The sequence below is a fragment of the Pseudomonas svalbardensis genome (assembly GCF_030053115.1).
GTDB lineage: Bacteria > Pseudomonadota > Gammaproteobacteria > Pseudomonadales > Pseudomonadaceae > Aquipseudomonas > Aquipseudomonas svalbardensis.
Genome location: NZ_CP125619.1, coordinates 871,388 through 929,058, shown reverse-complemented (window position 1 = coordinate 929,058; position 57,671 = coordinate 871,388). Strand labels below are relative to the sequence as shown.

The 57,671-nt window shown below is 57.8% G+C and carries 51 protein-coding genes, 3 tRNA genes and 1 other RNA gene (1 of these 55 cut by a window edge); 20 read left to right on the top strand and 35 right to left on the bottom strand.

Annotation, left to right across the window (positions count from 1 at the left end; genetic code table 11):
- Positions 1-466, bottom strand: partial view of a phosphoenolpyruvate--protein phosphotransferase gene (ptsP, locus tag QFX16_RS04020; RefSeq protein ID WP_283182921.1) — the 5' portion only. It extends 2,396 nt beyond the left edge of the window; only the first 466 of its 2,862 coding nucleotides appear in the window; its start codon is at positions 464-466; the stop codon falls past the left edge of the window.
- Between the two features lie 301 nt (positions 467-767).
- On the opposite strand from ptsP, the gene cra reads away from it, so the two are divergent.
- Together cra and QFX16_RS04010 are read left to right on the top strand one after the other, a co-directional pair.
- Positions 768-1,763, top strand: a complete 996-nt coding sequence (gene cra, locus QFX16_RS04015) for a catabolite repressor/activator (protein ID WP_283182920.1) — start codon at positions 768-770, stop codon at positions 1,761-1,763.
- Between the two features lie 3 nt (positions 1,764-1,766).
- Positions 1,767-2,543, top strand: coding sequence for a TatD family hydrolase (locus QFX16_RS04010; protein ID WP_283182919.1), 777 nt, complete (start codon positions 1,767-1,769; stop codon positions 2,541-2,543).
- A gap of 13 nt (positions 2,544-2,556) precedes the next feature.
- Here the strand turns inward: QFX16_RS04010 and QFX16_RS04005 are convergent, their stop codons facing one another.
- A complete protein-coding gene (locus tag QFX16_RS04005) occupies positions 2,557-4,587 on the bottom strand; it encodes a methyl-accepting chemotaxis protein (protein ID WP_283182918.1) in 2,031 nt (676 codons plus the stop codon).
- 225 nt (positions 4,588-4,812) lie between these two features.
- On the opposite strand from QFX16_RS04005, the gene QFX16_RS04000 reads away from it, so the two are divergent.
- On the top strand, positions 4,813-5,916 hold the full coding sequence (locus QFX16_RS04000) for an IS110 family RNA-guided transposase (protein WP_283180771.1): 1,104 nt from the start codon (positions 4,813-4,815) through the stop codon (positions 5,914-5,916).
- 390 nt (positions 5,917-6,306) lie between these two features.
- Here the strand turns inward: QFX16_RS04000 and ampE are convergent, their stop codons facing one another.
- From ampE to QFX16_RS03985, 3 genes are all read right to left on the bottom strand, one after another.
- Positions 6,307-7,143 carry a regulatory signaling modulator protein AmpE gene (ampE, locus tag QFX16_RS03995; RefSeq protein ID WP_283182917.1) on the bottom strand — a complete coding sequence of 279 codons (837 nt, stop codon included), beginning with the start codon at positions 7,141-7,143 and terminating at the stop codon, positions 6,307-6,309.
- 2 nt (positions 7,144-7,145) lie between these two features.
- Positions 7,146-7,715, bottom strand: a complete 570-nt coding sequence (gene ampD, locus QFX16_RS03990) for a 1,6-anhydro-N-acetylmuramyl-L-alanine amidase AmpD (protein ID WP_283182916.1) — start codon at positions 7,713-7,715, stop codon at positions 7,146-7,148.
- 64 nt (positions 7,716-7,779) lie between these two features.
- Complete coding sequence (locus QFX16_RS03985; protein ID WP_283182915.1) at positions 7,780-9,990, bottom strand: DUF1631 domain-containing protein; 2,211 nt, start codon at positions 9,988-9,990, stop codon at positions 7,780-7,782.
- A 285-nt stretch (positions 9,991-10,275) separates the two neighbouring features.
- Here QFX16_RS03985 and nadC point away from each other — a divergent pair, with 285 nt between their 5' ends.
- The gene (gene nadC / locus QFX16_RS03980; protein WP_283182914.1) at positions 10,276-11,124 is read left to right on the top strand and encodes a carboxylating nicotinate-nucleotide diphosphorylase; all 849 of its coding nucleotides are present in this window, start codon (positions 10,276-10,278) and stop codon (positions 11,122-11,124) included.
- 50 nt (positions 11,125-11,174) lie between these two features.
- Here nadC and QFX16_RS03975 read toward each other — a convergent pair whose 3' ends face one another.
- The 17 genes from QFX16_RS03975 to rlmE all read right to left on the bottom strand — a co-directional run bounded on the left by QFX16_RS03975 (position 11,175) and on the right by rlmE (position 27,130).
- On the bottom strand, positions 11,175-11,480 hold the full coding sequence (locus QFX16_RS03975; RefSeq protein WP_046046051.1) for a DUF6388 family protein: 306 nt from the start codon (positions 11,478-11,480) through the stop codon (positions 11,175-11,177).
- Positions 11,481-11,617: 137 nt separating this feature from the next.
- A tRNA-Thr gene (locus tag QFX16_RS03970) sits at positions 11,618-11,690 on the bottom strand.
- 138 nt (positions 11,691-11,828) lie between these two features.
- On the bottom strand, positions 11,829-13,934 hold the full coding sequence (gene pnp / locus QFX16_RS03965) for a polyribonucleotide nucleotidyltransferase (protein ID WP_007942868.1): 2,106 nt from the start codon (positions 13,932-13,934) through the stop codon (positions 11,829-11,831).
- 197 nt (positions 13,935-14,131) lie between these two features.
- Positions 14,132-14,401: a 30S ribosomal protein S15 gene (gene rpsO / locus QFX16_RS03960; protein ID WP_003176135.1), complete on the bottom strand. Its 270-nt coding sequence runs from the start codon at positions 14,399-14,401 to the stop codon at positions 14,132-14,134.
- Positions 14,402-14,518: 117 nt separating this feature from the next.
- A complete protein-coding gene (truB, locus tag QFX16_RS03955; protein WP_283182913.1) occupies positions 14,519-15,436 on the bottom strand; it encodes a tRNA pseudouridine(55) synthase TruB in 918 nt (305 codons plus the stop codon).
- A gap of 3 nt (positions 15,437-15,439) precedes the next feature.
- Positions 15,440-15,841 carry a 30S ribosome-binding factor RbfA gene (rbfA, locus tag QFX16_RS03950; protein ID WP_008149016.1) on the bottom strand — a complete coding sequence of 134 codons (402 nt, stop codon included), beginning with the start codon at positions 15,839-15,841 and terminating at the stop codon, positions 15,440-15,442.
- A gap of 159 nt (positions 15,842-16,000) precedes the next feature.
- Positions 16,001-18,529: a translation initiation factor IF-2 gene (gene infB / locus QFX16_RS03945; RefSeq protein ID WP_283182912.1), complete on the bottom strand. Its 2,529-nt coding sequence runs from the start codon at positions 18,527-18,529 to the stop codon at positions 16,001-16,003.
- Between the two features lie 27 nt (positions 18,530-18,556).
- On the bottom strand, positions 18,557-20,038 hold the full coding sequence (gene nusA / locus QFX16_RS03940) for a transcription termination factor NusA (protein ID WP_008024459.1): 1,482 nt from the start codon (positions 20,036-20,038) through the stop codon (positions 18,557-18,559).
- Positions 20,039-20,085: 47 nt separating this feature from the next.
- Positions 20,086-20,544, bottom strand: a complete 459-nt coding sequence (gene rimP / locus QFX16_RS03935) for a ribosome maturation factor RimP (protein ID WP_283184518.1) — start codon at positions 20,542-20,544, stop codon at positions 20,086-20,088.
- A 138-nt stretch (positions 20,545-20,682) separates the two neighbouring features.
- A tRNA-Met gene (locus tag QFX16_RS03930) sits at positions 20,683-20,759 on the bottom strand.
- A gap of 96 nt (positions 20,760-20,855) precedes the next feature.
- Positions 20,856-20,941: transfer RNA gene (locus tag QFX16_RS03925), tRNA-Leu, on the bottom strand.
- Positions 20,942-20,963: 22 nt separating this feature from the next.
- Positions 20,964-21,347, bottom strand: coding sequence for a preprotein translocase subunit SecG (gene secG, locus QFX16_RS03920; protein WP_010463489.1), 384 nt, complete (start codon positions 21,345-21,347; stop codon positions 20,964-20,966).
- Between the two features lie 4 nt (positions 21,348-21,351).
- The gene (gene tpiA, locus QFX16_RS03915) at positions 21,352-22,107 is read right to left on the bottom strand and encodes a triose-phosphate isomerase (protein ID WP_283182911.1); all 756 of its coding nucleotides are present in this window, start codon (positions 22,105-22,107) and stop codon (positions 21,352-21,354) included.
- A 66-nt stretch (positions 22,108-22,173) separates the two neighbouring features.
- Complete coding sequence (gene glmM / locus QFX16_RS03910) at positions 22,174-23,511, bottom strand: phosphoglucosamine mutase (RefSeq protein ID WP_134422046.1); 1,338 nt, start codon at positions 23,509-23,511, stop codon at positions 22,174-22,176.
- 16 nt (positions 23,512-23,527) lie between these two features.
- Complete coding sequence (folP, locus tag QFX16_RS03905) at positions 23,528-24,379, bottom strand: dihydropteroate synthase (RefSeq protein WP_283182910.1); 852 nt, start codon at positions 24,377-24,379, stop codon at positions 23,528-23,530.
- Between the two features lie 8 nt (positions 24,380-24,387).
- Positions 24,388-26,298: an ATP-dependent zinc metalloprotease FtsH gene (ftsH, locus tag QFX16_RS03900; RefSeq protein ID WP_033053619.1), complete on the bottom strand. Its 1,911-nt coding sequence runs from the start codon at positions 26,296-26,298 to the stop codon at positions 24,388-24,390.
- 199 nt (positions 26,299-26,497) lie between these two features.
- Entirely contained in the window at positions 26,498-27,130 is a 633-nt protein-coding gene (gene rlmE, locus QFX16_RS03895; protein ID WP_003177853.1) for a 23S rRNA (uridine(2552)-2'-O)-methyltransferase RlmE, read from the bottom strand.
- Between the two features lie 106 nt (positions 27,131-27,236).
- Between rlmE and QFX16_RS03890 the strand changes: the two genes are divergently transcribed.
- The gene (locus QFX16_RS03890; protein ID WP_008005472.1) at positions 27,237-27,545 is read left to right on the top strand and encodes a YhbY family RNA-binding protein; all 309 of its coding nucleotides are present in this window, start codon (positions 27,237-27,239) and stop codon (positions 27,543-27,545) included.
- 9 nt (positions 27,546-27,554) lie between these two features.
- On the opposite strand, the gene QFX16_RS03885 is transcribed toward QFX16_RS03890, so the two are convergent.
- From QFX16_RS03885 to grpE, 8 genes are all read right to left on the bottom strand, one after another.
- Complete coding sequence (locus QFX16_RS03885) at positions 27,555-27,959, bottom strand: MFS transporter (protein ID WP_283182909.1); 405 nt, start codon at positions 27,957-27,959, stop codon at positions 27,555-27,557.
- Positions 27,960-27,987: 28 nt separating this feature from the next.
- Entirely contained in the window at positions 27,988-28,464 is a 477-nt protein-coding gene (greA, locus tag QFX16_RS03880; RefSeq protein ID WP_223487885.1) for a transcription elongation factor GreA, read from the bottom strand.
- A complete protein-coding gene (gene carB, locus QFX16_RS03875) occupies positions 28,461-31,682 on the bottom strand; it encodes a carbamoyl-phosphate synthase large subunit (RefSeq protein WP_095129503.1) in 3,222 nt (1,073 codons plus the stop codon). The genes greA and carB overlap by 4 nt, the downstream gene beginning before the upstream one ends.
- Before the next feature lie 119 nt (positions 31,683-31,801).
- Complete coding sequence (carA, locus tag QFX16_RS03870; RefSeq protein WP_283182908.1) at positions 31,802-32,938, bottom strand: glutamine-hydrolyzing carbamoyl-phosphate synthase small subunit; 1,137 nt, start codon at positions 32,936-32,938, stop codon at positions 31,802-31,804.
- Positions 32,939-33,197: 259 nt separating this feature from the next.
- On the bottom strand, positions 33,198-34,004 hold the full coding sequence (dapB, locus tag QFX16_RS03865; protein WP_283182907.1) for a 4-hydroxy-tetrahydrodipicolinate reductase: 807 nt from the start codon (positions 34,002-34,004) through the stop codon (positions 33,198-33,200).
- Between the two features lie 9 nt (positions 34,005-34,013).
- Positions 34,014-35,138 (bottom strand): molecular chaperone DnaJ, encoded by a 1,125-nt coding sequence (dnaJ, locus tag QFX16_RS03860; RefSeq protein WP_283182906.1) that lies wholly within the window; start codon positions 35,136-35,138, stop codon positions 34,014-34,016.
- 297 nt (positions 35,139-35,435) lie between these two features.
- Positions 35,436-37,352 carry a molecular chaperone DnaK gene (gene dnaK, locus QFX16_RS03855; protein ID WP_283182905.1) on the bottom strand — a complete coding sequence of 639 codons (1,917 nt, stop codon included), beginning with the start codon at positions 37,350-37,352 and terminating at the stop codon, positions 35,436-35,438.
- 102 nt (positions 37,353-37,454) lie between these two features.
- Entirely contained in the window at positions 37,455-38,021 is a 567-nt protein-coding gene (gene grpE, locus QFX16_RS03850; RefSeq protein WP_283182904.1) for a nucleotide exchange factor GrpE, read from the bottom strand.
- A gap of 241 nt (positions 38,022-38,262) precedes the next feature.
- On the opposite strand from grpE, the gene recN reads away from it, so the two are divergent.
- Entirely contained in the window at positions 38,263-39,936 is a 1,674-nt protein-coding gene (gene recN / locus QFX16_RS03845; RefSeq protein ID WP_095129506.1) for a DNA repair protein RecN, read from the top strand.
- Positions 39,937-40,011: 75 nt separating this feature from the next.
- Here recN and fur read toward each other — a convergent pair whose 3' ends face one another.
- Complete coding sequence (fur, locus tag QFX16_RS03840; RefSeq protein ID WP_003197684.1) at positions 40,012-40,416, bottom strand: ferric iron uptake transcriptional regulator; 405 nt, start codon at positions 40,414-40,416, stop codon at positions 40,012-40,014.
- A gap of 97 nt (positions 40,417-40,513) precedes the next feature.
- Here fur and QFX16_RS03835 point away from each other — a divergent pair, with 97 nt between their 5' ends.
- Positions 40,514-41,041 carry an outer membrane protein assembly factor BamE gene (locus QFX16_RS03835; RefSeq protein ID WP_283182903.1) on the top strand — a complete coding sequence of 176 codons (528 nt, stop codon included), beginning with the start codon at positions 40,514-40,516 and terminating at the stop codon, positions 41,039-41,041.
- Positions 41,042-41,102: 61 nt separating this feature from the next.
- Here QFX16_RS03835 and QFX16_RS03830 read toward each other — a convergent pair whose 3' ends face one another.
- The 3 genes from QFX16_RS03830 to QFX16_RS03820 are packed head-to-tail and all read right to left on the bottom strand — an operon-like array spanning position 41,103 to position 43,255.
- Complete coding sequence (locus QFX16_RS03830) at positions 41,103-41,417, bottom strand: RnfH family protein (RefSeq protein WP_283182902.1); 315 nt, start codon at positions 41,415-41,417, stop codon at positions 41,103-41,105.
- Positions 41,410-41,844, bottom strand: coding sequence for a type II toxin-antitoxin system RatA family toxin (locus QFX16_RS03825; RefSeq protein WP_283182901.1), 435 nt, complete (start codon positions 41,842-41,844; stop codon positions 41,410-41,412). Before QFX16_RS03825 ends, QFX16_RS03830 begins: the two co-directional genes overlap by 8 nt.
- Positions 41,845-41,851: 7 nt before the next feature.
- Positions 41,852-43,255, bottom strand: coding sequence for a sodium-dependent transporter (locus QFX16_RS03820; protein WP_095129510.1), 1,404 nt, complete (start codon positions 43,253-43,255; stop codon positions 41,852-41,854).
- 118 nt (positions 43,256-43,373) lie between these two features.
- On the opposite strand from QFX16_RS03820, the gene smpB reads away from it, so the two are divergent.
- Positions 43,374-43,856, top strand: coding sequence for an SsrA-binding protein SmpB (gene smpB / locus QFX16_RS03815; protein ID WP_008149046.1), 483 nt, complete (start codon positions 43,374-43,376; stop codon positions 43,854-43,856).
- Positions 43,857-43,919: 63 nt separating this feature from the next.
- Here smpB and QFX16_RS03810 read toward each other — a convergent pair whose 3' ends face one another.
- On the bottom strand, positions 43,920-44,687 hold the full coding sequence (locus tag QFX16_RS03810) for a GntR family transcriptional regulator (protein ID WP_008149047.1): 768 nt from the start codon (positions 44,685-44,687) through the stop codon (positions 43,920-43,922).
- Positions 44,688-44,949: 262 nt separating this feature from the next.
- On the opposite strand from QFX16_RS03810, the gene QFX16_RS03805 reads away from it, so the two are divergent.
- From QFX16_RS03805 to QFX16_RS03750, 12 genes are all read left to right on the top strand, one after another.
- Positions 44,950-46,644 (top strand): lactate permease LctP family transporter, encoded by a 1,695-nt coding sequence (locus tag QFX16_RS03805; RefSeq protein ID WP_283182900.1) that lies wholly within the window; start codon positions 44,950-44,952, stop codon positions 46,642-46,644.
- Between the two features lie 151 nt (positions 46,645-46,795).
- Positions 46,796-47,620 (top strand): (Fe-S)-binding protein, encoded by an 825-nt coding sequence (locus QFX16_RS03800; protein WP_283182899.1) that lies wholly within the window; start codon positions 46,796-46,798, stop codon positions 47,618-47,620.
- Complete coding sequence (locus tag QFX16_RS03795) at positions 47,617-49,071, top strand: LutB/LldF family L-lactate oxidation iron-sulfur protein (RefSeq protein ID WP_283182898.1); 1,455 nt, start codon at positions 47,617-47,619, stop codon at positions 49,069-49,071. The genes QFX16_RS03800 and QFX16_RS03795 overlap by 4 nt, the downstream gene beginning before the upstream one ends.
- Positions 49,071-49,742 carry a LutC/YkgG family protein gene (locus QFX16_RS03790; RefSeq protein WP_283182897.1) on the top strand — a complete coding sequence of 224 codons (672 nt, stop codon included), beginning with the start codon at positions 49,071-49,073 and terminating at the stop codon, positions 49,740-49,742. The genes QFX16_RS03795 and QFX16_RS03790 overlap by 1 nt, the downstream gene beginning before the upstream one ends.
- On the top strand, positions 49,739-52,558 hold the full coding sequence (locus QFX16_RS03785) for an FAD-binding and (Fe-S)-binding domain-containing protein (RefSeq protein ID WP_283182896.1): 2,820 nt from the start codon (positions 49,739-49,741) through the stop codon (positions 52,556-52,558). The genes QFX16_RS03790 and QFX16_RS03785 overlap by 4 nt, the downstream gene beginning before the upstream one ends.
- A gap of 119 nt (positions 52,559-52,677) precedes the next feature.
- The gene (locus tag QFX16_RS03780) at positions 52,678-52,965 is read left to right on the top strand and encodes a PA2433 domain-containing protein (RefSeq protein WP_283182895.1); all 288 of its coding nucleotides are present in this window, start codon (positions 52,678-52,680) and stop codon (positions 52,963-52,965) included.
- 98 nt (positions 52,966-53,063) lie between these two features.
- Positions 53,064-53,457: a transfer-messenger RNA gene (gene ssrA / locus QFX16_RS03775) on the top strand.
- Between the two features lie 169 nt (positions 53,458-53,626).
- Positions 53,627-54,862, top strand: a complete 1,236-nt coding sequence (locus tag QFX16_RS03770; protein ID WP_283182894.1) for a tyrosine-type recombinase/integrase — start codon at positions 53,627-53,629, stop codon at positions 54,860-54,862.
- Positions 54,863-55,133: 271 nt separating this feature from the next.
- A complete protein-coding gene (locus QFX16_RS03765; RefSeq protein WP_439900104.1) occupies positions 55,134-55,991 on the top strand; it encodes a hypothetical protein in 858 nt (285 codons plus the stop codon).
- Positions 55,992-56,206: 215 nt separating this feature from the next.
- Positions 56,207-56,404 (top strand): helix-turn-helix transcriptional regulator, encoded by a 198-nt coding sequence (locus QFX16_RS03760; RefSeq protein ID WP_283184517.1) that lies wholly within the window; start codon positions 56,207-56,209, stop codon positions 56,402-56,404.
- Complete coding sequence (locus QFX16_RS03755; protein ID WP_283182892.1) at positions 56,401-57,009, top strand: hypothetical protein; 609 nt, start codon at positions 56,401-56,403, stop codon at positions 57,007-57,009. Before QFX16_RS03760 ends, QFX16_RS03755 begins: the two co-directional genes overlap by 4 nt.
- Complete coding sequence (locus tag QFX16_RS03750; RefSeq protein WP_283182891.1) at positions 57,006-57,347, top strand: hypothetical protein; 342 nt, start codon at positions 57,006-57,008, stop codon at positions 57,345-57,347. Before QFX16_RS03755 ends, QFX16_RS03750 begins: the two co-directional genes overlap by 4 nt.
- Positions 57,348-57,671: the final 324 nt, after the last annotated feature.

Sequence of the window (57,671 nt, the reverse complement as noted above, 5' to 3'; positions counted from 1 at the left end):
CGAGGCCGATCATCTGTGCATCCAGCGCCAGTTCTTGCGGCGCGCCTTGCAGCAATTTCAGCAAGGCTTCGGCGGAACTGGCGCGGCGCAGCGCCTGGCCCAGGTCGGTTTCGCCGAGGGCGCGGGTCAGCAATTGCAACAGACGCAGGTGTTCGTCGGATTTGGCCGCAATACCAATCGCCAGGTAGACGATCTGACCGTCGCCCCAGTCCACGCCTTCAGGGAACTGCATCAACCGCACGCCGGTGGAAAACACCTGGTCGCGGGTTTCCGGCGTACCGTGGGGGATGGCAATACCTTGACCGAGAAAGGTCGAGCCCTGGGCTTCGCGCGCCTGCAACCCGGCGAGATAACCCTCGGCCACCAGGCCATCGGTGACCAGATGCTGCGCCAGCAGGTGCAACGCTGCGGACTTATCCACAGCCGATTGGCCCATGGATATCTGCTCTATGGTGAGCTCGAGCATGCTTTCTCCTTTTTGGCGCCTTGTGACGCCAGGTATTGTTTTGAATGATTCAGCTTAGGCTCTTAGGCACACCTTTTCAGGGGCAGTTTTGGCGGTTTCGCGGCAGAACCGGCAAAGGAGCCTGTAACGTAGAAAATACGCTTGCTGAAACGTTTAATCTAGAATGATTGGCACGTTACTCGATAATGTCTCATCCTTGAAGTCCAATTGTCGGATGCGTCGCGACGATGGTCGTCTGCCTTAATCGGGTAGGATTGGCGACAATGTCGAGGCAAGCTCGAAAAAACAAGGAAAACCCGGGTTGAAACTCAGTGATATCGCCCAGTTGGCCGGTGTGTCCGTTACCACCGCCAGCTACGTCATCAATGGCAAGGCAGAACAACAACGTATCAGCAGTGCCACCGTCGAGCGCGTGCGCGCGGTCGTCGAACAACATGGCTTTACGCCCAATCCCCAAGCTGCTGGGCTGCGCAGTCGGCACACCCGCACCTTGGGTTTCATTCTGCCGGACCTGGAAAACCCCAGTTACGCGCGCATCGCCAAACTGCTGGAACAAGGCGCCCGCGCTCGCGGCTATCAGCTGTTGATCGCCAGTTCCGACGATGCACCGGACAGCGAACGGCAATTGCTGAAACTGTTCCGGGCCCGGCGCTGCGATGCATTGATCGTTGCCAGTTGCCTGCCAGCCGGCGATGACAGCTATCACCAATTGCAGGCCAAGGGCATTCCGATCATCGCGATCGACCGGGTCATGGAGCCTGAGCATTTCTGTTCGGTGATCAGCGATGACCGCGAGGCCAGCCTGCAACTGACCCGCAGTCTACTGGCGCCGCTGCCCAAGCAGATCGCACTGATCGGCGCACGCCCCGAACTGAGCATCAGCCAGGAGCGAGCGGGCGGTTTCAAAGAAGCGTTGGACGGGTTCAAAGGCGAGGTGCTGATCGAACACGGCGAGTCGTTCAGCCGTGAGTGCGGCAAACAGTTGATGGAAGAACTGCTACAGCGTTTGGGCCATTTGCCGGATGCGCTGGTGACGACTTCCTACGTGCTGCTTCAGGGCGTATTCGATGCCTTGCACGACTTCCCGCTCAAAACCCGCCCACTGCGCCTCGGCACATTCGGCGACACGCAGCTGCTGGATTTCCTGCCGCTGCCGGTCAACGCCATGGCCCAGCAGCATCAGCTTATCGCCGACAAAGCGCTGGAACTGGCCTTGGCCGCCATCGAGCAATCGGACTACCGACCCGGCGTGCAGGCCATCGCGCGGACCTTCAAGCAGCGTATTCGCCAGGACTGAACCGTGGAGCTGATCGACAGCCACACTCATCTGGATTTTCCGGACTTCGACGAGGATCGCACGGCGTTGTTGGCCGAGAGCCGCGCCCTCTTCGTGCGGCGAATAGTGGTGCTGGGGGTTTATCAGGGCAATTGGCAGCGGGTCTGGGATCTGGTGCAAAGCGATCCCGACCTGTATGCGGCGTTCGGTTTGCATCCGGTGTATCTGGATGATCATCGCCCTGAAGATTTACACGAACTGGGTGATTGGCTGACCCGATTGGCGGGTCATCGGCAGTTGTGCGCGGTGGGCGAGATCGGTCTGGATTACTTTATCGAAACCCTGGACCGTGAACGTCAACAGGTACTGTTCGATGCGCAACTGCAACTGGCGGCGGACTTCAATCTTCCCGCGCTGATTCATGTGCGACGCAGCCACGCGGCGGTGATTGCCACGCTTAAACGGTTTCGCTTGAAACGCGCGGGGATCATTCATGCCTTCGCCGGCAGCAAAGAAGAAGCCCGCGAATACATCAAGCTCGGCTTCAAACTGGGCCTGGGCGGAGCCGCGACCTGGCCTCAGGCGTTACGCATGCATCGCGTGCTGGCCGACTTGCCGCTTGAATCGGTGGTACTGGAAACCGATTCGCCGGACATGGCGCCCGCCATGTTCCCCGGCCAACGCAACAGCCCGGCGCATCTGCCGGCCATCTGCTCGGCACTGGCCGGGATCATGGCGATCAGCCCTGAGCAATTGGCCGCCGCCAGCACTGCCAATGCTTGTGAGCTGTTCAACTGGTGATCCGGGGTGTTTTTCAGACCCGGAACGCGCTGATCAGTTGCTTCAACTCCACCACCTGAGCCGACAACGCGCGACTGGCATCCTCGGTCTGGTGTGCACCTTCGGCAGTACGCTCACCGGCGCGGTTGATTTCGACAATATTCTGGTCGATGTCGTGAGCCACGGCGGTCTGCTGCTCTACCGCGGCGGCGATTTGCTGGTTCTGATCGACGATCATGCCGACGGCACCGAGGATGTTTTCCAGCGCTTGCTGAACCTTTTCCGACTGCCCCACCGTGCCGTTGGCCATCTGATGACTGGTACCCATCGCCTTCACCGCAGCGCCGACACCGCTGTGCAGCTTGGCGATCATCTGCTCGATTTCCTCGGTCGATTGCTGGGTGCGCTTGGCCAGGGTTCTGACCTCATCGGCCACCACCGCAAAACCACGGCCCTGCTCACCAGCCCGAGCAGCTTCGATGGCGGCGTTGAGGGCCAGAAGGTTGGTCTGTTCGGCGATGCTCTTGATCACCTCCAGCACACGGCTGATGGACTGGCTGTCGCTGGCCAGTTGATTGATCACCAGCACCGACTGATCGATCTCACTGGCCAGTGCAGCGATGCTGCCCTGCTGGGATTCCACCAGCCCTCGACCGCTGATGGTCTCGTCGTTGACGCTATGGGCGCTGCTGACCGCCGCGGCGGCACTGCGTGCCACCTCAAGGGACGTGGCCGACATCTGGTTCATGGCCGTGGCAACCTGCTCGATCTGCGTGCGCTGCCCCGCCACCGCCTGGTTGCTCTGGGCGGAAACGCTCTCCACCTGCCCGGCCTGACGCTCGACCTCACTGACGGTCTGGCCGACCCGCTCGATCAGGTCATGGATTTTCTTCACGGTGCCATTGAACACCTCGCCCAACTCGCCCAGTTCATCCCGGCTGTTGGCGCTGAAGGTCACCGTCATGTCGCCGGCCGCGACTTTGTCCATCACCGCGCCAAGACGCTTGAGGGTGGTGCGGGTCGAAGCGTAGAAGCCGCCGTAGAGGTAAAAAATCAACACAAACACCACCGACAGCGCCACGGCCTGCAAGACCATATGCGTGCGGTTCTGCTCCAGTCGCAGCTGTAACTGGGTGCCGAGAAACTTCAGGGTGGCTTCATTGAGTTGGTAGGTCTGGTCCATCAGGCCCGTGACCTGATCGTAAAAGCCCTGCCACGGCGCATCCAGCGTGTCGGCCATCACTACCTGCTCTTCGAACAGTTCACTGGCCTTTTTCAACGATGCCTTGCTGTTATCGGCCTGAGCGGCCAGGGTTTCCCGTGCCGCTTTGCTGGAGCCCAGTGCGTCCTGCAACTTCAGGGCATATTCGGCCTGCAGTTTTTCGATCTGCGCCAGCAACTCATCAAAACGGGTACTCGATGCTGAGTTGAGAAAGCCCTGCCCCAGCGAAAAAGAGCCCATCGCCCGGCCTTCGCCCAGAAGCTGGGTAACGGGCGGGGTGACATTGGTAATGAGTTCGCTCAGCTGGCGCATGTCGCTCTGGGTGTCGCGGCTGAGGCCGGCCTGACTGGCGATGATCTGGCTGAAAATTTGTGCGTTGCCGAGCAACTTGCCGATCATCGCGCTTTTGCTTTGCAGGGAATTTTCCGCTTGCTGGGCCTTGAACGCGGCGATCATTTCATCGCGCTTGCCATCAAAAACCATGATTTGCTCGGGGTCAGTGGTCATCGCCGTCAGCCCTTGCAAACGGGTCAACACACTTTGCCCCAAGGTACTGATCTGCGACTCGATATTGCCGGCCTTGCCGGACTGACCTAGGGTGACGTTGATCTGCACCAGATTGTTCAGGGTTTCCAGATCGCGCCGTAACGTCAGGCTGCTGCCCAGCAGGTCGAGGCTTTGCAGTTCGACCCGGGTGCCCTGGAATTCTCGATAAGAATCGCGCACCAGATAGAAGTTGGTCACCAACATCGGCACAAGGAACAGCACGCTGATCAGGCTGAACTTCATGCCAAAGCTCAGGCGATTCATCAGCGCGACGGCGGGATAGAGCAAGCTCTTCACTGGAAGTCTCCCTTTGATTTCTTATTTTTATTGGCAGGCGCGGGTCGAGAGCAGATAGCCACTATTCGGCGCTGTCTCTGTATAGCTCAAATCGGCGAGAGGTTTTGTAACTTAAGGTTAACGACACGGCGTACGCGGTCCTGTAATTGAATGGACTCGCCCACGCCGAGGCGTCAATGCGCCACGGTGGCAGTCTAAACAGCCAACGACAGCGAGGGCGAGTCCATGAAAAAGCATACTTCGATTGATCAATCTTTGTCTTCTGCCGATTTATCGGCCTGCACTACCGTGGCGGTCGACCTGGCCAAGCATGTTTTCCAGCTCGCCGGCGAAGACGCCCTCGGCAAGGTGCATTATGAGCAGCGGATCAAGTCGCGCGAGGCGTTCTACGAGTTTCTCCGCCAGCTGCCGCCTCATGTCGTGGTCCTGATGGAGACCGGCCCGGGCGCTCAAGCTTGGGCCCGGCAGTTGCAGGATCAAGGCAACCTGGCGCGGATCCTTCCTGCCGGTCTGGTGGCCAAGCATCGCAGCGGCCCTAAAAATGATCGTAACGATGCGCTGGCAATCCTGCGTGCCGGTCGCGACGAAAAGATCTGCGCAGTGCCGGTCAAAAGTGTCGCAGCGCTGGCCATGCAGGCACTGCATCGCGCTCGTCAAGGTTACGTGCGTCGCCGCACCGCCGTGAGTAATCAGATGCGCGGCCTGCTGCTTGAGCACGGGATTGCGCTGGCACAGGGCGACGTCGCGATCAGCCAGAGAATCCCGCGGATATTGGAGGATGCCACTCAGCCGGTGCCTGCCATGTTGCGCGAACTGATCGACGAACTGTTGGCCGAGTGGCGCCATTTGGGCGAGCGCATCAACGTCCTGACGGGACGCCTGGAAGTGGCCGCGAACGCCGACAAGACAGCCAAACGGTTGATGACTGTGCGCGGTATCGGCCCAATCACCGCTACGGCGCTGGTGGCCAAGGAAACCAAGCCTGAGCGTTTTCCCAATGCTCGCATGTTCGCCGCGTACTTCGGCATGGTCCCTGATCAGCACAGCAGCGGGAAGACGATTCAACTGGGGGACATGACCAAGCGAGGCGATAGCTATTTGCGCAGCCTGATGATCCAGGGTGCCCACGCGGTATTGCAGCAGTTGCGACCTGATTCCCAACAGCCCGACGACCGCCGTTTGTTGCGCTGGATGAGCCGATTGGGCCGCAAGGACGCAGCGGTCAGGTTGGCCAATCGCAACCTGCGCATCGTCTGGGTGCTTTTACAGAATGACCAGACTTATCGTCGCCAGCCCGCCGACGGCCAGCAAGCGACGATGAGCCACTGATCCACCGAGTTCTGCCACCGAGGTACCTACTGACCAACCTGTTGCTGAAAAAACATTGACCCCTGGTAAGACCGGCGTGGATAGATGCCTAAGCTGCTAGTGGCCTTCGAGGCCTGACTGTAATCGGCATGCCACGAGCTCTTCCAATTTTGGCCAGAAGCCGACGACGGCTTCCTCGAGTAGGCCTAATACATAGATGCAACGGGGCGGCAGTTTTTTTAAAAGCGGGTAGACAGTGGGGGCGAGTCCATACATAGCAGCTGCCGAAGGCTGCGTCCGGCTGCGCAGCAGTCGTAAGATTACGCAGTGAGCCAGACAAACCGCAGTGACTGAGTTGGCGACTGCTGCGCAGCCGGACGCAGGCTGCGCCAGCTGCAGGGGTCAGCGTGCTTACGGAAGGACGGTCCACAACGCAAAACCGGCGTACCAGAGCACCGCCGCGCGCAGCAGCAGTTCCCAGATCCGGTCGAGGCTGTTGATGCCGTCAGGCCCGACCACCGGTGCCGGGATTTCACCGGCCACCAGCCCGACCTTCTCGATCAATTGGGCGGCGCTGATGTTCCAGTTCAGCAGTTCGTGCAGCATCACCCGGCTGACCGCGACAAAGTTGCCGACCAACGCAAAACTCGCCGCCAGCAGACGCACCGGCACCCAGTCGAACGCATGACGCAGTTTTGCCGCGCGCTCGACCACGGCCGGGTTCTGCCCGTGTTCTTCGGCCAGGGCCAGCAGTCGATAGCTCAGGGCCGCGACCGGCCCCAGCAGGAAGTACCAGAAAATCACCGCAAAAAAGCTCTGATAAGCCTCCCACAGCAAATGCCCTTCGACCCGTTCCAGCAATTGTTCGCCGCTATCGGCGCAGATACCCACATCGCGGTCCGCTACATGAGCGGCAGCTTGCAGGTCTTCCCGGCGCCAGGCATCGCGAAACGGCCCGAGACCGGCCAGCAGATCACCGCGGCCCAGACTGTAAATCACCACCAGCAGGTGCACCGGCAACGCCAGCAGACCGTAAGCCACCGGGTCCAGTACCAGTAGCAGCAAACCCAGCAATGCCACTGGCAACAACACCAGTATGACCAAGATCAGCCACGGACTTTTCGCCAGACGCGGACTGACCTCAAGCTTGTTCAGCTCGCGAACCCATCCACCATCGCGCTGAATCCGATGACGCAGGGCCGAGAACTTCTCGATCCAGACCGCCAACAGCAACACCAGAAAACTCATTGTTACTCCTTATTTTCCAGAGCAGCTTTTGCCAGAGCCGCGCGATAGCGTGCCCAGTCAAACGCCGGTCCCGGATCAGTCTTGCGCCCGGGTGCGATGTCGCAATGCCCGCAGATGCGCTCTACGGTGATGGCCGTGAAGGCGCTTTGCAGCTGCCGGGTCAGGGTCGTCAACGCTTGATACTGAGCGTCGGTGAACGGCAGATCATCCGTGCCTTCAAGTTCGATGCCCACGGAAAAATCGTTACAGGTTTCCCGCCCTTCGAAACTCGAGACGCCGGCATGCCAGGCACGCTCAAGACAAGAGACAAACTGAGTGACGGTGCCGTCACGTTCGATCAGAAAGTGCGCAGACACACGCAGGTCGGCGATCCCTTCAAAGTAGGGATGCTCCGTGACATCCAGACGATTCTGGAAAAATTCCTGCACCTTGCCGGTGGCGAATTGCGCAGGCGGCAAACTGATGTTGTGGATCACCAGCAGGGAAACTTCGTCCGAGGGGCGCGCATTGAAGTTGGGCGAGGGGCAAATATCTACGCCCTGACACCAACCGCTCGCGGGGTCCAACTGCATACAGGTTCCTTCAACGACGACTGTGTTGGCGCCCAGTATGCCGCGATAGACCCTCGGGGCGCGATCACTTGCCGCGATTGAGGCGCCGCAGGTTGCCGATCACCGACTCCAGCGCCCGGTCGAACAGCAAGGTGTCGTCCAGCGCGCGCACTGCGCCACGACGAAATTCCAGCGCCAGACCGGTGCGGCTGCGCTCCAGCACCTTCATCCCGGTGCGATTGACGAAAATGTACTTGCCGGCGGCTTCAATGATCGCCGCCAGCTTGCAGCGAAGGGTGTTTTCCTCGTCTTCCTGAAACTCGACCCAGCACCCCAACCGCAGTTGATCGACCTGAAGCAGACCGGCATCGTCTTCCGGCAAGCGCACTGACGGCGTATCGACCGGCCCTTCGTCGGCGGTTCGCAGGACGATTCCCTGCAGCACCTCGACCATTACCGGAGTATCGACAGACTGCTCAAGCTTTTGCCCTGGACGTTCGAACAGCTGAACGTGCAAGGCTTCCAGCTCACTGAAAAATTCGCTGGTGGCGAACGGATCGAAGGCCGAACTGCTCAGCCCGTCGCGCAACGACTTGAGCAATCCAGGCACCAGCGCCAACAAGCGCAGGCTCGCATCGGATTCATCATGACGTTGCACGCTCCAGATCAATTGCTCCATGGACTGCACATCGGCGTGCCACTCGGCCGACTGATCGCCGTGCTTGAGACAGGTCAGCAGCAGCACCTGGCTCCACGCTTCCTGGACAAACACGACCACCCGCTGCGGCAATACTTTGCCCAACAAGGCCTGATTCAGCACCTGTTCGACGCTCTGACGGGCCAGTTCAGTCCTGGCGCGGCCTTCTTCGGCGTCACGGGTACGTTGCTCCAGCAGCTCACTGCGACGGCGCTCGTCGCTGGTGAAGGCGAGAAAATCTGCGAGCAATTCGGAAAAGATCGCCGGATCATCGACAAAATCGTTCAGCAACCGTTGCACCACTTGCTCGATGCGCAGATACAGGCTGTCGCGCTCATGGTCATCGCACTCGCCCCAACCCATGGCTGCGGTGGCGATTTCATTGAGCAGGCGTCGGGCCGGGTGACTGCTGCGGCTGAAGAAGCTCTTGTCGAGCACCGCCACTTTCAGCATCGGGATCTGCAAACGGCCGATCAACGCCTTGAGCGAGTCCGGCAGGTTGCGGTCATCGAGGATGCATTCGAAGAGCATGGCGATCAGGTTGATCACGTCTTCGTCAGCCACCCCAACCACGCGTGACTTGCCACTTTTGACGCTGACCCGGGTCAGCAGTTGTTCGAGCTGGTTTCGCAGATCGAAGTCGTCCTGGGCTGCCGGCGCCGGCACGTATTGCTGCAAGTGCGAGAGCAGGCGCATCAGGTCACGGGTGGAAATCGGCTGTGTCCGGGCACTGGCTTCAAGGGTTGGCGCGACACTGCCACGCACGTGAAACAGCAGCTCCTGCAACGCCGCAAAGACTTCCTGCACGCTGTCGTCGATCGGCGGGCCACCGACGCGAGTGCTGGCCTGTGCGGGATCAGTAGCGACGCCGGCAGCCGCACGATCCGTGGCCCGACGCGCAGGGGCGGGCTTAAGGTCGGGTAAAACACCGGTGGCAGCCAGCAATTGATTGGCTTCGGCGTAGAGCTGACTGGCATCCCTGAGCACATAGCGTTCGAACAGTTTGAGGATGATCAGCTTGACCTTGATCTCCACCCCCAGGTTACGCCCGGCCTGCAAAAAATATTCGCAGAGCATCGCCGGCCCCATGGGGTTGTGCCGATCGAGCAGTTCCCTGCCCAGCAGTGCGCTGAGTCGGGCAGTCAGTTGCTCCAGGGCGAAGCCGTCGCGGTTCAGCACTTTGCTGACCATCGCCTCCACTGCCACGCTGCGCTCCACGTCGTCATTGGGCAGCGCCACCGAGGTGTCGAAGGCCAACGACTGGGGCGAGGCAGACTGAGTGATGTCGTACTGGGTGAGGCTGACAAAAGCCTCGAAAAATTGTTCGAGAAAGCCGCGTTCGATGTTTTTGCGCTTGAGGCGCAAGTCGCGCATGGCTTCGAAGAAGATGTTCTGTTCGACGTCATTGCGGGCCCGGTCGGCCATTTCGAACAGCGTGTCGTCGGCGTTATCGAACAGTTCCTGCAAACCACGCCTGAGCTGTTGGGCGGCCTTGTCGCGAACCTGAAGCAGAATCACAGGCAGGCGGGCGAGCGGCGAGTGAGTCGCCTGGTCGGTAGCAACCTTGTGCAAAGGCACTACATTCCCGTCGTTGTGCATTCAGGCCTCCTGAAACGGTGAGTCTTCGAATAGTCGTCAATCCAAATCCACGTCAAAGCCATGACGTCAAAAGCAAGGCGAATTATCTTGCAAAAGATGCCCCCTCTACCAGCAGACTCTGCGTTTCCCATTGAAATAGACGCTTATGGCAGGCGCTGACTTAGTGCCGATTGCTCAAGCGAATCGACCAAATGCAGGTTTCAGAGCGATGGGAACGCCTCTGATGCCTTGGGTTGCCCAGCGCCATGGCCCTATAATCGGGCCACTTTGTTTGTGGAGTCCGTTATGCCGAATCTACGTCTCGCCGATTTGACCGCCGAAATCGAAGCCAACGTGCGCCGTGCGTTGCTCGAAGACATCGGCAGCGGCGACATCACCGCTCAGCTGATCCCGGCCGAACGCCTGGCCAAAGCCACGATCATCACCCGCGACGCTGCCGTCATCTGCGGCACAGCCTGGGTTGATGCAGTGTTTCGGCAGCTGGATCCACGTGTTGCGGTGCACTGGCAGGTGCGCGATGGCGAGCGGGTGAAACCCAATCAGGTGCTGTTCCACCTCGAAGGCCCGGCGCGCTCGCTACTGACGGGCGAACGCAGTGCACTAAACTTCCTGCAGTTGCTTTCTGGCGTGGCCACGCGTGCGCAGTACCTGGCGGATTACGTTGCCGAGACTCAGGTGAAGTTGCTCGACACCCGTAAAACCTTGCCGGGGCTGCGTCTGGCGCAGAAGTACGCCGTGACCTGCGGCGGGTGCCATAACCACCGCATCGGCCTGTACGACGCCTTCCTGATCAAGGAAAACCATATTGCCGCCTGCGGTGGCATCCCGGAGGCCATCAAAGCCGCGCACAAGATTGCCCCGGGCAAACCGGTGGAGATCGAAGTGGAAAGCCTGGAGGAGCTGAAGGAAGCCCTGGCGGCCGGTGCCAACATCATCATGCTCGATGAATTGAGTCTGGATGATATGCGCGAAGCCGTGCGCCTGAACGGCGGCAAGGCGAAACTGGAGGCCAGCGGCGGTATCAACGAAAGCACGCTACTACCAATCGCCGAAACCGGGGTGGATTACATCTCGATTGGTGCGATGACCAAGGATGTGAAGGCTGTCGATCTGTCGATGCGCCTGAGCCTTTGATTACGCCGGTGTGAATGAAAAACGCCAGCCTCGTGAGGCTGGCGTTTTTATCAGACCACCAGATTATTCATCTCGCAGTACTCTTCCCACTCGACGCCCAACACCTCGGCAGCCTCCTTGTGCAGAACAAGGCGCGCAGCCTCGAACTCTTCAGGGGTTGAGGTGTACTTGAGCGTCAGCTCCCACGGCTGCAAGCCCTGAGACTCTGCCTCATCCTCGAACGCCCACTGGATCTGGTCTTTCTGATCATCGGCTGGCAAGTCCTTGATCTCTTCAGCTAGCTGGGGCGATTCCAGCAAGTACTTCTTCAGCGCTTCTGCGTGTCTGGCTTCTTGGGTCAATTCTTTAACGGTCATGGCGTTCTCTTTGATCTGGGGAATGGAAGATGGATCTGGATCATCAAGGATCTCTCTGACGCAAAAAAACCGTTTGAAGCCCGGTTTGCCTGGCCTTCAGAACCATTCGGGATCATCTGAAAACAACGTGTCGCTCGTGCCCGAGACAGGAATCGAACCTGCGACCTTCGCGTTACGAGTGCGCTGCTCTACCGACTGAGCTACACGGGCAGTGGGCTAAACCTAGCACTGACTTTGGGGTCAGGCAACTTCATGCCTCGTCTCATTTTTTTGCAGGCAAAAAAATGCCCCGCAGCTTTCACTGCGGGGCATTTTTTACAACGTTGAAGCGGTCAGGCGTGGGAGTGATTAAACACCCGAAGCCTTGGCTGCTGCTACGTCTTTGATGGACAGCTTGATACGGCCGCGGTTGTCCACGTCCAGTACCAGTACTTCCACTTCCTGGCCTTCTTTCAGGATGTCGGTCACTTTCTCTACGCGAGCGTCGCTCAGCATCGAGATGTGAACCAGACCGTCCTTGCCAGGCAGGATGTTGACGAATGCGCCGAAGTCGACGATGCGCTCAACCTTACCAACGTAGATCTTGCCGATTTCAGCTTCTGCGGTGATGCCCAGAACGCGCTGACGTGCTGCTTCAGCCGCTTCCTTGGTTTCGCCGAAGATCTTGATCGAGCCGTCGTCTTCGATATCGATCGAAGCCTTGGTCTCTTCACAGATCGCACGAATGGTCGCGCCGCCTTTACCGATGACATCACGGATTTTGTCGGTGTCGATTTTCATCGCGATCATGGTCGGAGCGTTTTCCGACAGTTCGGTACGCGACTGGCCAATGATCTGGTTCATCTGACCGAGGATGTTCAGGCGCGCTTCCAGGGCTTGGCCCAGAGCGATTTCCATGATTTCTTCGGTGATGCCCTTGATCTTGATGTCCATCTGCAGCGCGGTAACACCTTTGGCGGTACCGGCTACTTTGAAGTCCATGTCGCCGAGGTGGTCTTCGTCACCCAGGATGTCGGTCAGGATGGCGAATTTCTCGCCTTCTTTAACCAGCCCCATGGCGATACCGGCAACCGGTGCCTTCATCGGAACGCCGGCATCCATCAGAGCCAGGGAAGCGCCGCAGACCGAAGCCATGGAGCTCGAACCGTTGGATTCGGTGATTTCCGACACAACACGGATGGTGTACGGGAACACGTCAGCGGCAGGCAGCATGGCTGCAATCGAACGACGGGCCAGACGGCCATGACCGATTTCGCGACGACCAGCACCACCCATGCGACCACACTCACCTACCGAGAACGGAGGGAAGTTGTAGTGCAGCATGAACGGGTCTTTTTTCTCGCCTTCCAGGGTGTCCAACAGCTGTGCATCACGGGCGGTGCCCAGTGTTGCAACGACCAGAGCCTGGGTTTCGCCACGGGTGAACAACGCCGAACCGTGGGTCTTCGGCAGAACACCGACTTCGATGTTCAAAGGACGTACGGTCTTGGTGTCGCGACCGTCGATACGTGGTTTGCCGTTTACGATGTTTTCGCGAACGGTGCGGTATTCGATTTCGCCGAAAGCCGCTTTGACTTCGCTGGAGGAAGGCTGACCTTCTTCACCGGACAGCTTGGCAACCACCTGGTCTTTCAGTTCGCCCAGACGAGCGTAACGGTCGGCCTTGATGGTGATGGTGTAAGCCTGGGAGATCGCGTCGCCGAACTCGGCACGGATAGCGCCCAGCAGAGCGGTGGCTTCTGGTTGAGGAGCCCAGGTCCAGGTTGGCTTGGCAGCTTCGGCAGCCAGTTCTTTAACGGCGTTGATCACCACCTGGAACTCGTCGTGAGCAAACAGTACCGCGCCCAGCATCTGGTCTTCAGTCAGCTCTTTGGCTTCCGATTCAACCATCAACACGGCTTCCGAAGTACCGGCAACGACCATGTCCAGGCTCGAAGCTTTCTGTTGTTCGTAAGTCGGGTTCAGCAGGTAGCCGGTGCTTTCGTGGAACGCAACGCGGGCAGCGCCGATCGGGCCATCAAAAGGAATGCCGGAAATGGCCAGCGCAGCCGAGGTACCGATCATCGCAGCGATGTCCGGATCGGTCTTCTTGCTGGTGGAAACGACGGTGCAGACAACCTGCACTTCGTTCATGAAGCCTTCTGGGAACAGCGGACGGATCGGACGGTCGATCAGTCGGGAAGTCAGGGTTTCTTTCTCGGAAGGACGGCCTTCACGCTTGAAGAAACCGCCAGGGATCTTACCGGCAGCGTAAGTTTTTTCCTGGTAGTGAACAGACAGAGGGAAGAAGCCCTTGCCTGGATCAGCTTGCTTGGCGCCGACCACAGTCACCAATACGCTGACGTCGTCGTCAACGGTGACCAATACTGCGCCGGAGGCCTGACGGGCGATACGGCCAGTCTCGAGGGTAACGGTCGACTGACCGAACTGGAATTTTTTGATTACCGGGTTCACGGTGTCCTACCTTCTTTTGTGGCTCTTGGGGAACTTGTCTTCTTGCGAAATTCTTGGGCAACACCGGGAATCGGCCCGACTGTCATTGTCCAGGTAAAGCAGGTATCCAGATAAAACTTGAGGCTGGGAGCCTGCCATACACCAGCGGGAAACCCACTGACGTACGACAGACAACCAACCTCTAGCGCAATCGCTTATTAGCGACGCAGACCCAGGCGACCGATCAGAGCCTGATAACGACCCAGATCCTTGCCTTTCAGGTAGTCCAGCAGCTTACGACGCTGGTTTACCATGCGGATCAGACCACGACGGGAGTGGTGATCTTTACCGTTGGCCTTGAAGTGACCTTGCAGCTTGTTGATGTTGTGGGTCAGCAGTGCAACTTGCACTTCTGGCGAACCAGTGTCACCAACAGCTTGCTGGTAGTCAGCTACGATTTGAGCTTTTTCTTGAACGTCGAGAGCCATGAGGCAATCCTTTTATCAGGAAACTGTTTCAAAGAAACAGCTTCAACAGGCCAGGGACAAATCCCTGTATCTAAAAATGAGTAGTGACCGTGCCTGTTAACAGCCACCCTCGTTCGGTCATTCTGACCGAATCAGTCGACGTGGCGCGATGCGCCCGTCTTCGCTCACTTCACCGATACCGATGAAGCGACCATTGTGATCCTGTACCCGTACCATGCCGAACTTCGGTGCATCCGGGGCTCGTACCGGTTGGCCGTTAAGCCAGTAGAACGAGCTGTGCTCCGAGAACTGCAACAGTGGCCAATCCAGCAGACCGCTGTCCGATGGCATCAGGAAGCGATCGACCGCTTCGTTGCCGCCTTCAGCATGCACCGCTTCCAACTCTTCAAGCGTGACCGTCTGGGCCAGCGTGAAAGGCCCGGCCTGGGTACGTCGCAGTCCAGCAACGTAAGCGCCACAACCGAGTTGCTCACCGATATCCTCCACCAGGGTGCGGATATAGGTACCTTTGGTGCAATCCACTGCAAGCCGCGCAGTATCACCTTCAAAGGCCAGTAATTCCAAGCGCGTAATAGTAACAGAACGCGGTTCGCGCTCCACTACTTCACCTGCCCGGGCCAGCTTGTACAACGGCTGGCCATCACGTTTGAGCGCCGAGTACATGGGCGGTATCTGACTGATTTGCCCACGAAATTTCGGCAGTACTGCTTCGACATCGGCGCGACCAACGGTCACCGGGCGCTCCAGCAACACATCACCCTCGGCATCGGCCGTGGTGGTGGTCTTGCCCAGTTGCGCCAGGGTTTCGTAACCCTTGTCGGAATCGAGCAGATACTGCGAAAACTTGGTGGCCTCACCGAAGCACAACGGCAACACGCCGGTGGCCAGCGGATCGAGACTGCCGGTGTGCCCGGCCTTCTCGGCGTTCAGCAGCCAGCGGACCTTCTGCAACGCCGCATTGGAGGTGAACCCCAGTGGTTTGTCGAGCAGGATGATGCCGCTGACGTTACGACGGATACGTTTGACCTGAGCCACCGATTACTCCTTGGTGTCTTCGGCTTCTGCCGCAACCGGATGCTGATTGTCTTCAGCTACTGCACGTTCGATCAATGCCGACAGATGAGCACCACGCACGACGCTTTCGTCGTAGTGAAAGTGCAACTGCGGAACGCTGCGCAACTTCATTTCGCGAGCCAACTGCATGCGCAGGAAACCGGCGGCGGAGTTGAGCACCTTGATGCTTTGCGCGATGTCTTCGGCGTTGTCCTGCCCCATCACGGTGATGAAGATCTTCGCGTGACCGACGTCACGGCTGACTTCAACAGCGGTAATGGTGACCAAGCCGACACGCGGGTCTTTGACTTCACGACGGATCAGCTGTGCCAGCTCACGCTGCATCTGATCGCCGATACGTTGGGTACGGCTGTATTCTTTTGCCATGTCTTGTTACCTGTTACTGCCCCACGGTGAAACCCGAAGGGTCTGAAAGCGGCAAACGCCCGGCCTGACAAAAGCCAGACCGGGCGTTGCGTTTAGAGTCCTGACGCCGTGCCGCGCACTTGCATGCGGCGGCTCGCCGTGGCCCTTGAAGTGCGCGAGTTAGAGGCTGCGAGCAACCTGAACCTTCTCGTAGACTTCGATCTTGTCGCCAGCTTTAACGTCGTTGTAGCTCTTCACGCCGATACCGCATTCCATGCCGGCACGTACTTCGGACGCGTCATCCTTGAAGCGGCGCAGGGATTCCAGCTCGCCTTCGAAGATAACGATGTCTTCACGCAGTACACGGATTGGACGGTTACGGTGAACAACACCTTCGATAACCATGCATCCGGCGATCGCGCCAAACTTCGGCGAACGGAACACGTCACGCACTTCAGCGGTACCCAGGATGTTCTCGCGAACATCGCTGCCCAGCATACCGGTGAGGGCTTTCTTGACGTCTTCGATGATGTCGTAGATTACGTTGTAGTAACGCATATCCAGACCTTCCTGCTCGACGATCTTACGAGCGCCAGCATCGGCACGCACGTTGAAGCCAAACAGTACAGCGTTGGAGGCCAGTGCCAGGTTGGCGTCGGACTCGGTGATACCACCGACACCGCCACCGACAACACGCACTTGCACTTCGTCGTTACCCAGGCCGTTCAAGGCGCCGTTCAACGCTTCCAGCGAACCACGGACGTCAGATTTGAGGACGATGTTAAGCGTCTTCTTCTCTGCCTGGCCCATGTTCTCGAAGATGTTTTCAAGCTTGCCGGCGTGAGCGCGAGCCAGTTTGACCTCGCGGAACTTGCCTTGACGGAACAGAGCCACTTCACGGGCTTTCTTCTCGTCCGACAGCACACTCATCTCATCGCCAGCGTCCGGGGTACCGTCCAGGCCGAGGATCTCGACAGGGATGGAAGGACCCGCTTCTTTGATTGGCTTGCCGTTCTCGTCGAGCATGGCACGTACACGGCCATAGTTCGAACCGACCAATACCATGTCGCCTTGACGCAGGGTACCGTCTTGAACCAGAACGGTTGCAACCGGACCACGACCCTTGTCGAGACGCGATTCAACCACGACGCCACGGCCAGGAGCCGAAGGCGTTGCTTTCAGTTCCAGAACTTCGGCTTGCAGCAGAACGGCTTCGAGCAACTCGTCCACACCCGTACCGACTTTCGCCGAAACCGATACGAACGGGGTGTCGCCGCCCCACTCTTCCGAGGTCACACCGTGAACCGACAGTTCGCTACGGATGCGATCGAGATCAGCGCCCGGCTTGTCGATTTTGTTCACTGCAACTACCAGTGGAACACCGGCAGCCTTGGCGTGCTGGACCGCTTCAATGGTCTGCGGCATTACGCCGTCGTCCGCTGCAACGACCAGGATCACGATGTCAGTTGCCTTGGCACCACGAGCACGCATTGCGGTAAACGCAGCGTGACCCGGGGTATCGAGGAACGTGACCATGCCGCGATCAGTTTCAACGTGGTACGCACCGATGTGCTGGGTAATACCGCCGGCTTCGCCTGCAGCTACCTTGGCACGACGGATATAGTCGAGCAGCGAGGTTTTACCGTGGTCAACGTGGCCCATTACGGTCACGACCGGTGCACGGGAGAACGTCTCACCTTCAAACTTCAGGGACTCGGCCAGGGAATCTTCCAGGGCGGTGTCACTGACCAGGGTCACTTTGTGGCCCAGCTCCTCAGCTACCAGTTGAGCAGTTTCCTGATCGAGCACCTGGTTGATGGTCGCTGGCGTACCCAGTTTGAACATGAACTTGATGATTTCAGCAGCCTTGACCGACATCTGCTGGGCGAGATCGCCGACAGTGATGGTCTCGCCTATCTGCACATCACGCACGACAGGGCCGGTTGGGCTCTGGAAACCGTGAGCGTTGCGTTTCTTCAGCTTGGCCTTGCCGCGACCACCACGACGGAAGCCATCGCTTTCTTCGTCGGTAGTACGTGGGGCAACGCGTGGAGCAGGCGCTTTCTCTTTGACCGAAGCACGATGCGGAGCGTTTTTGCGCTCGCCATCGCCACTGCCACGACGACTGTTATCGTCGGCACGTGGTTTGTCCGGACGGCGCTGTTCGTTCTGCTTGTTGCGAACATCGGCAGACGGCGCTGGTGCAGCAGCCACAACCGGCGCGCTTTCACGTACTGGCTCGGCAACTGCAGCAGGTGCTGCAACGGCGTCGTTAGTAGCGGATTGCGCAGCAGCAGGCTGGCGACGCGCTTCTTCTTCGGCGCGACGCTTGGCTTCTTCTTCAGCCTTCTGACGTGCAGTATTTTCTACTGCTCGACGTTCTTCCAGTTCGCGTTTGCGCTCGGCTTCGATTTCTTCCGGGCTGCGCTGTACGAAAACTTTCTTTTTACGTACTTCAACACTGATGCTTTTGCTGCCAGCAACACGCAGGGTGCTGGTGGTTTTACGCTGCAGTGTGATCTTGCGTGGTTCTTCCACTTTCGCCTTGTGGCTGCTTTTCAAGTGAGTCAGCAAAGATTGCTTCTCACTGTCAGTCACATGTTCTTCGGCGGCGGTGTGCGGCAGACCTGCCTCACGCATCTGCTGCAACAGGCGCTCTACCGGTGTTTTGACCTCATCGGCCAGTTGTTTCACCGTGACTTGCGTCATGCACTTCTCTCCTCAGGCCGCGCCTAATTACTCGAACCAGTGGGCTCGGGCGGCCATGATCAACTTGCCGGCACGATCATCGTCAATGCCGTCGATGTCGAGCAGGTCGTCAATAGACTGCTCGGCCAGGTCTTCGCGGGTAATTACGCCGCGCACCGCCAGTTCCATCGCCAAATCCTTGTCCATACCCTCAAGCGAGAGCAGGTCTTCGGCCGGATGGGCGTCTGCCAGCTTTTCCTCAGTAGCGATGGCTTTGGTCAACAAACGATCCTTGGCGCGAGCGCGAAGCTCGTTGACGGTTTCTTCGTCAAAGCCGTCGATGTTGAGCATTTCTTCCAACGGTACGTAGGCAATCTCTTCCAGGCTGGTAAAGCCTTCATCTACCAGCACCTGTGCCAGGTCTTCGTCGACTTCCAGCTCGTCGATGAAGTTGCGCAGGATGTCGCCGGTTTCTGCTTGCTGCTTAGCCTGGATGTCCGATTCGGTCATCACGTTCAGGGTCCAGCCAGTCAACTGGCTAGCCAGACGCACGTTCTGACCACCCCGACCAATGGCCTGAGCCAGATTGTCTGCGCCAACGGCGATGTCCATTGCATGGGCATCTTCGTCAACGATAATTGCCGCCACTTCAGCCGGCGACATTGCATTGATCACAAACTGAGCCGGGTTGTCGTCCCACAGGACGATGTCCACACGCTCGCCGCCCAACTCACCCGACACTGCCTGGACGCGCGAACCGCGCATACCGATGCAAGCGCCTTGCGGGTCGATGCGTTTGTCCTTGGAGCGGACCGCGATCTTGGCGCGCGAACCCGGATCACGGGACGCAGCCATTACTTCGATCAAGCCTTCAGCGATTTCCGGCACTTCGATGCGGAACAACTCGATCAGCATTTCCGGCGCAGTACGCGACAGGATCAGCTGCGGGCCGCGGTTCTCGGTGCGGATTTCCTTGAGCAGCGCACGCAGACGCACGCCAACCCGGAAGGTTTCGCGAGAAATGATGTCTTCACGAGCCAGCAACGCTTCGGCGTTGTTGCCCAGGTCGACGATCACGTTGTCGCGGGTCACTTTCTTCACGGTGCCGGAGATGATTTCTCCCAGGCGCTCGCGATAGGCATCAACGACTTGAGCGCGCTCGGCTTCGCGAACTTTCTGCACGATGACTTGCTTGGCAGTCTGTGCAGCGATGCGGCCGAACTCAATGGACTCGATCTTTTCTTCGACTACATCACCAACCTGAGCACCAGGATGCGTTTCTGCAACCTTGCTCGGCCAGGTTTCGATGGCCGGATCGTCCAGGTCTGCTTCTTCGACGACAGTCCAGCGACGGAATGTCTCGTAAGCACCGGTGTGGCGATTGATTTCCACACGCAGATCGACTTCGTCCTCGAAACGTTTTTTGGTAGCAGTGGCCAGAGCCAGCTCCAGCGCTTCAAAAATTACGTTTGCCGGTACGCCCTTTTCATTGGATACCGACTCAACAACCAGCAGTACTTCTTTGCTCATCGTACGCCTCGCCTTTCGCAAGCCATTGGATCCGCGGGATCCGCGTCTCAGTCAAAACTGGGAATAATGTTGGCCTTGTCGATCATATCGATCGGCAACAGGAACTCATGGTCTTCTACCTGCACCACGACGTCCTGCTCTTCTACACCGCGCAGAAGGCCCTGAAAGTTGCGTCGGCCTTCAAAAGGCGAGCGCAGCTTGATCTTCACTTGTTCACCGGCAAATTTTGCAAACTGCTCAATAGTGAACAGCGGGCGTTCCATGCCAGGCGAGGAAACTTCAAGGGTGTATTCAAAGGCGATTGGATCTTCAACATCCAGAACACCGCTGATCTGACGGCTGACAATGGCACAATCGTCCACCAGCACACCGCCCTCTTTATCGATATAAACGCGCAACATTGAGTGGCGACCTTGAGCCGAAAACTCAATACCCCAGCATTCATAGCCTAGGGCCACGACCACCGGGGCCAGCAAGGCCTGCAACTCTTCTAGCTTGCTCGACACCTGAACCCCCTCGTGCATGTATGTGCATGCTGTGCAAAATAAAAAAATGGGCGAAACGCCCATCCTTGAAACGCCGTCGAACAGCGGCGTTGAAAGTATCCAGCTAACAAAAAGCCCCTTAAAAGGGGCTCCTTAAACTGGTTGCGGGGGCCGGATTTGAACCGACGACCTTCGGGTTATGAGCCCGACGAGCTACCAGACTGCTCCACCCCGCGACAAAGCTGGGGCGGAAGTATACGACCGATCCCTGACAGGGTCAATGTAACCTTCCACCTACAAGAAAGCCCGCAACAGCGGGCTCTCCTGATAATTGGTACCGAGAAGGGGACTCGAACCCCTACACCCTATGGGCACAACCACCTCAAGGTTGCGTGTCTACCAATTCCACCACCTCGGCAATACTACGTTTGAAACCCTTCTTACTTTTGCTCTTGAGCTGGAGGCACGTCAGTCGCTGGAGTAGCCGACTTTTGCTCTTGAAGCACCGGTACATCATCAGAAGCCGGTTGTTGCTTTGGAACTTCCAACACCGCTGGATTTGGCAAACCTACTTGAGTCAGCTGTTGAGCCTTCTCTTTAGCAAAGTAACCTAACCCTAAGCTGGTTATGAAGAAACCGGCGGCAAGTATAGCAGTAAACTTACTGAGAAAGGTAGAGGAACCTTGGCTTCCGAACACAGTATTTGAAGCACCTGCTCCGAAAGACGCGCCAGCATCCGCACCTTTACCCTGCTGCAGCAATACCAGAGCAACTACGCCCAACGCACCCAGCAGATGAAAAACGACTACGACTGTTTCCAGCATTTTTTCAGTTTCCCGCGGCGCGACAAATCGCACCGAACTCATCTGCATTCAGGGAAGCTCCACCAATGAGCCCCCCATCGATATCCGGCATGCCGAACAGTTCGACCGCATTGGCCGCCTTCACGCTGCCGCCGTATAGAAGCCGCACACCTTGTGCGACCTCAGAATTCTCTGCCGCCAACTGAGCGCGAATGGCTGCATGCACATCCTGCGCCTGTTGCGGCGAAGCAGTCAGCCCGGTACCAATGGCCCAGACCGGCTCGTAAGCGATTACTGCCTTTGCAAAGGCACCAACACCCAACTCCTCTATGATACTGCCTAGCTGACGCCCGACAACCTCAAGAGTTTTTCCAGCTTCGCGCTCTTCAAGGGTTTCCCCTACGCACAACACCGGAATCAAGCCGCATGCCTGTGCCGCTGCGAACTTGCGAATCAGCATTCCGCCCTGCTCACCCATTATCTGGCGGCGCTCGGAGTGCCCGACAAGTACCAGGGAACAACCTGCATCCACCAACTGACTCGGCGCAACTTCACCGGTCAACGCACCTTGCATGGATTCCACCGCAGAGTTCTGCGCGCCGACCGAAATCGACTTTCCTTCCAAGCCATCAATCACTTGATTGATATGCAAGCAAGGCGGGAATACCGCTACATCAACATCGCTCGGCAAGGCCAGATGACGAAGGCCATTGATCAGCTCAGCGACGCTGGCGCGGGTACCGTGCATCTTCCAGTTACCAGCTACCATAGGGCGACGCATGCTGTACCTCGTCGGTCAAAGTGGGCGCAGATGTTACCCAACACAATCATGGCTGGCAAGCCGAAATCAGGCAGAAACTTCAGTAACCAGTTTTGCCAGCTCTTCGGCGTAGCCGCGAACCTGTGTTTCGTCCTCGCCTTCGACCATGACCCGCACCAGAGGCTCCGTCCCGGACTTGCGCAACAGCACGCGCCCACGACCAGCCATAGCCTTGGTAACGCGCTCGCTTGCCTCCTTGACGGACGGATGATCAAGAGGGCTCGCACCGCCGCCGAATCGTACATTGATCAGCACCTGAGGGCACTTGCGCAGCGCCTGACGCGATTGTGCCAGCCCCTCGGAGCGGGTCTTCAGCGCCATCAATACCTGCAATGCGGCAATGATCGCGTCACCGGTGGTGGTGTGGTTGAAGCAGACAATGTGGCCCGAATTTTCACCACCCACCAGCCAATCGCGCTCCAGCAACTCGGAGATTACGTACCGGTCGCCAACATTGGCCCGCACAAAAGGAATTGCCAGATCCGCCAGGGCCAATTCCAACCCCAGGTTACTCATCAGCGTACCGACCACCCCCCCCTGCAACTTACCCTGCTCATGCAGGTCGCGAGCAATGATGAACAGCAACTCATCTCCGTCGACAACAGTACCGGTATGATCAACCATCTGAACGCGGTCACCATCACCATCAAAGGCGATACCCAAATCAGCATGCTCGGCCAATACAGCAGCTTGCAGCGGCCCCATATGGGTCGAACCGCAATTTTCATTGATGTTCAGGCCGTTAGGATGAGCAGAAAGCACAACGACATCGGCCCCCAGCTCCCGGAATACACTAGGCGCCACCTTGTAGGTAGCGCCATGGGCGCAGTCGATCACGATCTTCAGGCCCGCGAAGCTGGTGCCGGTCGGGACACTGCTTTTGCAGAATTCTATATAACGGCCTGAAGCATCGTTGATACGCGATACCTTGCCGATCTTGCTCGACTCAACCACAGTCATTGGGGTATCGAGCAATTCTTCGATCATATGCTCGACTTCATCCGGAAGCTTGGTGCCCTTCCCGGAGAAAAACTTGATGCCATTGTCATCGTGAGGGTTGTGCGAGGCACTGATCACGATGCCCGCTTCGGCCTGGAAGGTACGAGTCAGGTAGGCGATGGCCGGTGTCGGCATCGGCCCCAGGAGCATGACATCAGCACCTGCCGAAGTAAGCCCGGCCTCGAGCGCAGATTCGAACATGTATCCGGAGATCCGAGTGTCCTTGCCCACCAACACCTTGCAGGCGCCCATTTTGCGGAACGCCATACCAGCAGCCCAGCCAAGCTTGAGCATGAAGTCAGGGGTAATCGGATATTCGCCGACCCGACCACGAATGCCGTCGGTGCCAAAGTATTTCTTAGTCATAAGTACTCCATCATTCTTATTCGGCTGATTCCACTGCAGCGATCATCCGCACCACATCGACGGTTTCGGCCACATCATGGACGCGCAATATACGCGCGCCCTTGACCGAAGCCAGCGCTGCAAGCGCCAGACCACCATGCAGACGCTCGCCAACTGGACGATTCAATGCCTGACCTATCATGCTCTTTCGCGAGACCCCGACCAACAGGGGCCGCCCCAAGGCATGCAGGGCCTCCATATGCTTGAACAAGCTTAGATTGTGCTGCAAGTTTTTTGCGAAGCCAAAGCCCGGATCAAGGATGATCCGATCCGCTGTAATTCCTACCGACGCACACTGAGCCATGCGCTCGGCTAGGAACTCGCCCACCTCTTTCGTGACGTCCTGATACTGCGGATTATCCTGCATGTCGCTCGGCTCACCGAGCATATGCATCAGACAGACCGGCAGGCCAGTGGCTGCGGCCGCATCCAGCGCGCCATCGCGCCGCAGCGAGCGCACATCATTGATCAACCCCGCGCCAAGTCGTGCGGCTTCGCGCATCACAGCTGGCGTGGAAGTGTCGACCGAGATAATTACATCCAGCTCGCGGTGTATTCGCTCGACGACCGGAGCTACGCGCTCAAGCTCTTCCAGCGGTGAAACCACCCTGGCACCCGGCCGGGTCGATTCGCCACCGACATCAATCAACGTCGCGCCGGCCGCCACCATAGCCTCAGCGTGGCGCAAGGCCGCATCGAGCTGGCTATATTGGCCGCCATCAGAGAAGGAATCGGGAGTGACATTGAGAATACCCATGACGTGCGTCAGGGCTAAATCAAGAACCCGATTGCCGCAAGGCAATCGGGTCGAGGACTGAACAGAAGTCATTTCAAACCTTAAACGTCAGCAGCCGGACCGCCGATCGGTGTTTCCGGACGCGGATCCTGTGCCACCGGAGGAGTTCCGGAGGTACCGGTGCCGCCTGACCAGTCGCGAGGTTCACGAGGCGTACGACCCGCCATGATGTCGTCGATCTGATCAGCGTCGATCGTTTCGTACTTCATCAAGGCATCAGCCATGGCGTCGAGCTTGTCACGGTTATCGGTGAGGATCTGCTTCGCCGTGCCGTAGCACTGATCAATGATGCTGCGCACTTCGGAGTCGATCAACTTGGCTGTCTCACCGGAGAAGCTTGCACCCTGACCGCCACCGCCGCGACCAAGGAACACTTCGCCCTCTTCTTCTGCGTACATCAACGGGCCGAGTTTTTCCGACAAGCCCCACTTGGTTACCATGTTCCGTGCAATCTGGCTGGCACGCATGATGTCGTTTGACGCACCGGTGGTGACGCCGTCGAAGCCCAAGGTCATTTCTTCAGCAATACGACCGCCGTACAACGAGCAGATCTGACTGATCAATGCACGCTTGGACAGGCTGTAGCGATCTTCTTCCGGCAGAAACATGGTCACACCCAGCGCACGACCGCGCGGGATGATCGACACCTTGTAGACCGGGTCATGCTCAGGCACAACGCGCCCAACAATAGCGTGACCTGCCTCGTGGTAAGCGGTGTTCTGCTTCTCTTTTTCGGACATGACCATGGATTTGCGCTCGGCGCCCATCATGATCTTGTCTTTGGCCAATTCGAACTCTTTCATTTCGACGATGCGCTTGCCGGCACGGGCCGCGAACAACGACGCTTCGTTCACCAGGTTAGCCAGGTCGGCACCGGAGAAACCAGGGGTACCACGAGCGATCACAGCCGGAGCGACGTCGTCACCCATTGGCACTTTTCGCATGTGAACCTTGAGAATCTGTTCGCGACCACGGATATCTGGCAGACCAACGACTACCTGACGGTCGAAGCGGCCTGGACGCAGCAACGCAGGGTCCAGTACGTCCGGACGGTTGGTTGCAGCGATGACGATGATGCCGTCGTTCATTTCGAAGCCGTCCATCTCTACCAGCAACTGGTTGAGAGTCTGCTCGCGCTCATCGTGACCGCCACCCATCCCGGCACCACGATGACGACCGACGGCGTCGATCTCATCGATGAAGATGATGCATGGCGCGTGCTTCTTGGCCTGCTCGAACATGTCACGAACACGGCTGGCACCGACACCGACAAACATTTCGACGAAATCGGAACCGGAAATGGTGAAGAACGGTACTTTTGCTTCGCCTGCAATCGCTTTGGCGAGCAACGTTTTACCGGTCCCCGGAGGTCCCACCATCAGCACGCCGCGTGGAATACGGCCGCCCAGACGCTGGAACTTGCCCGGATCACGCAGGAACTCGACCAACTCACCGACTTCTTCCTTGGCTTCGTCACAACCGGCAACGTCACCCAAGGTGGTTTTCACCTGATCCTCGGAGAGCAGGCGCGCCTTGCTCTTGCCGAAGCTCATCGGCCCGCCCTTGCCACCGGCGCCGCCCTGCATCTGCCGCATGAAGAACATGAACACGGCGATGATCACCAGGATCGGGAAGCTTGCCACCAGGAGCTGAGTCCAGATGCTTTGCTGTTCAGGCTGCTTGCCTTCGACTACGACATGGTTGTCCACGAGGTCGCCGATCAGACCGTTGTCCTGGATTGCCGGACGAATGGTCTTGAAGCTGTCGCCATCGTTGCGTTTGCCGGTAATCACGTAGCCGTCAACCGCTACGCGCTCGACCTTCCCATCCTTGACCTGCTGGATGAAGTCGGAATAGTTGAGGGTCTGCGGCTCGTTAGGGCTGGAGAAGTTGTTCATCACTGTCACCAGGACAGCCGCGATGATCAACCACAGGATCAGATTCTTTGCCATATCGTTCAATTAACTACCCTCTGAAGCAAGCTCCGCTAATGGCGCGCGCTTCGCATGATATTCACCGGCCTAACTTACTACATTACCTACGGCTCTGGCAGGCGCCGTCTGTAACCCTTTGTGAAACACTTTCTACACAATATTCGCTAATGCTCACTGGGCGAAATACGAAAAACCTATCACCCCGGTCAAAAACCTCTTATTCCTCACTGCGACCACGGAAACCACGGCCCAGCAGGTACTGCTCTCGGGAACGGTCGCGCGACGATTTCGGCTTGCGCGTCGTGACCTTCTCGAACTGCTTGCGCACGCTCTTGTGGTACTCATCGAAGCCTTCACCCTGGAAGACCTTGATCAAAAAATCACCACCTGGCTTCAACACCCGAGTCGCAAGATCCAGTGCCAACTCACACAGGAACATCGATCGAGGCATATCAACAGACGCCAATCCACTCATATTGGGGGCCATATCGGAAATCACAAGGTCCACCTCGTTTTTTCCGACCGCTTCGAGAATCTGCGCCAGTACGGCGTCCTCGGTGAAGTCGCCCTGAATGAAGGTCACATCCGGGATGCTGTCCATTTCCAGGATGTCGGAAGCGATCAGCGTGCCTTGCCCACCAATCAGACGACTGGTCACCTGGGACCAGCCACCCGGGGCGGCGCCCAGGTCGATCACGCTCATGCCTGGACGGATCAAACGGTCTCTTTCCTGAATCTCCAGCAGCTTGTAGCTGGCACGGGAGCGATACCCGTCTTTTTGCGCCATTTTCACGAATGGGTCGTTGAAATGCTCTTGCAGCCATTTAAGGCTTGTCTTGGAACGGGCCACGGGCCACCTCAAAAAATAAAACGGGTCGTGATTAACTGGGCGGTCCCGGACTCGCTCGGGTAAACTGGCCGCCGCTTTTTACAAGATCAGACGCAGGGGTCAGATTATGCCGCTCACTCAAGAGCAGAAGAAACAATACAAATCCATTGGCCACCATCTGAAACCAGTTTTAACTGTGGCTGACAACGGTTTGACTGAAGGTGTGTTAGCCGAACTTGAACGCGCTTTGGCGGATCACGAGCTGATTAAAATCAAGCTCAACATCCTCGATCGCGAGTCGCGCCTGGCGAACATCGCAGAACTGTGCAAGGTCGGCAAAGCGGACCTGGTTCAGGTCATCGGCAAGATGGCACTGATTTACCGCAAGAACTTCAGCGTCAACAAGCAGCTGTCGAACGTCCATCGCTTCAAGTGATGGCAAGGGTCAAGGGTGTGCTTCGCGCACCCTGCCACTCCATCCAGGCACCGGCTGCAACACCAGCACCAGCCCGGAAAAGCCCAGAACAAGATAGCTGAACACCTGCCAACGCACGGCATCTGGCCAGCCAATAAGCACCGCGGCATACATCGCACACGCATAAAGCGCCATCAGCAGCAGTTGCCCGCGAATATCGCGCCATAGACTGGCAAGGCCCTCGGTCTGAACCAGCACCAAAGCCTGAAAAATCACACACGTTGCGGCGAACCCCACCATCAGCGCATCAAGCATGCCTGCGATTTCGTCGATCAGCAGCGGTGCCAGGCCAATTTTGCCCAGCACCGGCAGCAGACCGATGTGCAACAGCCACAGACCACCAACCCACAACATCTGAGTCAGTTGCCAAAGCATGGCGCCCGCACGTAGCGGGCGCCTGCGCTTAGATGTGGCGAACTTCGACAATCTCGTACTCGATAACGCCGCCAGGCGTTTTCACGGCAACCACATCACCCTCTTCCTTGGCAATCAAGGCGCGGGCCAATGGCGAGCCGACCGAAATCTTGCCGAGCTTGAAGTCAGCCTCATCCTCACCAACGATGTGGTAAGTGACGCTTTCATCCGTCTCGACGTTGGCGATTTCAACGGTGGTGCCGAAGATCACCTTGCCGGTGTGAGGAATGGTCGTGACATCAATGATCACCGCGTTTTGCATGCGGCCTTCGATGTCGCGGATCCGCGCCTCGACCATACCTTGCTGCTCGCGAGCAGCGTGGTATTCGGCGTTTTCTTTCAAGTCACCCAACTCTCGGGCCGTACCGATGTCCTGGCTGAGCTTCGGACGGACGACCTTAGTCAGGTGAGCGTGTTCTTCTTCCAGGGCTTTAGCGCCCTGGACGGTCATTGGGTATTTGATCATGCCTTCAATCCTGCGTGTAGATCCTGCAAGCGGCGCACGGTCTTCTCGGGACCGAACTTCAGCGCTTCGCAGATAGCTTCGCCAGCAGCAATGGTAGTGGTGCAGTAAATCTTGTGCTGCAAGGCATTACGACGAATGGAGTACGAATCAGCGATCGACTGACGACCTTCGGTGGTGTTGATGATCAGGGTGACTTCGTCGTTCTTGATCATGTCGACCACGTGCGGACGACCCTCGGTCACCTTGTTCACACGACGCACTTTCAGGCCTGCGGCTTCGATCAGCTTGGCAGTACCGGCAGTGGCGACCACTTCGAAGCCCAAGTTGATCAGATCACGAGCCACGCCTGCAACCAGTGGCTTGTCGTCATCACGCACACTGATGAACGCGGTACCGCCGGTCGGCAGCACTTCGCTGGCACCCATTTGGGCTTTGGCAAACGCCTCACCGAAGGTGTCGCCCACGCCCATCACTTCACCAGTGGACTTCATCTCTGGGCCCAGGATCGGGTCCACACCAGGGAATTTGGCGAATGGGAACACCGCCTCTTTCACACTGTAGAAGTTCGGAATGATTTCTTTGGTGAAACCGATTTCCTTCAGGGTTTTACCGGCCATCACACGAGCCGCGATCATCGCCAGAGAAACACCAATGCACTTCGATACGAACGGTACGGTACGGGAAGCGCGCGGGTTGACTTCGATGACGTAGATGTCTTCGCCTTGCAGCGCCAACTGAACGTTCATCAGGCCGACAACGCCCAGTTCCAGGGCCATTTTCTTGACCTGTTCACGCATCTCGTCCTGGATGTGTGCAGGCAGCGAGTACGGCGGCAGGGAGCACGCGGAGTCACCGGAGTGAACGCCGGCCTGCTCGATGTGCTGCATGATCGCGCCGATCACCACGTCGGTGCCGTCGCAGACTGCATCCACGTCCATTTCGATGGCGCAGTTGAGGAAGTGGTCGAGCAGCACCGGGCTGTCGTTGGACACTTTCACCGCGTCACGCAGGTAGCGCTTGAGCTCTTCTTCTTCGTAAACGATTTCCATCGCGCGGCCGCCCAGTACGTAGGACGGACGAACCACCAGCGGGTAACCGATCTTGCTGGCCGCACGAATCGCTTCGTCTTCGCTGCGCACGGTGGCGTTTGGCGGCTGACGCAGGTTCAGGCGCTCGACCATTTGCTGGAAGCGCTCACGGTCTTCGGCACGGTCGATGGCGTCAGGGCTGGTGCCGATGATCGGCACGCCAGCTTCTTCCAGGGCACGAGCCAGTTTCAGCGGGGTTTGGCCGCCGTACTGGACGATCACGCCTTTCGGCTTCTCGACGCGGACGATTTCCAGTACGTCTTCCAGGGTGACTGGTTCGAAGTACAGGCGATCAGAGGTGTCGTAGTCGGTGGAAACGGTCTCCGGGTTGCAGTTGACCATGATGGTCTCGTAACCGTCTTCGCGCAGGGCCAATGCCGCGTGTACGCAGCAGTAGTCGAACTCGATGCCCTGGCCGATACGGTTTGGACCGCCGCCGAGGATCATGATCTTGTCGCGGCCCGACGGCGCGGCTTCACACTCTTCCTCGTACGTCGAGTAGAGGTAAGCGGTGTCGGTGGCGAACTCGGCCGCGCAGGTGTCAACGCGCTTGTAGACCGGGAAAATCTCAAGTTTGTGACGGTGGCGACGCAGAGCCTTCTCGGTCACGCCCAGCAGCTTGGCCAGACGCATGTCGGAGAAGCCTTTGCGCTTGAGGCGGAACATCACGTCGCGGTCGATGCTGGCCAGACCCAAGGTCTTGACCTTCTCTTCTTCCTTGATCAGATCTTCGATCTGCACCAGGAACCACGGGTCGATCATGTTCATGCCGAAGATGTCTTCGACCGACAGGCCGGCACGGAAGGCGTCAGCCACGTACCAGATACGCTCGGCACCCGGCACGGTCAGTTCGCGCTTGAGGATGCTCATGCTTTCCGGATTGCTCAGGTCGAGCTTCTCGTCCAGGCCGCAAACGCCCACTTCCAGACCGCGCAGAGCTTTCTGCAGGGATTCCTGGAAAGTCCGGCCGATGGCCATGACTTCACCCACCGACTTCATTTGAGTGGTCAGGCGCGCGTCGGCTTTCGGGAATTTCTCGAAGGCGAAGCGTGGCAGCTTGGTCACGACGTAGTCGATGGACGGCTCGAAGGATGCAGGAGTAGCGCCGCCGGTGATTTCGTTCTGCAGTTCGTCCAGGGTGTAGCCGATCGCCAGCTTGGCAGCGATACGCGCAATCGGGAAACCAGTGGCTTTCGAGGCCAGCGCCGAAGAGCGGGATACACGCGGGTTCATCTCGATCACGACCATACGGCCAGTGTCCGGGCAGATGCCAAACTGAACGTTGGAGCCGCCTGTTTCCACGCCGATCTCACGCAGTACCGCCAACGAGGCGTTACGCATGATCTGGTATTCCTTGTCCGTCAGGGTTTGTGCCGGAGCAACGGTGATCGAGTCACCGGTGTGCACGCCCATCGGGTCAAAGTTTTCGATAGAGCAGACGATGATGCAGTTGTCCTTCTTATCGCGGACAACCTCCATCTCGTACTCTTTCCAGCCGATCAGGGATTCGTCGATCAGCAGTTCTTTGGTCGGCGACAGGTCGAGGCCGCGGGCGCAGATTTCTTCGAACTCTTCACGGTTGTAAGCGATACCGCCACCGGTGCCGCCCATGGTGAAGGACGGACGGATGATGCACGGGAAGCCGAGCTTCTCGAGGACCACGTTGGCCTCTTCCATGCTGTGGGCGATACCCGAACGCGGGCAATCCAGGCCGATGGATTTCATCGCCTTGTCGAAGCGCGAACGGTCTTCAGCCTTGTCGATGGTGTCAGCGTTAGCGCCGATCATCTCTACGCCAAACTTCTCCAGAACGCCTTCGCGCTCCAGATCCAGTGCGCAGTTCAGAGCGGTCTGGCCACCCATGGTCGGCAGCAGCGCGTCCGGACGCTCTTTCTCGATGATCTTGGCAACGGTCTGCCATTTGATCGGCTCGATGTACGTGGCGTCAGCCATGTCCGGGTCGGTCATGATGGTCGCTGGGTTGGAGTTCACCAGGATGACGCGGTAACCCTCCTCGCGCAGGGCTTTACAAGCCTGGGCGCCGGAGTAGTCGAACTCGCAGGCCTGGCCGATCACGATCGGGCCAGCGCCGAGAATCAGGATGCTTTTAATGTCTGTACGTTTTGGCATGGGTTTGTCACTCAAATCCGCAGGTCAGTCGGCAAGCCGTCTTGTTCAATCTTTGAAGACCTGAGGGGGCCACCGTGTGTCGGGACCACCCTCAAGCTTTGCTGCATCAAGGCGAGCGATCAGCGTCGCTTGGCCATTTCATTGATGAAGCGATCAAACAGTGGTGCTACGTCGTTCGGGCCAGGGCTGGCTTCAGGGTGACCCTGGAAGCTGAAGGCGCTCTTGTCGGTACGCTCGATACCTTGCAGGGTGCCGTCGAACAACGATTTGTGGATCGCCCGAACGTTGGCTGGCAGGGTCGCTTCGTCTACCGCAAAACCATGGTTCTGGCTGGTGATCATCACCACACCGGTATCCAGATCCTGGACCGGGTGGTTGGCACCGTGGTGGCCGTGACCCATTTTCAGGGTCTTGGCACCGGAGGCCAGGGCCAGCAGTTGGTGACCAAGGCAGATACCGAAGACCGGAATTTCGGTTTCCAGCACATCCTTGATCGCCTGGATCGCGTAATCGCAAGGCTCCGGATCACCAGGGCCGTTGGACAGGAACACACCGTCCGGTTTCAGAGCCAGAGCTTCAGCAGCTGGAGTTTGAGCCGGCACTACGGTCACGCGGCAACCGCGATCGACGAGCATGCGCAGGATGTTCAGCTTGACGCCGTAGTCGTAGGCAACCACGTGGTACGGCAGCTCAGAGGCTTCGATGGTTGCGTGGCTGTCGGTTTTCAGATCCCAGACAGTCGAGCGCCACTCGTACTTCTCTTTGGTGCTGACGACTTTCGCCAGGTCCATGCCTTTGAGGCCAGGGAAACCCTGAGCGGCGGCGATGGCGGCTTCTTCGGAAATGTTGTCACCGGCCATGATGCAGCCGTTCTGCGCGCCTTTTTCACGCAGGATGCGCGTCAGGCGGCGAGTGTCGATACCAGCGATTGCCACAACGTTGTTGGCTTTCAGGTAGTCGGACAGAGACATCGTGTTACGCCAGTTGCTCGCAACCAGTGGCAGGTCACGGATAACCAGACCCGCGGACCAGACGCGGTCGGACTCGGCGTCTTCCGGCGTGGTGCCGGTGTTGCCGATGTGCGGGTAAGTCAGGGTAACAATCTGTTGGGCGTAGGAAGGATCGGTAAGAATTTCCTGATAGCCGGTCATTGCGGTGTTGAACACCACCTCACCAACGGTTTGACCGTCGGCTCCAATGGCTTCGCCGCGAAAAATGCTGCCATCAGCAAGGGCGAGTATGGCTGGCTTAGTCAAGAAGACCTCCCGTAAATAAAGCCTGAAAGGGCGATCGCAGGTTGTAAAAAAGCGGAGTGACGTATGGACACGTCACCCCGCTTCTTCACCGAATAATTCTGCGCGCTTTTAGTGGACACACTAAAGCTGTAGCTTACAGAAAAAGGCATTTCTGGTCTACCGCCAATGAGCCTTAAAGGCCGGGGAATGCGACAGGACGTCGCTTGACGGAGTAAAACCGGGCTCAAACACACTATTTGAACCCGATTTCGGGCGCATCTTAACGCAGATCGAGTACGTCTTGCATGTCGTAAAGACCCGGCTCACGACCGTCCAGCCACAACGCAGCACGTACCGCGCCCTTGGCGAAGGTCATGCGACTGGACGCTTTATGCGTGATCTCCAGTCGCTCACCCTCACAGGCGAACAGCACCGTATGATCGCCGACCACATCACCACCGCGAACAGTGGCAAAGCCGATCGTTTCACGCTCGCGAGCACCGGTATGACCTTCACGGCCATAGACCGCAACCTTCTGCAGATCACGATCCAGGGCGCTTGCGATAACTTCGCCCATGCGCAAAGCCGTACCTGAAGGCGCATCGATCTTGTGCCGATGATGAGCCTCGATGATCTCGATATCTGCATCGTCACCCAACACACGAGCAGCCATGTCGAGCAGCTTCAGCGACAGGTTTACACCGACACTGAAATTGGCCGCGAACACGATCGGAATATCCTTGCCGGCCTCGGCCAGCAACTGCTTCTGTGCGGCGTCCAACCCCGTCGTGCCGATCACCATGGCCTTACCCGCCTTACGGCAGAACGCCAGGTTTTTCAGCATGACTTCCGGAAGCGTGAAGTCGATCAGCACGTCGAACTCATCAGTCACCGCGTCCAGATTGCCGGACAGTGGAACACCGATACGCCCCAGCGACGCCAGCTCACCAGCATCCACGCCAATCAGCGTACTGCCGGGGCGTACGATGGCTGCCGTCAGCCCGGTCAGCGGCGCGCGTTGCTGCACCGCCTCGACCAGAATCTTGCCCATGCGCCCGGCAGCGCCCATCACAGCTATACGTCGCATGCCAACTCCTTACAAATCGCCGAAGAAGCGCTTCACGCCTTCGAACCAACCAGTGGTTTTAGGCGAATGGCTGTTGTCATCTGCCAGCGAGCTACGGAACTCTTCCAGCAGTTCGCGCTGACGACGCCCCAGATTGACAGGGGTTTCGACAGCCACTCGGCACATCAAGTCACCAGCACCGCCGCCGCGCACTGGCGCAACGCCCTTGCCGCGAACACGGAACTGCTTGCCGGTCTGAGTTCCTTCAGGGATTTTCAGTTTGACTCGACCATCAAGGGTCGGAATCTCCAGCTCACCACCCAGCGCGGCATCGACAAAACTGATCGGCACTTCGCAGAACAGGTGCTTGCCGTCGCGCTGGAAAATCGCGTGCTCACGCACGTTGATCACCACGTACAGGTCGCCAGTCGGACCACCCTGAGCCCCCGCCTCGCCTTCGCCGGACAAACGAATGCGGTCACCGGTATCGACACCGGCCGGCACTTTCACCGAGAGGGTTTTGTACTCTTCGACACGACCTTGACCATCGCAAGAGTCGCACGGATCGGAAATGATCCTGCCCTGGCCATGGCAGCGCGGGCACGTCTGCTGCACCGAGAAAAAGCCCTGCTGCATACGGACTTGACCGATACCGCCACACGTCGGGCAAGTGATCGGCGAGGAGCCTTTCTTGGCACCCGAACCGTCGCACGGCTTGCAGTTGACCAATGTCGGAACACGGATATTCACGGTTGTACCGCGCACCGCTTCTTCCAGATTCAGTTCCAGGGTGTAGCGCAGGTCGCTGCCGCGCTGAGCGCCGCCACGAGAACCGCCGCGACCGCCGCCGAAGAAGTCACTGAAGACATCACCAAAGATGTCGGAGAAGTTCTGACCGCCAAACCCGGCACCGCCGCCACCCATGCTCGGGTCGACACCGGCATGACCGTACTGGTCGTAGGCCGCGCGCTTACTGGAATCGGACAGCACTTCGTAGGCCTCGTTGGCCTCCTTGAACATATCTTCCGACGCTTTGTCATCGGGATTACGGTCCGGGTGGTGCTTCATCGCCAGGCGACGGTAGGCCTTTTTCAGGTCTGCTTCGCTTGAGCCACGCTCAACACCCAATACTTCGTAATAGTCACGCTTTGCCATAAGTCTTTGCACTCTTAAGGACGTTCGGCAAACCTCTCCTGAGCCTTGCCAAACTCGTTGAGCCCCAATACAGGCCCGGACCCAACTCACGTCAATTCAACGATCCTGGTCTTTGATTCGATGCGGTACTTTCGGCTCGAAAAGCAGGAGCATTCCCGGCCATACCGCCAACACACGAGCCTTGTCGCATGCTGTAAAAATTCGCTAACTCCAGACACGCCAACGCGGGAGCAAGCTCCCGCGCGGCGACATCCTACCAGTCACCGCCTGAAGGCAGTCAACCGGGCGACCAACAACTTACTTGTGGTCTTTGACTTCTTCAAACTCAGCGTCGACAACGTCGTCAGCCTTTTCAGCTTTTTCGTCGTGCGGTGCAGCGCCTTCAGCGGGCTGAGCCTGCTCGGCGTACATTTTCTGAGCCACTGGCGCGGAGACTTTCGACAGTTCTTCAACTTTGGCGTCGATAGCAGCCTTGTCGTCGCCTTTGACGGCGGCTTCCAGGGCAACTACTGCGGCTTCGATTGCAGTCTTCTCTTCAGCGGTCACTTTGTCGCCAGCGTCAGCGACCATTTTGCGCGTCGAGTGAACCAGCGCATCGCCCTGGTTACGAGCGGCGGCCAACTCTTCGAACTGGCGATCTGCGTCGACGTTGGCTTCAGCATCGCGAATCATCTGCTGAATCTCTTCCTCGGACAGACCGGAGTTGGCCTTGATCACGATCGACTGAGTCTTGCCGGTAGCCTTGTCTTTGGCGCCTACGTGCAGAATGCCGTTGGCGTCGATGTCGAAGGTCACTTCAATTTGTGGCACGCCACGTGGTGCTGGTGGAATCTCGGCCAGGTCGAACTTGCCCAAAGACTTGTTCTGAGCGGCTTGCTTACGCTCACCTTGCAGCACGTGAATGGTCACAGCGCCCTGGTTGTCGTCGGCAGTCGAGAACACTTGCGATTTCTTGGTAGGAATCGTGGTGTTTTTCTCGATCAGCGCGGTCATCACGCCACCCATGGTTTCGATGCCCAGAGTCAGCGGGCTGACGTCCAGCAGCAGAACGTCTTTCACGTCACCGGCCAATACCGCGCCCTGGATAGCAGCACCCATGGCAACCGCTTCGTCCGGGTTCACATCTTTACGCGCTTCTTTACCGAAGAACTCGGTCACCAGCTTCTGAACCAGTGGCATACGGGTCTGACCGCCGACCAGGATCACGTCGTTGATGGCGCCGATGTCGATGCCCGAGTCTTTCAGAGCGATGCGGCAAGGTTCGATGGTGCGTTGAACCAGGTCTTCTACCAGCGCTTCGAGCTTGGCGCGGGAGATTTTCACGTTCAAATGCTTAGGACCGGTAGCGTCTGCAGTGATGTACGGCAGGTTCACGTCGGTCGAATTGCTCGAAGACAGTTCGATCTTGGCTTTTTCAGCGGCTTCTTTCAGGCGCTGCATGGCCAGCGGGTCACCTTTAAGGTTCATGCCGCTTTCTTTCTTGAATTCGTCGACGAGGTAGTCGATCAGACGAATGTCAAAGTCTTCACCGCCCAGGAACGTGTCACCGTTGGTGGCCAGTACTTCGAACTGGTGCTCGCCATCGACTTCAGCGATTTCGATCACGGAAACGTCGAAAGTACCGCCGCCCAAGTCGTAAACGATCACGGTGTGATCGCCCTTCGCCTTGTCCATACCGTAAGCCAGAGCGGCGGCGGTTGGTTCGTTGATGATACGTTTTACGTCCAGGCCCGCGATGCGGCCGGCGTCTTTAGTGGCTTGACGCTGGCTGTCGTTGAAGTAGGCCGGAACGGTGATCACCGCTTCGGTCACTGGCTCGCCGAGGTAGTCTTCGGCGGTCTTCTTCATTTTCTTCAGAATTTCAGCCGAGATTTGTGGCGGCGACATTTTCTGGCCGTTCACTTCAACCCATGCATCGCCGTTGTCAGCCTTGGCGATTTTGTACGGGACCATCTTGATATCTTTCTGTACGACTTCTTCGTCGAACTTACGACCGATCAGACGCTTCACCGCATACAGGGTGTTGTGCGGATTGGTCACAGCCTGACGCTTGGCCGATTGGCCAACGAGGATTTCACCATCGTTGGCGTAAGCGATGATCGACGGCGTGGTACGCGTGCCTTCAGCGTTTTCAATAACTTTGGCTACGCCGTTTTCAAGCACGGAGACGCAGGAGTTGGTAGTCCCCAGGTCGATACCGATAATTTTGCCCATGTTCACTCTCCCGAAACTTTGGATTTGGTTGCCGCAGCAGTGGTGGCTAACTGCGGTAGCACTTAAACGCTTGACTTCTAAATGGGGGCCTTGCGGCTAATTTCAAGCCTGCTCGTCAATCGAAGGCGAAACCGGTGCCGGAGCCTTGCTGACCACGACCATGGCCGGGCGCAGCAGGCGACCGTTGAGCTGATAGCCCTTCTGGAACACCTTGAGCACGCTGTTCGGCTCGACGTCGGCGCTTTCCTGCATGGCCATTGCCTGATGCTGAACGGCGTTGAACGGTTCGCCATGCGGATCGATCGCTTCCAGCTGATAACGCTTCAGGGTGTCCTGGAACATTTTCAGGGTCAGCTCGATGCCTTCGCGCATTGGACGAATGCTTTCGTCATCCGGGCTGGATAACTCCAGACCACGCTCCAGGCTGTCGATGATCGGCAACAGGTCACCGGCGAATTTCTCCAGTGCGAACTTGTGAGCCTTTTCTACATCCTGCTCGGCGCGACGGCGGACGTTCTGCAGATCAGCCGCTACACGCAAAGCCTGATCATGAGCGCCAGCCAATTGCTCTTCGAGCACTTGAACACGAGTCGCCAGTTCATCACCCGAATCCTGGGCAGCCTGATCGGCGTCTAGATTTTGCGTATCCACTGTCTGTTCGTCAGCCATAGATTTCTCCTTTCAATATCGTCCGCGAGCTCAACTCGCGCTTCTGCCCAGCTATATGGGGCCGCAAAATTCAGCTTCAAGGGGCGCTTATTTATTAACCCTACAAAAAACAGCTGCATTGTCATTCCCAGGCGCGCTAAGGATTTCGTCGGATCAAGCAAATCGAGCTAAGGGAGGGCATTGTCAGCCAGAAACAAAACACTGTATAAATAACCAGACCTAAAGCCTGGGAGCGGCCTTTATGCTGGTGCACCTGTCCGTACATAACTACGCCATTGTTGAACATCTCGATCTCGAACTCGATCGCGGGATGAGCGTGATCACTGGGGAAACCGGCGCCGGCAAGTCGATCATGCTCGACGCCCTCGGCCTGACCCTGGGCGATCGCGCCGACAGCGGCGTGGTCCGTCCCGGCGCCGACAAGGCCGATATCCTGGCAACCTTCGACCTGGTCGATATTCCAGAAGCCAGCGCCTGGCTGGCCGAGCGAGACCTGGAGAGCGACGGCCCGTGCATCCTGCGCCGGGTGATCACCGCCGAAGGGCGCTCGCGTGGCTACATCAACGGCACGCCCTGCCCCCTCGGCGACCTCAAAGCCCTGGGTGAACTGCTGATCGATATCCACAGCCAGCATGAACATCAATCCCTGCTCAAGACCGACACGCACCGCCGCCTGCTCGACGAGTACGCTGGTGCAACGGACCTTGCCCGCCAGGTACACCTGGCCGCTCAACGCTGGCGCCAGACCCGCCAGGAGCTGGAACGCCTTTCCAATTCCGGCGATGAGCAGCGCGCTCGCCATCAATTGCTTAGTTATCAACTCGAAGAGCTGGAAAACCTCGGCCTCGGCGAAAACGAGCTGGAGCAGCTGGAACAGGAACACAAGAACCTGACCAACGCCGAAACCCTGCTGGGCATTTGCCGGCAAGTGGTCGAACAATGCAGCGAAAGTGATTCCGGGAATGTGCTGAACGCCCTCACCGCCAGCCTCAATCGCCTTTCGAGCGTCAACAATTCGATTGGTGCCCTGGGTGAAGCCAGCAGCCTGCTGACCAGTGCACAGATCCAGGTTGAAGAAGCCGTGGGAGAACTGAACCGCTTCCTTGATAACTTCGATGCCGATCCAGCGCGTCTTCAGTACCTGGAGGAACGCCTTGATGCGATCTATACCATGGCGCGCAAACACCGCATCCAGCCGACTGAAGTGGCCGAGATGCAGCAACGCTTGCTGGATGAAATCGAAACCCTGAATGCCAACGACGAATCCATCGAGCGACTGAGCGATGAACTGGCCTCCTATGCCCGTCATTATCAGGAAAAGGCTCGCGAGCTCAGCGATTTGCGCCATCAGGCCTCGAACAGCCTGGCCAGCGCCGTGGAGCATGAAATCCAGCGACTGGGCATGCCTGGCGGGCGCTTCACTATCGAGTTGCGCCCCAACAGTAGCGATGAACTGCTACCCAATGGCCTTGAGCAGGTAGAGCTACTGGTGAGTGCTAACCCGGGTCAACCTTTGAAAGCGCTGGCAAAAGTGGCATCCGGCGGCGAATTGTCACGGATCAGCCTGGCGATTCAAGTGATCACCGCGCAGACCTCCCGCGTACCGACCCTGGTGTTCGACGAAGTGGACGTGGGCATCGGTGGTCCGACCGCCGAAATCGTGGGCCAATTGCTGCGTCGACTTGGGGAGCGCGGGCAGGTATTGACGGTAACTCACTTGCCGCAAGTCGCAGCGCAGGGGCATCAACATCTATTCGTACACAAAGTGCGCGGCGAAGATGCCACTCACACAGCCGTCTCCAAGCTGAGCAAGAACGATCGTGTAGAAGAAGTGGCGCGGATGCTGGGAGGCATCGACCTTACAAAGGAATCTCTGGCTCATGCCAGGAAAATGGTCGTCACCGCGAAAATTTAAGACCGGCAGAAAGCACGAAGGCGACCCCGGGGTCGCCTTCGCTCGTTTCGCGAACCTTAAGTTCGCGCGACATGCTTACTTTTTCTTGCGTACGTACAGCACAAGGTTGTGATCAACCATCTCGAAGCCATACTTGTCGACGATTGCCTTCTGCAGTCGCTCGATTTCTTCGTCGAAGAATTCGATCACTTCACTGGTCTCGACGTTGACCATATGGTCGTGATGCTTGCCGTCGTCCAGCTCGAAGACCGCATGGCCCCCGTCGAAGTTGTGCCGCACCACAAGGCCTGCTGCCTCGAACTGGGTCAGGACACGGTAAACCGTGGCCAGACCGACGTCCTCACCAGCTTCCATCAGCGCCTTGTAGACGTCCTCGGCACTCATGTGGCGTTGCTCGGCGGAATCGAGCATTTGCAGAATTTTGACCCGTGGAAGGGTCACTTTGAGGCCGGCTTTGCGTAGTTCGCTATTTTCAACCATGGTCAGCTTTCTCGCGATGCTGCTTCGCAGCTTCTCTTAATGCGGGTATGATCGGCGTTTACGTTGTCCCAGCCAAGATAGTGGAAGTCGCCCACCGATGCAAAACACCAAGCTCTTGCTAACCAGTTTCACCTTTGTGGGACTGCTCGCACTCGCCGGTTGTTCATTCCCCGGGGTTTACAAAATCGACATCCAGCAGGGCAATGTCGTCACGCAGGACATGATAGACCAGTTACGCCCGGGAATGACCCGCAAGCAAGTACGGTTTATCATGGGCAACCCTCTGCTGACCGACACGTTCCATGCCGATCGCTGGGATTATCTGTACAGCCTGCAACCGGGTGGCGGTGAACGCCAACAGGAACGCATTAGCGTTATCTTCAACCCAAATGACCAACTTGTCAGCCTCTCTGGTGATTTCATGCCAGGCGTGAGCCGCGACGAAGCCATTCTCGGCAAGGACAGCGGCACTACAGTTGATGCGCCAGCAGAAAACGCCGAGAAGCCGAAACCAGAAAAACCGGTCAAGCCAGGTTCGTTGCTGGACCAGATCCAGAAGGATGTCGACGGTGTAGAAACCGTTCCAGTCCCGACTCCAGAACCTCTGGAAACCTCACCGCAATAATTTGCGACGCAATAAAAAACCCGGCATGTCCGGGTTTTTTATTGTCCAGCGCTTGAGCGAATCACTGATTCCGGGTTTTGGCCTCAGCAGCCTTGGCTGCGCGCAACCGACGAACCTCTTTCGGATCAGCCAGCAATGGCCGGTATATCTCGATGCGATCTCCAGCCTGGACAGGATGCTTGTCCGGATCAGCGATCACTTTGCCGAAGATTCCTACCGGGCAATCGGCCAGATCCAACTCCGCAAACGCCTCGCCGACACCTGACATCAGCAAAGCCGCCCGCACGGCTGTTCCTGCCGGTACCGACACCGACAGGAGCACCTGACGATCAATGGCGGCATACACCACCTCAACGTCGATCATGGCCTCAACCATGCATTTGCTTGGCGCGCTGGCAGAAGGCATCCACCAGCGTATTGGCCGCCTGATTGAACAACGGCCCCAAGGTCGCGCGGACAATCGACCCGGCGTAATCGAACGACAGATCCAGACTGATCTTGCAGGCTTTCTCGCCCAACGGTTTGAACACCCAGACGCCATGCAATTGATTGAATGGGCCTTCCTCGAGATTCATCTCGATCGAATGCCCAGGCACCAGCGTGTTGCGCGTCACGAAATGCTGGCTCAGCCCACCCTTGGCAACACCTACGCTAGCGCGCATATGCTCAGAAGAACTCTCCAGGACTTCGGCCGATGAGCACCACGGCAGAAATTCCGGGTAACGCGCCACGTCGTTGACCAGGTCATACAGCGCTTGTGCCGGATACGGCAGCAGGGCCGAACGTTGAATGTGTGTCGTCATGTCAGCGTCACTTCCACAGCTGGGCGGCAAACACTACGAGAATGCCGATGGGCGCCACATAGCGCATCAAGAACAAGGACAGGGCGAACAACGCAGGGTTGCGGATCGACAACTCGTCGCGTACCGCTTCACGCCCCATCACCCAGCCTGCAAACACCACGAAACACAAACCACCGAGTGGCAACATGATCCGCGAGGTGAAGAAATCGATCACACCAAAGAAGTCCAGCCCACCGGCCGCACCCCATTGATAGAGGTGGAACATTCCGCCTTCGTTCACGAAAAATTTGGCTTCCTTCCAGATATTGAAGGAAAACACCGTGCCCAGACCGACAAACCAGCAGATAAATGCCAGCCAAAAGGTCACCCAGGCGCGGCTGACTTTCGTGCGCTCAACCAGGTAAGCCACCATCGGTTCAAGCAAGGAAATCGCCGAGCTCCAGGCTGCAATCGCTACGAGCACGAAGAACACTACGCCCATCAACTGGCCAAACGCTACGTTACCAAAGGCAAATGGCAGGCTGACGAACATCAGGCCAGGGCCCTCGCTCGGGTTCAGGCCCGCGGCGAACACGATCGGAAACAATGCCAGACCAGCCACCAGGGAAACGAAGGTATCGAGCAGTGCCACGCCGACGATGGTGCCGGAAATCGACGAATTCTTCGGCATATAGGCGCCGTAGATCATGATCGAGCCGACGCCCACGCTGAGGGAAAAAAACGCGTGCCCCATGGCGGGCAGCAAGCCGTCGAGTACTTTTTCCGGGTGGAAGTCGAACATGAAATGCACGCCTTCCATGAAATGGCCAGTGGTCATGCTGTAGCCCAGCAGCACCAGAATCATCACAAATAGAAGCGGCATCATGATCCGCAGGCTGCGCTCCAGGCCGGCAACCACCCCTTTGGCAATGACCACGGCCGACAGCAGCATGAAAATCGTATGCCAAAGTGTCAGGCGCCATGGGTCGGCGATCACATTTCCAAAGTACGCGCCGACCTGATCAGGTGTTGCACCCTGGAAGTCGCCACGGCCCATGTCGATGATGTAATCCAGCGACCAGCCGCCAACCACACTATAGAAAGACAAGATCAGCAACGCCGTGATCATCCCGGCGAATGCGCCCCAGGACCATTTACCCGAATGCCCGGCTTCCAGCGCCAATACCTTCAGGGCGTTGGCCGGGCTCTGCCGTGCACGGCGACCGATCAGGGTTTCGGCCAACATAACCGGCACACCGATCAGCGCGATACAGGCCAGGAACATCAGCACGAAGGCGCCGCCGCCGTAGACGCCGACCATGTACGGGAATTTCCAGATACTACCCAGGCCCACGGCCGAACCGGTCGCGGCGAGTATGAAGACCCAGCGGCTAGCCCAACTGCCGTGGACAGAAACCTTGTCTGTCGACATCGTTATCACGCCCAAGCGTTCAAAAAAGAGGCCGCATTGTCCGGGATTCAATCAACGTGCTCAAGCACGTAGCGATACCGTAGCCGACTCGCGTGCAACTCCCTATAATGCCGCCCCTATGGCTAAACAGAAGAAACACCCAACAGGGACCATCGCGCAAAACAAAAAGGCGCGACACGATTACTTCATCGAGCACAAGTTCGAGGCTGGTCTGGTCCTGGCCGGCTGGGAAGTAAAAAGTCTGCGGGCAAGCAAGCTGCAACTGGTCGACAGTTACGTACTGCTCAAGGATGGCGAAGCCTGGTTGCTCGGCAGCCACATTACGCCGCTGATGACCGCCAGCACCCACGTCATCGCTGATCCGACCCGCACCCGAAAATTGCTGCTCAACCGGCGCGAGCTGGAAAAGCTGGCCACGGCCGTGCAGCAAAAAGGTTACGCCTGCGTATGCCTGTCCTGGTACTGGAGCAAGCACATGGTCAAGTGCGAGATCGCTCTGGGCAAGGGCAAGAAGGAATACGACAAGCGTGATACCGAACGCGAACGCGACGCCGGTCGCGAGTTGCAGCGTGCGGTGCGCAACAAGGGCAAGGAAGATTAACTCTTTGCCTTGAGTTCGCCTTACCTGATCGTTCCCACGCGTGGGAACGATCAAACCTCCTGACTACATTCCCTTGCGCCGCTCCGCCCGAGCCATGCGCTGTACTTCCTGACGCACTTCTTCCAGCACTTCCTGCACATACAAGATATGTCGGCTGGAGACTTCCCGCGCCTGCTCGGCCCTTCCTTCAATAATCGCCAGGTACAACTCCCGGTGCTGTGTGATCAGCATGTCGCGGGTTTCCGTACGCTGTTTGTACATTCCGCCGATGTTGGTCACCACGTTACGCTTGAGCAGATCGAACAACCCGCGAATGGTGTGCAGTAACACCGCGTTGTGACTGGCTTCAGCAATTGCCAGGTGGAATTTCGCATCCGCCGCCCCTTCTTCCGCCCGGCTCACCTCGTCGTGACGCGTATAACAGTCCTGCAATTCGTTGAAGGCCGCGGTCAATCGCTCGCGATCAACGTCCGTAGCACGCATGGCTGCGTAATAGGCGCAGGAGGCTTCCAGGGTGTGACGAAATTCCAGCAGATCGCGCTGCGCTTCAGGGTTGCTTTCCAGCAGATGCAGCAGCGGATCGCTGAAGGTTGACCCCAGCGACTCCACCACATAATTGCCACCGCCCTGGCGACTGACCAGCAAGCCCTTGGCCGCCAGTTTCTGAATCGCTTCGCGCAACGAAGGGCGTGACACGCCGAACTGCTCGGCCAACGCACGTTCGGCCGGCAAGCGCTCACCCGCCTTCAGCGTGCCTTCGAGAATCATTCCCTCGAGCTGCTCGACAATATCGTCAGACAAACGGCGCTGACGAATCTGATCAAACCCCATAACTCATTTCTCCACGATCCCGACGGCTCGCCGGGGTCTCTATTCTGGCCTATCAGCGCTGCATCAGCACCTGCCAGACGACATGTCGTCGAGCGGACCAGATGACTTCTGCACCACGTATTCGACAAAAGTTTTAGGGCGGCAAATTGACACGCCGCCTACAAGGCTTTTACCCTACCCAACAGCGATTGTAAATTGGTATTACCAATTATCCAAGAACGCTGACCAGTGCCTGACCAACAACAATTAGGGGCCACCCCATATGCAAACCTGGCAACAGCTTTATTCTCCGCTCGGCAGTCTCGGCGTGTCCGCGCTCGCGGCCGTTATCCCCATCGTGTTTTTCTTCCTGGCATTGGCCGTGTTCCGACTCAAAGGACACGTGGCCGGCAGTATCACGCTGGCCTTGTCCATTGCCGTGGCGATCTTCGCCTTCCAGATGCCGGTCGACATGGCCTTCGCCGCCGCCGGCTATGGTTTCGCCTACGGTCTGTGGCCGATTGCCTGGATCATCGTGGCGGCGGTATTCCTCTACAAACTGACGGTCAAGAGTGGTCAGTTCGAAGTGATCCGCAGCTCGGTGCTGTCGATCACCGACGACCAGCGCCTGCAAGTGCTGCTGATCGGCTTCTGCTTCGGCGCCTTCCTGGAAGGTGCTGCCGGTTTCGGTGCGCCGGTCGCGATTACCGCCGCACTGTTGGTAGGACTGGGCTTCAACCCGCTGTACGCCGCGGGCCTGTGCCTGATCGCCAACACCGCGCCGGTTGCGTTCGGAGCCCTGGGGATTCCGATCATCGTTGCCGGGCAAGTCACCGGTATCGACGCGTTCAAGATCGGCGCCATGACGGGCCGCCAACTGCCGCTGCTGTCGCTGTTCGTGCCGTTCTGGCTGGTGTTCATGATGGATGGCCTGCGCGGCGTGCGGGAAACCTGGCCGGCAGCGCTGGTAGCCGGTTTGAGCTTTGCCATTACCCAATACTTCACGTCGAACTTCATCGGCCCGGAACTGCCGGACATCACCTCGGCCCTGGCCAGCCTGATTTCCCTGACGCTGTTCCTGAAAGTCTGGCAGCCAAAGCGCGCCGCAGGCCAACACATCGTCGGTGCCGTCTCGGCTTCCGTGGTGAGCGCCAGCACCGGCGGTTTCGGCCTGCCGCGCAGCACCGTGGCTTCGCCCTACAGCCTCGGTGAAATCCTCAGAGCCTGGTCACCATTCCTGATCCTCACCGTGCTGGTGACCATCTGGACGTTGAAACCCTTCAAGGCGATGTTTGCCGCTGGCGGGTCGATGTACAGCTGGGTGTTCAACTTCGCCATCCCGCACCTGGACCAAATGGTGATCAAGGTCGCACCGATCGTGGCCGCCCCGACCGCTATTCCGGCGGTGTTCAAACTCGACCCGATTTCCGCGACCGGCACGGCGATTTTCTTCTCTGCGCTGATCTCGATGCTGGTACTGAAGATCAATGTCAAAATTGGTCTGACCACTTTGAAAGAGACCTTCTACGAACTACGCTGGCCGATTCTGTCCATCGGCATGGTGCTCGCCTTTGCCTTCGTCACTAACTACTCGGGCATGTCCTCGACCATGGCGCTGGTTCTGGCAGGCACCGGTGCAGCATTCCCGTTCTTCTCGCCGTTCCTCGGCTGGCTGGGTGTGTTCCTGACCGGTTCCGACACCTCGTCCAACGCACTGTTCAGTTCGCTGCAAGCGACCACTGCGCACCAGATCGGTGTGAGCGATGTGTTGCTGGTTGCGGCGAACACCAGCGGTGGCGTGACCGGCAAGATGATCTCGCCACAATCGATCGCCGTCGCCTGCGCCGCGACTGGTCTGGTGGGCAAGGAATCGGACCTGTTCCGTTTCACCCTCAAACACAGCCTATTCTTTGCAACGATCGTCGGCCTGATCACGCTGGCTCAGGCCTACTGGTTCACCGGCATGCTGGTGCACTAAGTACTACACGATAAAAAGCAAAAACCGACGCCGGACCACGATTCCGGCGTCAGCTATTCACAACCCGGTCTGTAAGGCTGCTGAAAGCTTGCCTCTCTATATTCAGCAGCCACAACAGACGGATAACCGGGACCACCCGGAGACACGCCTGATGAGCGAGCTTTTTTACAACGCTGTGCCGAATGCGACCCGCGTCGCCCCGCCACTGCCCCAGCCTCGGCAATACCCCAGCCAAAAACCGTCACGGGTCTACCTGTTCGGAACTTGCGTGGTGGATTTGTTCTACCCGGACGCCGGGATGGACGCGATTCACTTGCTGGAACGCGAAGGCATTCGTGTCGAATATCCGCAGGGGCAAAGCTGCTGCGGGCAACCGGCCTACACCTCGGGTTACACCGAGCAGGCGAGGACCGTGGCACGCTCGCAACTGGCGCTGTTTGCCGAAGACTATCCGGTGGTGGTGCCGTCGGGATCGTGTGCCGGGATGTTGCGCGAACACTACGCCGACTTGTTCAAGGACGAGCCGGAAACCTTGAAACAGGTTCAGGCGCTGGCTGCCCGGACTTATGAACTGGCCGAGTTTCTGCTGTTTGTCTGCAAGGTGCAGCTCAAGGACAGTGGCGAGCCAGTCAAAGTAGCGCTGCACACGTCGTGCTCGGCACGCCGTGAGATGAACACCCACTTGCATGGTCGCGAGTTGTTGGCGCAGCTCCGTAACGTGGAGCAAGTCGACCACAACCATGAAAGTGAATGCTGTGGCTTCGGTGGGACTTTCAGCGTCCGTATGCCAGACATTTCCGGCGCGATGGTGGCTGACAAGACCCGCTCGTTGAAGGAATCCGGCGCGCACAAGGTACTGAGTGCCGACTGCGGTTGTCTGATGAACATCAACGGCTCGCTGGAGAAACAGAAGGAAGCATTGCGCGGCCAACACCTGGCCAGCTTCCTTTGGCAGCGAACCGGAGGTGTGCTATGAACGCTTCCGCGATTATTCCTACGGTTGCCGTGGAAGAAGATTTTCGCACCCGGGCTCAAAAGGCGTTGGGTGACGAGCAACTGCGAAATAACTTTCGCACGGCGATGGATTCGCTGATGACAAAACGGGCAGCGTCCTTCAGCGATGCCCACGAAAGAGAACATTTGCGAGCGCTGGGCAATGCTGTCCGCGCCCGTGCGTTATCCAAGTTGCCCGACCTGCTCGAGCAGCTTGAACAGAACCTGACCCGCAACGGTGTGACAGTGCACTGGGCGGAAACGGTGGACGAGGCCAATGGCATCGTCCTCTCGATCATCCGCGCTCACGAGGGGCGGCAAGTGATCAAGGGCAAATCGATGGTCAGCGAAGAGATGGAAATGAATCATTTCCTCGCTGAACAGGGCATTGAATGCCTGGAATCGGACATGGGCGAGTACATCGTCCAGCTCGACCACGAGAAGCCTTCACACATTATTATGCCGGCGATCCACAAGAATGCCGGTCAGGTCGCGTCCTTGTTCCACGACAAACTTGGCGTGGAATACACCAAGGACGTTGACCAACTCATTCAGATCGGCCGCAAGGTCTTGCGGCAGAAATTCTTCGAAGCGGACATCGGCGTCTCCGGCGTCAACTTCGCCGTGGCCGAAACCGGCACCCTGCTGCTGGTGGAAAACGAAGGCAACGGCCGCATGACCACCACCGTGCCTCCGGTGCACATCGCCGTCACCGGCATCGAAAAAGTCGTGGAAAACCTGCGCGATGTGGTGCCACTGCTGTCACTGCTGACCCGCTCAGCCCTCGGCCAGCCGATCACCACCTATGTCAACATGATCTCCGGCCCGCGCAAGGAACATGAACTCGACGGCCCGCAGGAAGTGCACCTGGTATTGCTCGACAACGGTCGCAGCCAGGCCTTCGCCGACAGCGAATTGCGCCAGACCCTGAACTGCATCCGCTGCGGCGCCTGTATGAATCATTGCCCGGTCTACACCCGAATCGGCGGCCACGCCTATGGGGAGGTTTACCCTGGGCCTATCGGAAAAATCATCACCCCGCACATGGTTGGCCTGGCGAAAGTCCCGGACCACCCGAGTGCCTCGTCGCTGTGTGGCGCCTGCGGTGAAGTCTGTCCGGTAAAAATTCCGATTCCGGCGCTGCTGCGTCGTCTACGGGAAGAGAACGTCAAAGCCCCGGACAGCCCTCATCAAGTGATGCGCGGCCAGGGCAGCAAGTACTCGCGTAAAGAACGGTTTATCTGGAATGCCTGGGCGAAACTCAACAGTTCACCCACGCTTTATCGACTGTTCGGCTTCTTCGCCACACGCTTGCGCGCACTGGCGCCGAGCAATGTCGGCCCATGGACGCAAAACCACAGCGCACCGAAACCCGCTGCCCGCTCACTGCATGACATGGCCCGCGAGCATCTGGCCGAACAGGGAGATCGTTGATGAGCGCCAAGCAAAATATCCTCGCCAAGTTACGGAAAAGTCTGACGGGTACCACGCCGGTGCCTGACGAATTTGACGTCGAACTGGTGACAGCGCCCTACACGTACACCGCCGAGCAACGCATCCCGCAGCTGCGCAAACTGATGGAAGCGGTGCACACCGAAATCCATCTGACGTCCGACGAAGGTTGGCCTTCATTGCTTGCTCAGTTGTTGCGGGACCGTCAGTTGCCGAGTCTGTTGATCGCACCGACTACACCTCACGGTCAACGCGTTACTCAGCACTGGGCGAAAAATCCTGATCTGCCAACGCTCAAGTCCTACGACCGTCCGGTTGAAGAATGGAAGACCGAATTGTTCAACGACACGCCGGCCAGCCTGACCGGCACCCTCGGTGCGATCGCCGCCACAGGTAGTCTGATTCTCTGGCCTACGCGGGAAGAACCGCGCCTGATGAGCTTGGTGCCGCCAGTGCATTTCGCCCTGCTCAAGGCCAGTGAAATCCGCGACAACTTCTATCAAGTGCAGCAGGAATTCGAGTGGGTCCAAGGCATGCCGACCAACGCCCTGCTGGTGTCCGGCCCGTCGAAAACCGCCGATATCGAGCAGGTCCTGGCCTACGGCGCTCACGGTCCGAAAGACCTCGTGGTCATGATCCTGGAGGACCAATGAATCTACCCGCGGCTTTCCTGCGAGATGCGCAGCAACTGATTCCCCAGGAGCGACGTTTCGACGACCCGCTGTCGACCTTGGCCTTCGGCACCGACGCCAGTTTCTACCGGCTGATTCCGAAACTGGTGATTCGTGTCGAGTCGGAAGATGAAGTAGTCGCGCTGCTGAAACTGGCGCAACGGGATCTAGTCCCGGTAACCTTCCGCGCCGCCGGCACCAGCCTGTCCGGCCAGGCCATCAGTGACTCGGTGTTGATCGTCCTGGGGGATAACTGGAACGGTCGCGAGATCCGTGGCCAAGGCACGCAAATCCGCCTGCAACCGGGCGTGATCGGCGCGCAGGCCAACGCGTGGCTGGCGCCGTTCGGACGTAAGATCGGCCCGGACCCGGCGTCGATCAATGCCTGCAAAATCGGCGGCATAGTCGCCAACAATGCCAGCGGCATGTGCTGCGGCACGGCGCAAAACACCTATCACACGTTGGCTGGCATTCGTCTGGTGCTGGCCGACGGCAGCCGTCTCGATACCGAAGATGCGGCGAGTGTTGCGGCGTTTCGTGAGAGCCACGCTTCGCTGCTTGAACGCCTGGCAACGTTGGGCCGCGAAACCCGCGCCAATGCCGAATTGGCGGCGAGAATTCGCCACAAATACCGTCTGAAAAATACCACCGGGCTGTCACTCAATGCGCTGGTGGATTTCGACGAGCCTGTGGATATCTTGAGCCACTTGCTGGTGGGCTCCGAAGGCACCCTCGCTTTCATCAGCGCGGTGACTTACGACACGGTGATCGATCATCCGAACAAGGCCTCGGCGTTGATCGTGTTTCCTGATGTGGAAACCTGCTGCAACGCCGTCACCGTACTGAAAAGCCAACCGGTGTCGGCCGTGGAACTGCTCGACCGGCGCAGTCTGCGTTCGGTGCAGGACAAACCCGGCATGCCCGCTTTCGTACAACAGCTGTCGAACAATGCCTGCGCGCTGCTGATCGAGTCCCGCGCCGCATCGTCCACTTTACTACAGGAACAACTGGCGCACATCATGGCGTCGTTGACTTCTTTCCCGGTGGAAAAACAAGTCGACTTCACCGAAGACCCGGTGGAAAACGCCCGGCTCTGGGCAATCCGCAAGGACACCTTCCCCGCCGTCGGCGCCGTGCGCAAAACCGGCACCACGGTGATCATCGAAGACGTGACCTTCCCGGTTGAACAACTGGCCATCGGCGTAAACCGTCTGATTGAGCTGTTCGACAAACATCACTACGACGAAGCAATCCTTTTCGGACATGCCCTGGAAGGCAATCTGCACTTCGTCTTCACTCAAGGCTTCAACAACCCGGAAGAAGTCGCACGCTATCAGGCGTTCATGGACGACGTGGCGCAACTGGTAGCGGTGGAATTCGGCGGTTCGCTGAAGGCTGAACACGGCACCGGTCGCAACATGGCGCCCTTTGTCGAACTGGAATGGGGCACCGATGCCTACCAGTTGATGTGGCAGCTTAAACGTCTGCTCGACCCCAACGGCATTCTCAACCCGGACGTGGTGCTCAGCGAGGATCCGCAAATCCACCTCAAGCACCTGAAGCCGTTGCCGGCCGCCGATGAGATTGTGGATAAGTGCATCGAGTGCGGTTTCTGTGAACCGGTCTGCCCGTCGAAAGGCCTGACCCTGAGCCCGCGCCAGCGCATCGTGATCTGGCGTGACATTCAGGCAAAGAAACGCGCTGGCGTGGACACCACCGAACTCGAAGCCGCTTACGAATACCAAGGCATCGACACCTGCGCCGCCACCGGCCTCTGCGCGCAGCGTTGCCCTGTAGGAATCAACACCGGCGAGCTAGTGAAAAAGCTCCGCAGCCGGAAGGCAACTCATACGAAAACCGCCAATTGGCTGGAAGGTAATTTCGCCACTGCGTTGCAAGGCGCGCGTTTCACCCTGCACGTGGCCAACGGTGCACGGATGCTGTTGGGGGCGCCACGATTGGCAAAGCTTTCGGCAACGTTGACGCGCCTATCCCAAGGTCAGGTCCCGCAGTGGACCAACGCCATGCCCCAACCGGAAAAAGCCATTCGCTTCAGCCCGGCCGTGTCGGACGAACGCCCTCGAGTGGTGTACCTGGCGGCCTGCGTGTCGCGGGCAATGGGCCCGGCGGCGGGTGATAAAGAGCAAATGTCGCTGTACGACAAAACCCGTGGGCTGCTGGAAAAGGCCGGTTATCAAGTGGTCTTTCCGGACAATCTGGACAACCTCTGCTGCGGGCAACCGTTCGCCTCCAAGGGCTACGCCGAACAGGCCGAACACAAACGCCAGGAACTGATCGGCGCCTTGCTGCACGCCAGTCGCGGCGGGCTCGACCCGATCTACTGCGACACCAGCCCCTGCACCTTGCGACTGGCCCAGGACCTTGCCGATGTTCGCCTGGACCTGTACGACCCGGTGCGTTTCATTCGTACGCATCTGATGGATCGCCTGGATTTCACGCCCCAGGAAGCGCCAATCGCAGTGCACGTCACCTGTAGCACCCAGCACCTTGGGGAAAGTCAGGCGTTGATCGATCTGGCGCGCAAGTGCAGCAAAACGGTGGTCATCCCCGAAGGCATTCACTGTTGCGGATTTGCCGGGGACAAGGGTTTCACTACGCCGGAATTGAACGCTCATTCGCTAAGAACGCTCAAGGACGCGGTTCGGCAATGCAGCGAGGGGATTTCTACCAGCCGCACGTGTGAGATAGGTCTGACACAACACGGCGGAATTGATTACCACGGGCTAGTCTATCTGGTGGATCGGGTAACGCAGGCGAGGGTTATGTACGAAAAATAGAACCCTGATGCGCTGTCGTAGTCCACAGAGTAAGCCCGGAAATTACCGGGCTTTACCCAAACTCGGCAGCCCGTCCTGACGGCCAGCGATGCCTGGACCCTCAGTTCAAGGAGATACTCATGAAACGTTCTGTACTGTTAGGTCTGTTCGTTACTGCCTCACTGATGGCGTCCACCTCGTTTGCGGCCGGCGGCTCAGAAGATCTCTGTGAAACCAACCTGCAGACCATCGCCAATGCCAAGTCACAAATTCAAGCACCGGAAATCAGTGCCCGTGTCGAAGCCAGCGTCCAGCAAGCCAAGGCCCACCAAGCGATGAACACCAAGGAAGGCACCGAGAAGTGCATCTCGGAAACCACCCAAACCATCCAGGAAATCCAGAACGCGAACAAAGGCGGTAAAACCTGATAGCCGCTCAAGGCCAACCTTCGGGTTGGCCTTCTGAGCCACGTTGGCGTACACTGCGCAGGCTTGTTGCTCACTTTGATTCACAGAGCAACAGGCTCGGGGCCGTTTAGGATTCGACGCCGGTTGCGAAACTTTAGGTGCATGCCGAGTTGGTAACAGAACTCGTAAATCCACTGTTGCAACTTTCTATAGTTGCCAATGACGAAACCTACGGGGAATACGCTCTCGCTGCGTAAGCAGCCTTAGCCCTTCCCTCCTGGTACCTTCGGGTCCAGCAATCATCAGGGGATGTCTGTAAACCCAAAATGATTGTCATATAGAACAGAATCGCCGTGCAGTACGTTGTGGACGAAGCGGCTAAAACTTACACAACTCGCCCAAAGCACCCTGCCCGTCGGGTCGCTGAGGGTTAACTTAATAGACACGGCTACGCATGTAGTACCGACAGCGGAGTACTGGCGGACGGGGGTTCAAATCCCCCCGGCTCCACCAAATAGCAGTCTAGACCTGTCTCAGACAGTCTACGAAACACCCCAAGAAGCCCGCCCCGTGCGGGCTTTCTTGTTTCTGGCTATCCACCCTTGTCCACCCCTATATCTTCACGCCATGTATCCCCTTGTGTATCCTCGTACTAGATTTGAACTGAAGGGATACACATCGAATGAAGCGTGCCGATATCAAGCGCCGCCCTCTCTCGGATACCACGCTGCTCGGCTTGGAGCCTGATGCCAAGGAATATCGAGAGCATGATGGCAACGGCCTGTATTTCCGCGTGAAGCCTGATGGCCAAAAGTCCTGGCAGTTGCGTTACAAAACTCCGGCAGGCAAATGGAGCTGGCTGGGGCTCGGGGGATATCCTGAAGTTGGGGGCTCTCTAGCAAGAAAAAAGGCGACCGAACTCCGCAGTGATGCTGCGGAGGGCAAAAACCCTATTGCTACCAAAAAAGTTCGCAAAGCCGCCGAAATCGAAGCGGCTAACAACACCTTCGAAGCTCTGGCACGAGAGTGGTTTACAGCTCGTCGCAAGAACTGGGAGGAAGGCACGGCCGTTAGAGTCATAGGGGCTCTAGAGCTCCATGTGTTTCCAGTTTTCGGCAAGCGCATCTACACCGAGATCCTTCCTCTCGAATGGATGGATTTTCTGCGAGGTATGGAGCAGAAAGGAATTCTGGAACAAATGAGCCGTGTACGTGGATTTTGCAAAGAAATCTACGATCTGGCCCGCGTCACCGGCCGGGCTGTGCATAACCCACTCGAAGGACTGCACAAGTTCTTACAGACCCGAGCAGCAGAAAACTACGCGCACGTAACGAATGAAGAATTGCCCGCACTGCTTCGTGCAATCACCTCATATCCACATGCAAAAGACGTTCGTTTGGGTCTACGTCTTCTTGCTCTTGTGGCGGCTCGCCCCTCAGAGCTACGCGAAGCAAAATGGACTGAATTCGACTTCGATAAAAAGCTATGGACCATCCCTGCAGAACGCATGAAGAAACGTAGGGAACACCTGGTGCCACTTTCCCGACAAGCTATCGAAGCGCTCAACGAATTACACACGTTGAGCGGCGCCTACCCGCTGCTCTTCCCTGGGCGTAATGACCGCACAAAACCACGCAGCAACACCGTATTTCTGATGGCTCTGCGACGTCTAGGTTACGAGGGTCGGCAAACAGGTCACGGTTTCCGTCATATCGCCAGCACCACACTGAACGAAAACGGCTTCGAGGAGAATCATGTAGAAGCTCAGCTTTCACACGTCAAAGATGGAGTTGCTGGTGTTTACAACAAGGCGATTTATATCAAGCAACGAACGTCAATGATGCAATGGTATGCCGACTACCTCGATGGTCTGGAGCATGGAAATGTCATTCATGGGCAGTTTGGGAAGGTGGTATGAGATCGCTTATCCATCCCCCCTCCAAAAACGGTATTACGCGTGTTACTGGTGTAACGGGCGACATCAAACCCTTGAATATATTGAGCTTCACGCCTGTAACACGGTTGAGAGCTGTGGCATACACGTCGTGTAACTCTTCCCCTCCGTGTTACACCGAGGGCCCATCATTGCCACTGCTGGCTAGCCATTTCCGGCGCGTGCGACCACGCTCGGCGCGCTGGCTTTGCTACAGAAACACAGGGCGCGGGACAACTGCCAGCGCTTCGGCGAAATGGAGGATCGCTTGGAATTAATTGACGGCATTGATCTTGCGGTGGGCTTGAAGCCTACGGCTAGGCTGATTGAATACTTATCGACCCAGCCGCTCTATGCACTCTGCGACGAGCAAATCCGAGATGCCTGTCATTTACTCGACCAATGCGCATTTCGGATTCAGGCCAATGGAGTAGCTAGTTATCTGAATTCGCTCTGCATTGAAGCCGTCAGGTACGAAGAGTCAATTTTCCGATGTGCAACAACACCTCCGAGATCCCTCTTAGCGGATGGAATTCGCAATGTTACTCGCTGCCAATCCGCGTCCGACGAAGAAGCTTATGCAGCCTACGCAATGGCTTGTGCAGTAAAGGCTATTGAATCGCTCAGCGACTGGATGCAGGCGAGTGAACAGCAAGCCGTTTCGATGAACTGGCGGATATTGGCGTTGCCCTGGGAGGAGTTCTGCCAAGCCGTCGCGAGCGACATCAACCCAGATGAGCGCATTGACGCATTAGAGAACTATGTGGCGCATTTGGAAGTGGTGACCTCGCTGCTCTCGCTTTACGACGATGACATTACCGATCTTGCTTCCGCAGCCATCAAAACCGCGACCCGGCAGAAGGGCGGTGTGTTCAGCGGCATAGATCGAAAGGATGAGATGAATGAACGTGATGCTGCCATCGTCAACCAAGCACGGAGCTTGCTAAGAAATGGTATGTCACGTCGGGCTGTCACAACAGCGGTGCATCGCTGGCTTGAGAGGGAGGTGGCCAAACTCGAAGATGAGCGGCCCGACTGGATCCCCCTCGAAACAACAAAGGCGCTAACCCGCAAACGAGTGGAAGCCATCCTCAAACAACACAAGGTGTTGTAAACCAGAAATTTCAAATGGAAGTGAACTGCTCACGGCGTTTCAACACTTAGATCATTGCTCTCGTCAGTCCAAACCAATCGAGAGCAACACCAATGACTAGCCACTCCCCATTCGGATTCAATCCTGCCTTTCCAGATCTGGCCACACCACTCGGCGGAGCCTCTGCAGTTCCAAACCTCGCCACTCCTTTTGACCCCGCTACCACCCTCATACGTATGCCACGACTTGAGATTACTACGGGGCTCAGGCGCTCGACGCTCTACAAGCTTATGCAGTGCCCTGAAAGTGGTTTCCCACGGCCAGTGAAACTGAGCAACAGCACCGCACGTGGTGCACCAGTTGCATGGGTACTTTCTGAAGTTCAGAGCTGGGTAAAAAGCCGCATTGAAGCCCGTGATCAGGTGGCCGCATGAGACGCAGCCACTCCCCATTCAAGGGGCCATTTCTCGATTCCTACAGCGTAGGATTCCGCATCTATCGACCTGATGCGATCAACTGGCGGCATCGCACCATCGCGGGCGTGAGCTGGAATGGGGAAGAACAAGAAGCCTTCTTTTTCAACCCTGATGGCCTGGTCCTTCCGCTTAAACCCAATCCGTGGGAATTGCCTGAACTGATCCGCAAAAACGCGGTACGCAGGGAGTTTTCCAGCATCCACGGTACGGGCCATTTCGCGATGAAAGAGGGCCGTCGCACCGTCCTGAAATCGCTGGGTATGACCGACTGGGTCACGTATTGGCTGGTCGATCAATCGACTGGTTACGCGAATGATCCGACGGTGTGGCGACACATCACCGAGCAGGATCTTGCTGAGGAAAAGACCGCTAGCGAACGCCTGCACCGTGAAATGCGCATGACTTCCGATCTGACCAGCTATGTGGATGAATGCCTGGCACAGCGGCGCGATCTGCTCGCGGTAGAACACCGCCGACGGTGCGTCGAGGACAGCAAAATTTTGGCTTGGCTCAAAGGCGAAACGCCACTGCCGCGGCTTGCCAATGTGCAGGAGGCAGCATGACCCCGACCTTTCTTCCCCACCAAGCATTGGATCTCGTCGGTGTACTTGAGGCGTCTCTGCCTTCTACCGCAGAGATCAAAGGTCGGCAGCGCTTGCTTGCCCTTCGCGATCAGGCGATCTCGGCCGGCGCTCAGGTGCTGATCGTGCTGTGGCAGAACCTGGAGTGGACTTTGTTAGCAGTTCAGCCACCGGCAGACGTGGTAATTCACGACGCTCGCGAGCTGATTCCAAACCTGCTGCGCAATCCCGAAGCGCTACGCCAGATGCGGCAAAGGGCTCGCCAAGGGAACCACTTGCAATGGCTCACCCTCGCCCGCCCCGTCACTACCCAGCACTAACGAAAACGCCCCCGGGAGCGATCCGGAGGCGTTGAGGTAAATCTACATGCCCGCACAATTTATGCCGCATCGAAAAAATGCGCAAGATCTCCGCACGGTTGCACTTTTGAAAACAGGACGTTACTCTCTGGCCGTCGCTGCAAATTCAGCGACCGGGCTTGGTAACCCGTTCAACAATAGGCGCACAGGCGTCTCCATTCCGATTGCAGGCGCTTTTTTTACGCCCGCATTTTCGTTTTATGGCGGCTGTGCGTGGGAGACCTTCGGGTCTGCCGGGTTCCTATTGTCCCGGTTTACCAACCTGCGCACAGCTGCCACCCATTC

Bases quoted from the DNA above. Each gene is read 5' to 3' on its own strand.
- QFX16_RS04000 (WP_283180771.1), top strand. From the start codon at position 4,813: ATGAAAAAGCATACTTCGATTGATCAATCTTTGTCTTCTGCCGATTTA.
- ampE (WP_283182917.1), bottom strand. From the start codon at position 7,143: ATGAGTTTTCTGGTGTTGCTGTTGGCGGTCTGGATCGAGAAGTTCTCG.
- ampD (WP_283182916.1), bottom strand. From the start codon at position 7,715: ATGCAGTTGGACCCCGCGAGCGGTTGGTGTCAGGGCGTAGATATTTGC.
- QFX16_RS03985 (WP_283182915.1), bottom strand. From the start codon at position 9,990: ATGCACAACGACGGGAATGTAGTGCCTTTGCACAAGGTTGCTACCGAC.
- nadC (WP_283182914.1), top strand. From the start codon at position 10,276: ATGCCGAATCTACGTCTCGCCGATTTGACCGCCGAAATCGAAGCCAAC.
- QFX16_RS03975 (WP_046046051.1), bottom strand. From the start codon at position 11,480: ATGACCGTTAAAGAATTGACCCAAGAAGCCAGACACGCAGAAGCGCTG.
- rpsO (WP_003176135.1), bottom strand. From the start codon at position 14,401: ATGGCTCTCGACGTTCAAGAAAAAGCTCAAATCGTAGCTGACTACCAG.
- rbfA (WP_008149016.1), bottom strand. From the start codon at position 15,841: ATGGCAAAAGAATACAGCCGTACCCAACGTATCGGCGATCAGATGCAG.
- infB (WP_283182912.1), bottom strand. From the start codon at position 18,529: ATGACGCAAGTCACGGTGAAACAACTGGCCGATGAGGTCAAAACACCG.
- nusA (WP_008024459.1), bottom strand. From the start codon at position 20,038: ATGAGCAAAGAAGTACTGCTGGTTGTTGAGTCGGTATCCAATGAAAAG.
- secG (WP_010463489.1), bottom strand. From the start codon at position 21,347: ATGCTGGAAACAGTCGTAGTCGTTTTTCATCTGCTGGGTGCGTTGGGC.
- tpiA (WP_283182911.1), bottom strand. From the start codon at position 22,107: ATGCGTCGCCCTATGGTAGCTGGTAACTGGAAGATGCACGGTACCCGC.
- glmM (WP_134422046.1), bottom strand. From the start codon at position 23,511: ATGACTAAGAAATACTTTGGCACCGACGGCATTCGTGGTCGGGTCGGC.
- folP (WP_283182910.1), bottom strand. From the start codon at position 24,379: ATGACTTCTGTTCAGTCCTCGACCCGATTGCCTTGCGGCAATCGGGTT.
- ftsH (WP_033053619.1), bottom strand. From the start codon at position 26,298: ATGGCAAAGAATCTGATCCTGTGGTTGATCATCGCGGCTGTCCTGGTG.
- QFX16_RS03890 (WP_008005472.1), top strand. From the start codon at position 27,237: ATGCCGCTCACTCAAGAGCAGAAGAAACAATACAAATCCATTGGCCAC.
- QFX16_RS03885 (WP_283182909.1), bottom strand. From the start codon at position 27,959: ATGCTTTGGCAACTGACTCAGATGTTGTGGGTTGGTGGTCTGTGGCTG.
- greA (WP_223487885.1), bottom strand. From the start codon at position 28,464: ATGATCAAATACCCAATGACCGTCCAGGGCGCTAAAGCCCTGGAAGAA.
- carB (WP_095129503.1), bottom strand. From the start codon at position 31,682: ATGCCAAAACGTACAGACATTAAAAGCATCCTGATTCTCGGCGCTGGC.
- dapB (WP_283182907.1), bottom strand. From the start codon at position 34,004: ATGCGACGTATAGCTGTGATGGGCGCTGCCGGGCGCATGGGCAAGATT.
- dnaJ (WP_283182906.1), bottom strand. From the start codon at position 35,138: ATGGCAAAGCGTGACTATTACGAAGTATTGGGTGTTGAGCGTGGCTCA.
- dnaK (WP_283182905.1), bottom strand. From the start codon at position 37,352: ATGGGCAAAATTATCGGTATCGACCTGGGGACTACCAACTCCTGCGTC.
- grpE (WP_283182904.1), bottom strand. From the start codon at position 38,021: ATGGCTGACGAACAGACAGTGGATACGCAAAATCTAGACGCCGATCAG.
- recN (WP_095129506.1), top strand. From the start codon at position 38,263: ATGCTGGTGCACCTGTCCGTACATAACTACGCCATTGTTGAACATCTC.
- fur (WP_003197684.1), bottom strand. From the start codon at position 40,416: ATGGTTGAAAATAGCGAACTACGCAAAGCCGGCCTCAAAGTGACCCTT.
- QFX16_RS03835 (WP_283182903.1), top strand. From the start codon at position 40,514: ATGCAAAACACCAAGCTCTTGCTAACCAGTTTCACCTTTGTGGGACTG.
- QFX16_RS03830 (WP_283182902.1), bottom strand. From the start codon at position 41,417: ATGGTTGAGGCCATGATCGACGTTGAGGTGGTGTATGCCGCCATTGAT.
- QFX16_RS03825 (WP_283182901.1), bottom strand. From the start codon at position 41,844: ATGACGACACACATTCAACGTTCGGCCCTGCTGCCGTATCCGGCACAA.
- QFX16_RS03820 (WP_095129510.1), bottom strand. From the start codon at position 43,255: ATGTCGACAGACAAGGTTTCTGTCCACGGCAGTTGGGCTAGCCGCTGG.
- smpB (WP_008149046.1), top strand. From the start codon at position 43,374: ATGGCTAAACAGAAGAAACACCCAACAGGGACCATCGCGCAAAACAAA.
- QFX16_RS03810 (WP_008149047.1), bottom strand. From the start codon at position 44,687: ATGGGGTTTGATCAGATTCGTCAGCGCCGTTTGTCTGACGATATTGTC.
- QFX16_RS03805 (WP_283182900.1), top strand. From the start codon at position 44,950: ATGCAAACCTGGCAACAGCTTTATTCTCCGCTCGGCAGTCTCGGCGTG.
- QFX16_RS03800 (WP_283182899.1), top strand. From the start codon at position 46,796: ATGAGCGAGCTTTTTTACAACGCTGTGCCGAATGCGACCCGCGTCGCC.
- QFX16_RS03795 (WP_283182898.1), top strand. From the start codon at position 47,617: ATGAACGCTTCCGCGATTATTCCTACGGTTGCCGTGGAAGAAGATTTT.
- QFX16_RS03790 (WP_283182897.1), top strand. From the start codon at position 49,071: ATGAGCGCCAAGCAAAATATCCTCGCCAAGTTACGGAAAAGTCTGACG.
- QFX16_RS03785 (WP_283182896.1), top strand. From the start codon at position 49,739: ATGAATCTACCCGCGGCTTTCCTGCGAGATGCGCAGCAACTGATTCCC.
- QFX16_RS03780 (WP_283182895.1), top strand. From the start codon at position 52,678: ATGAAACGTTCTGTACTGTTAGGTCTGTTCGTTACTGCCTCACTGATG.
- QFX16_RS03770 (WP_283182894.1), top strand. From the start codon at position 53,627: ATGAAGCGTGCCGATATCAAGCGCCGCCCTCTCTCGGATACCACGCTG.
- QFX16_RS03765 (WP_439900104.1), top strand. From the start codon at position 55,134: ATGGAGGATCGCTTGGAATTAATTGACGGCATTGATCTTGCGGTGGGC.
- QFX16_RS03760 (WP_283184517.1), top strand. From the start codon at position 56,207: ATGCCACGACTTGAGATTACTACGGGGCTCAGGCGCTCGACGCTCTAC.
- QFX16_RS03755 (WP_283182892.1), top strand. From the start codon at position 56,401: ATGAGACGCAGCCACTCCCCATTCAAGGGGCCATTTCTCGATTCCTAC.
- QFX16_RS03750 (WP_283182891.1), top strand. From the start codon at position 57,006: ATGACCCCGACCTTTCTTCCCCACCAAGCATTGGATCTCGTCGGTGTA.